The following is a 57,671-nucleotide window of genomic DNA, read 5'->3' on the forward strand; positions in this document are numbered from 1 at the left end:
GGTGTCGACGCTGGTGCCGGCGATGTTGGCGACCACGGCCCGGCCGTCGTCGACGGTCTTGACGACGTCGGCGCGCAGCTTGTCGGTCTGGGTGGCGTCGGCGTCGGGCTTGCTGATCTCCACCGAGTGGTAGGCGTCAGCCTTGCCGGTCTCCTTGTTCAACACCGGGGTGATGTCGTTGATGCTGTTGGTACCGGCCTCGGTGGTGCCCATCTCCGTGGCCATGGCGTCCACGCTGATGTTCTTACCCTGCACACTCAGGGCGTTACGGGCAGCGGCCGGACCGCAGTAGTAGAAGTTCGGCTGCGCCTCGTACCGCACACCGAGCTGACGCTCACCGTGACCCCTACGCTCGGTCTGGGTCTGCGACACCGCCTTGGCGGTGCTCTCGGCGGCGAACGCGGTCGTGACGGGACCGGCGACAGCCCCACCGGTGAACGCGAGACCAGCAGCGGTCAGAGCAGTCCTACGAATCAGATCGGTACGCATAACAGCGTGCTCCTCTGCGAAAGTCGGGGGAAAACACGACGACACACGATTCCGGGGGACGTGTCGAAGCGAAAGTTCGTCCGAGACAGGGCCCGGCGACCCAGCAGGGCCTGCACGGGGGCATCTCCGGAGGGTGGTCCAACGGCCTGTGGCGGCGGATCATTCCGCCGCGCCTGAAGGGCTTGCGGACCGGGGCTGGCCGGTGGTGCTCGGCCATGCGGGGGATGTAACGACGCCGACCCGGCGGGTGTTCCCGGCCGCTGCCCTGCGCCGCCAGCCCGACGGGCGCGGCGGCATGCCAGGTATAACGACCCCGCCCGGCCCGCGATTCCGCTGCCAGGGTGCCACCGGTCACGGGATGAAACTTCCCAAATCACCCAAAATGCACCTGGCCAGCCCATGATCGCGCTAGATCCAGGAAAGAGGCCCCTCGGTGTGCGGGCGAGGCCACTACGTCCCGGATCGAGCACGATCATGCCCGACGTCACGTTCCGCGCCGACGTCCCCGACGTGGCGGGTGCGTCGGCTGGGCTCACCCGTGGCCGCTGTCTGTTGACTGGCCACACGGGAGGTTGAGCCGCGGGTGGTCAGGCGGAGTCCGCTGCCTCGCTGGCCTGGGCGTGACGCTCCAGCAGCCGCTGCCGGATCTCCTCCGGCGTGTACGCGCGCCGGCGTCGCTCGGCTCGGGCGATGACCACACCGGACGCTGCCACCCCGGCGAGGCCGGCGAGGCCGAGGATCTTCCACCACCGCATTGGTTGCCGCATCGGCCTAGGCTAGTCCCCCATGAGCATCAGCCTGGATGAGGCCGTCGAGTTGACCCGCACCGGCGACGTGTGGGTGTTCCGGGGTCGTAGCGCGCCGGACCGGGCGATCCAGTTCACCACGAACAGTCCGGTCAACCACGTCGGGATGGCGGTGGTGCTGGACGACATGCCGCCGTTGATGTGGCACGCCGAGCTGGGCAAGTCGCTGCCGGATCTGTGGTCGGGCACGCACCAGCGTGGTGTGCAGCTGCACGACCTGCGGGACGCGGTGTGCGTGTGGGCCAACCGGTACGGTCAGCGGGCCTGGCTGCGGCAGCTCGACCCGCCGGCCGAGGGCGAGATGGAGCGCGCGGTGTTGCGTACCGTGGCGCGGTTGGACGGTACGCCGTTTCCGTCGACCGCCCAGTTGGCGTGGCGGTGGGTGCGCGGTCGGGTGCCGTCGATGCCGGGTCCTGGGCGGGCGGCACTCCGAGCCGTATCGCGGGCCGCCCAGGCGGCCTGGGTCGACCCCGCTGCTTCCGCCGTGTCGGACACCCCCACCTCCGCGGTGGACCCGGCGACTCCGGGCACCGGGGCCGAGCGGGGGACACGTGCCGCTCCGACCAGCGCCGCCGCGCGGGACCGGGCGTTGGAGACGGCGTACTGCGCCGAGGTCGTGGCCGTGACCTACGAGGCGATGGGCCTGCTGCCGGCCGGTAAGCGTCCGAACTGGTACGACCCGGGGCGGTTCTGGAGTGGTGACGACCTGGGGTTGGCCGGTGGCGCCCGGTTGGGTACGGAGATCGAGGTGCGGGTTCCGCCCCGCTGAGGTTTGGCCCACCCGGTGAGCGGCAATTGCTGTCGCCGTGAACGCCTCCACGGATCTCGACACGCTGACCGGTTTCTTCGACCGGTACGGCGCCGCGTTGACCTCGGGCGACCTGCCGTCCCTCGGCGGCTGTTACGCCCTGCCCGGGCTGGTGGTGGCGGACGCGTACAGCTTCTCGTTCACCTCGCTGGCGGCGGTCGCGCTGTCCTTCGTGGGCGCCGCGCCCGACTACCAGGACCGGGAGTTGATCGCCGCGCACGCCCGGATCGAGGACGTGCAGCCGGTCTCCGCGCTGCTGACCCTGGTGTCGGTGGAGTGGGAGTTCCTGGACAGTCAGGGGCGTTCGGTGCCGGGGGAGCGGTACCGCTATCTGCTGCGTACGTCGGCTGAGGGTCCGCTCATCTGCACGGTCGTCCGGACTGCCTGATCGCCCGCGTACCGTCGAGGCGGCCGAGCCGTTTTCCGCGCCAGGGTGGCCGGTCGGTCCGATCCGTACCCGCCCGGTTCCCGGTCGGGCCGGCGCTGGCTACGCTGTCGCGTCGGTGGGACGAGGGGAGACCTGATGGCGGTGGGGCCGGACGGCGCGGGAGGTCCGCGGACGGCGCGGGTCGTGGTGTCGCTGCCGTGGATCGTGGTGCTGGTGGGCGTCTGCGCGCTGGCGGTGCTCTTGGTGGTCGCGCTGCTGTCGTTCCGTACCCGGGAGCGGGACAGCTCGCCGCAGGCGGCGCCGCCGGTGTTCCTACCGACGACGCCGGCCGCGGCGTCGTCTGCGCCGACGCCGGGTGGGTTGGAGCGGCGGACGGCCTCGCCGCGCGCGTCGCGCAGCAGCCGGACGCCGTCGCCGCGTGCCACGACCCGGTCGCCGTCGCCGGCCAAGTCGAGTGCCGGGACGCTGGCGACGGCGGACGACGGTGCGGTGTCGGCTCGTTACCAGGTCGGTACGGACGGTTGGAACGCGACCGACGCCACCTTGGCGGTGACCAACGAGTCGCAGCGGTCGGCGGACTGGCGGGTGGAGTTGGCGTTCGAAGGCGACATGCGCGGCCTGCGGGTGAGTGGTGCGGCGGGAATCTCGGTGTCGGCCCAGGGTGACGGCGGTTTCGTGCTCAGCGGCGGGGCGTCGCTGGGTCCAGGTGACACGGCGACGGTGCGCCTGCGGCTGGGTTGGGACGGCTCCGCGGCGCGTCCGCTGCGGTGCACTGTCAACGGGGTCGACTGCCGGTTCGGCTGACCGGGCGTCGGGTGTGCCGCGCGCGCTTTCAGCGTGAGCCGTCGATCGCTAGGCTGCCCGGACGGCCCGCTGAGGGAGGTACATGTCCGGCTTGCGTCGTGCCCCGCGACCGTCGCACGGTCCGGCGGCCATCGCCTCGTCGCCGTGGATCGTGGTGTTTGCCGGCGTTGTCGTGATGGTGGTCCTGCTCTTCGTGGCCCTGGGCGCGTACCGGGGGCGTAGCCCGGCGCCGGACGACGGGCCGCCACCTGCGGGCCTGCCGTTGCCGCCGGTGCCGGTGTCGCCGTACGAGCTGTCGCCGACGCCGCTGCCGGAGAACTCGGCGCTGCTGCCCGGGTTGTCGCCACGGGCCAGCGGCTCGCCTCCGAGCACGCCGGTGATGTCAAGCCCGCCGGCGGTGAGCCCGACGGGGGCAGCGGCGTCGGCGCGGCCGTCGACCCGGGCCCCGCAGCGGCCACCGGCGGTGAGTGGCCGCTACCGGGTGGTGCAGAGCTTCGACGGGGGTTTCATCGGCGAGGTGTTGGTCGTCAACTCCTCGGGTGTGGACCGTGGCTGGACGGTGCGGTTCGACTTCACCGGTGGTCGACTGGTGACGACCTGGGTGGAGGGGGTGCCACAGGGGACGGTGCGGCAGGTCGACGGCGGCTTCAGCTATGTCAGTGGGGTGGACGTGCCGGCCGGCGGGTCGGTGGCGTTGCGGTTCCACCTGGAGCGGGCGTCCACGACGCCGCGGGGGTGCACGGTCGACGGGGTGCGCTGTAGCGGGTTCTGAGCGGTGCTTCCGCAAGGATGCTGTTCTGTTTCGACTGTGTTTGCAAGGTATTGCAGATCGTTGCGGCAAGGATTAGCGTGCGGCCATCACGATCAGAGGAAGGCCGTCGATGAGACCCCCGTCGATCCCGCGTACCGCCCTGCTCGCGCTCGCCTGCCTGCTCACGTCCACCCTCGTCGGTGCGCCGGTCTCCGCGCGTGCCCTCGACGCCGACCCCCGTGCGTCCAGCGCCGACAGCCTGGCCGAGGCCGGTGCCGTGCAGTGGCGCGACGAGCCCACCGCCGAGGCGCTGCTGGCCGCGGGCACCGACACCGCGCGTGCCGAGCAGTTCTACTTCGTCCTGCCGGACCGGTTCGCCAACGGCGATCGGCGCAACGACACCGGCGCGCTCACCGGTGACCGGCTGCGCACCGGGCTCGATCCGACCGACAAGGGCTTCTACCACGGTGGTGATCTCAAGGGCGTCATCGACAAGCTGTCCTACATCCAGGGTCTGGGTACCACCGCCATCTGGCTCGCCCCGATCTTCAAGAACCGCCCCGTGCAGGGCGAGGGGGACGACGTCTCCGCCGGCTACCACGGCTACTGGATCACCGACTTCACTCAGGTCGACCCGCACTTCGGCACGAACGCCCAGCTCAAGGAGTTGGTCACGCTGGCGCACCGGCGGGGCATCAAGGTCTATCTCGACGTCGTGGTCAACCACACCGCCGACGTCATCAGGTACGCCGAGGACCGCTACGCGTACGTGGACAAGGCCACCTCGCCGTACACGGACGCGCAGGGGCGGGCCTTCGAGGACCGCAACTACGCCGACGGCAGCCGTGACTTCCCGAGGGTCGACAGCACCGCCGGCCCGTACACGCCGGTCTTTCCGGAGCCGGGCGACGCCACCGTGAAGGTGCCGGCCTGGCTCAACGACCCGAGCATGTACCACAACCGGGGCGACTCGACCTTCGCCGGTGAGAACAGCGAGTACGGCGACTTCTTCGGCCTCGACGACCTGTGGACCGAGCGGCCCGCGGTGGTCCAGGGCATGACCAGGGCGTACGGCGACTGGATCGGCGCGACAGGCGTCGACGGGTTCCGGCTGGACACCGTCAAGCACGTCGACATGGACTTCTGGCCGCAGTTCACCCGGGGCGTCGAGCGCGCCGCCGAGAAGGCCGGCAAGAAGGACTTCTTCCTGTTCGGCGAGGTGTACAGCGCCGATCCGGAGGTCACGTCGAGGTACGTGCGGCGCGGCGGCCTGCCGGCCACCATCGACTTCCCGTTCCAGGAGGCCGCGCGGGGCTACACGGCGGGCGCCGGCTCGGCGAAGGCGCTTGCCGACGTGTACGCCCGCGACGACCTCTACGCCGCCCGGGACACCGACGCGGGTCGGCTGCCCACCTTCCTCGGCAACCACGACATGGGTCGGATCGGCTCGTTCATCGCCGGCGGCGGCACCGATCCCGCCAGTCACCTGCGCCGCGATCAGCTCGCCCACCAGCTCATGTTCCTGACCCGCGGCCAGCCGGTGGTCTACTCCGGCGACGAGCAGGGCTTCACCGGCCCCGGCGGGGACAAGGACGCCCGGCAGGACATGTTCGCGTCGAAGGTTCCCGACTACCTCGACGACGACCTGCTCGGCACCGACCGCACCCACGCCAGCGACCAGTTCGACACCGCCCACCCGCTGTACCGGACGATCGCCGAGTTGGGCCGGCTCCGCCAGGCGCACCCCGCGCTGCGCGACGGCATCCAGGTCACCCGGTACGCCGCCGACGGTCCCGGCGTGTTCGCCGCCTCCCGGATCGCGCCCGGGGACCGCACCGAGTACATCGCTGCGGTGAACAACGCCGAGACCCCGCAGACTGTCACCGTGGACACCTGGTCGGCCGGCGCCACCTTCACCGGCATCTACGGCTCCTCGGCCGGTGCGAAGGCCGCCGGCGACGGGAAGCTGACGCTGACCGTGCCACCGCTGTCGGCGGCCGTGTACCGCGCGGGCACCGCCGTCGCCCGGCCGACCGGCACGCCGACCATCAGCCTCACCACGCCCGCGCCGGACGCGTCGGTGGCCACCCGCGCCGCGGTCACCGCGCAGGTGACCGGCGACCCGCTGGCCACCGTCACCGTGGCCGCGCGGGTCGGCGGCGGCCGGTGGACGCTGCTGGGCAGCGCCGACCACGCGCCGTACACCGTGCACCACGACCTGGACGGGCTGGCCGGCGGCACCCGGATCGAGTACCGGGCGGTGGTCCGCGACGGCCGGGGCCGCACCGCCACGGCCCGGTCCGTCGCCGTCGTCGGCACGCCCGAGCTGGGCGGGTCCCGGGAGTGGGCGGTCGTGCACTACCAGCGTCCGGCCGGGGGGTACGACGACTGGGGGCTGTACGCCTGGGGTGACATCGACCCGGCGTACGTCACGGAGTGGCCCGAGGGGCAACCGTTCGCCGGGGAGGACTCCTACGGCCGGTTCGCCTGGGTGAAGCTCAAGCCCGGTGCGAAGTCCGTGGGCTTCGTGGTGGTCGACTCCGGTGGCACCAAGGACGTCGCCCAGGACCGCAGCATCGACGTGACGGCCACCGGTGAGGTCTGGCTCAAACAGGGCGACCCGGCGATCTACCCGAGCCGGCAGGCGGCCACCGGTCAACCGGACCCGCCGGTCGAGGAGGGCACCGCTGTCCTCCACTACCGCCGGGCCGACGGCAACTACGACGGGTGGGGCCTGCACGTGTGGGACGGCGCGGCGAGCCCGACCGAGTGGGCCACCCCGCTCGCGCCGACGTCCATCGACGCGTACGGCGCGGTGTTCCGGGTGCCGCTGACGGCCGGGGCCACCGGGTTGAACTACATCATCCACCGGGGCGACACCAAGGATCTCCCCGACGACCAGCGGCTCGACGTCGCCAGCGCCGGCCGTGAGGTGTGGCTGCTCGCCGCCACCCCGGGGCGGCTGCTCCCGTCGACCGCGACCAGCGCAGGCGGGGACACCGACATCGGCAGGCAGCGGGCCCACTGGATCGACCGGTCGACGATCGCCTGGCAGACCCCACCGACCGACGGCCGGGTGTACGCCCTGGTGGCCGCCCCGGCCGGCGGGGTGAGCGTCGTCGACGGCGAGCTGTCCGGGACGTACACCAGTCTGCCGTTGCGCGCGCAGCGCAACGGGCTCACGGAGGCCCAGCGCGCGGCGTTCCCGCACCTGTGGTCCCATCGGGCCTTCACGCTCGACCGGGGTGACCTGGCGAAGGTGCCGGCGGCGCTGCGCGGGCAGGTGCTGGTCACCGAGCGCGACGCCCAGGGAAAGCTGCTCGCCGCGACCGGCGTGCAGATCCCCGGCGCGCTCGACGACGTGTACTCGCGGGCCACCCGGGTCACGCTCGGCCCGACCTACGCCGGGCGGACGCCGAGCCTCGCGCTCTGGGCGCCGACCGCCCGAACCGTGGCGCTGCAACTGTTCGACTCGCCCACGGCCGTGCCGACGACGGTGCCGATGCGCCGCGACGACCGCACCGGGGTCTGGTCGGTACGCGGCAACCACGCCTGGACGGGGAAGTACTACCGCTACCAGGTGCAGGCGTGGCAGCCGGCGGCGCAGCGGATGGTCACCGCGTCGGTCACCGACCCGTACTCGGTGGCCCTCGCCCCGGACTCCACGCACAGCCAGCTCGTCGACCTGGACGACCCGGCGCTGGCTCCGCCGGGGTGGCGCACGCTGCGCAAGCCGGCCGCCGTGCCGGCGTCGAAGGCGCAGATCTCCGAGCTGTCGGTGCGGGACTTCTCCATCGCCGACGACACCGTGCCGGCGCAGCGGCGGGGCACCTTCCTGGCGTTCACCGACCCGGGAACCGCCGGCATGACGCACCTGCGCGCGCTCGGCGACGCGGGGGTGACCCACCTGCACCTGCTGCCGGCGTTCGACTTCGCCACGATCCCCGAGAAGCGGACCGACCAGCGCGAGCCGGCCTGCGACCTGGCGGCGCTCCCGCCGGACTCCGAGGCGCAGCAGGCGTGCGTCGCGGCGGTCGCCGAAACCGACGGTTACAACTGGGGGTACGACCCGCTGCACTACAGCGTGCCGGAGGGCGGGTACGCCGTCGACCCGGTCGGCGCGGCGCGGACCACCGAGTTCCGCCGCATGGTCGCCGGGGTGAACGACGCCGGCCTGCGGGTGGTCATGGACGTGGTCTACAACCACACCGCGGCGGCCGGCGTCGATGCCAAGTCGGTGCTCGACCAGATCGTGCCCGGCTACTACCACCGGCTGCTCGACGACGGCACGGTGGCCGACTCCACCTGCTGCGCCAACACCGCCCCCGAGCACGCGATGATGGGCAAGCTGGTCGTCGACTCGCTGGTCACCTGGGCCCGGCAGTACCGGGTTGACGGCTTCCGGTTCGACCTGATGGGTCACCACCCGAAGGCCAACATCCTGGCCGTCCGAGCCGCGCTGGATCGGTTGACCGTCGCCCGCGACGGCGTGGACGGCAAGGCGATCATGCTCTACGGCGAGGGTTGGAACTTCGGCGAAGTCGCCAACGACGCCCGGTTCGTGCAGGCCACCCAGGCGAACATGGCCGGTACCGGCATCGGCACGTTCAACGACCGGCTGCGCGACGCCGTGCGCGGCGGCGGGCCGTTCGACGCCAACCCCCGCGTGCAGGGCTTCGCCTCCGGGCTCTACACCGACCCGAACGGCGACCCGGTGAACGGGTCGGCGACGGCGCAGAAGGAACGGCTTCTGCACGCCCACGACCTGGTCAAGGTGGGTCTCACCGGCAATTTGCGGGACTACCGGTTCACCGACACCTCGGGCCGCACGGTCACCGGGGCGCAGGTGGACTACAACGGTTCCCCGGCCGGCTACACCGCCGCGCCGGGCGAGGCCGTCACCTACGTCGACGCGCACGACAACGAGATCCTGTACGACGCGCTGGCGTACAAGCTGCCGCAGGCCACCAGCGCGGCGGACCGTGCCCGGATGCAGGTGCTCGCGCTGAGCACGGTGGTGCTGGGGCAGGGCACCGGGTTCGTCACCGCCGGGACGGAACGGCTGCGGTCGAAGTCGTTGGACCGCAACTCGTTCAACTCCGGTGACTGGTTCAACCAGATCCGCTGGGGCTGTGAGCGGGGCAACGGGTTCGGTGTCGGCCTGCCGCCGGCGCAGGACAACCAGGACAAGTGGCCGTACGCCAAGCCGTTGCTAGCGGACCCGGCCCTGGTGCCCGACTGCGCGGCGATCGACACCACCGACGCCCGGTACGCCGAGTTGCTGCGCATCCGCGCGTCCTCGCCGGTGTTCGGCCTCGGCACCGCCGAGCAGGTGCAGCAGCGGGTGGCGTTCCCGCTCTCCGGCGAGTCGGAGACCCCCGGCGTGCTGACCATGACCCTGGATGCCCGCGGCCTGGGCGGGGCGTGGACGTCGCTGAGCGTGGTCTTCAACGGCACCCCGGGAACGACGACGCAGACCCTGACCGGTCTGCGAGGTGCGGACGTGGCGCTGCATCCGGTCCTGGTGCACTCGGCCGACCCGGCGCTGCGGACGGCGTCGTTCGACCGGGCGACCGGTGCCTTCACGGTGCCGGCGCGCAGCGTGGGGGTGTTCGTCCAGAGGTGAACGGGGACCGGCCCCCTCCCGCGTCGCGCGGAAGGGGGCCGGTCCTTGTTGGTGCGTGGTGCGTGGTGCGTGGCGCTGGTGCTCAGGCGAAGCAGTTCTCGATGGTGCCGCCCGGGATGGCCAGGCAGTTCGTCGGGCGGTTGGCGGTGATGGCGGACTTGTCGTCCACGTTCACCTGACCGAAGAAGGTGAACACACCGCCCGGCGCGAAGGTCGAGAAGTTGTTGGCGACCTTCGTCTTCGACAGGTTGACCTCGCCGAAGATGTTGAAGATGCCGCCGCCGACCCCGATCGGGCCGATGGCCCGGTTACCGACGACCTCGGTGTCCCGCAGCGTGAGGACGCTGCCGGCGTTGAAGACCCCGCCGCCGAAGAAGCCGGCGGTGTTCTCCTTGATCCAGCTGTCCTCGACGGTCACCGCGCTGTCGAAGGCGATGGCGAGACCGCCACCGACCCCGGCGGTGCTGTTCTTCGCCACCGTCACCTTGTGCAGGTTGAGCTGGCTGTCCGCCGCCGCCAGACCACCACCGGCGAGGACCGCCGTGTTCGAGGTGATCTCGGTGTCGTACGCGGTGGTGTTGCCCTCGATGTCGAGGTAGCCGCCGCCGAAGCCCAGCGTCTCGTTGTCGCTGATCACGGTCTTCTTGAGCTCGACCGTGCCGCCGTCGACGTCCTCGGTGAAGATCTCCGCGGCGCCGTTGGAGATGCCGCCGCCACCGATGATGGCGGTGTTGTCCTTGATCTTCGATTCCTCGACCTTGAGCAGGCCGGCGTTGAACACACCGCCACCGAAGAAGAAGGCGGTGTTGCTCGCGACGGTGCTGTGCCAGATCTTCGCGGTGCCGAAGTTGGCCACACCGCCGCCGTTGCCGCCGGACTGGTTGAGGACGACCTCGGACTCGATGATCTCGGCGGTGCCGCCCGGCTGGACCAGGATGCCCGCGCCGTCGGTGTCACCCGGCTCCTCGACGAGCGGCGTGACGACGCCCGGCGCCGCCTTCGTGGTGGCCTTCGGCGTCACCTTGGGTGCGGCCTTCAGGCCGGCCTTCGGGTTCGCCTGACGCGCGGTGAGGGCCTGGTCCAGCGGAACACCGGCCTTCACCTGCGCCGCGATCGCCTCGGAGTCCGAGTAGGACGCCCAGACGGCCGCCGGCTCGACGGCGTTCAACGTTTCGAGGGTCTGACCGCCCTTGATGGTCAGGCCCTTGAGGGTCAGGTGCCCACCGCTGCCGACGTTGAGGATGCGGAAGTAGTCGGCCGTGGCCTCCCGGGCGATCGTGGTGTGCTCGCCCTTCAGGGTGATGCGCTCGGTGATGACCGGCAGACCGTTGCCCTGGTAGTCGTTGCGGCTCAGGTTGTAGGTGCAGCCCTTGGCCAGTTCCAGCACACCACCGTGCTTGTTGTTGGCGAACACGATCGCCTGGATCAGCTTGTCGGTGTCGCAGGGCACCTCCTTCCCACGCTCGTGGTCCTTGTCCCGGTCCTTGTCCTTGTCCTTGTCCCGGTCCTTGTCCCGGTCGCGACCCTCGTCACCGTGCTGGTCGCCGTCCTTGCTGACCTGCGCGGTGTTCCAGTTCAGGCCGACCGCCCCGGCGCTGCCCGCGACGCCCACCGCCGCGATGCTGATCACGCCCGTCAGACCCGCCACGCCGCTGGCGAGCCAGAGCTTGCGGCGGCGCTTGGCCGTCGCCCGCCCGGAGGCTTCGTTGTTCGTTAGGTAGTTGGACATCGGAGCTCTCTGCCCTCTCCTCGTACCAGACAGGGTCGCCGCCCTCAGACGGTCGTCCCCTGCTACAAATCGGTTGTAGCTCCCAAAAACACCGTATGAGAATGTTCCTCGCCTCGCGGCGGTATCCGAAACAACCCCACATTCGGTTCATGTTGGGCAGGCGATGGCCTGGAGGCCCCGGCCGGGCACGCGGCCCCCAGCCGGGTCGTCATGCCCCTGACCAGGCGAAATGGGTACGCCCCTCCGTGCCGTGACCGGCTCGGAGGGGCGCGCCCTCTATGTGGTTCAGCCCCACCCGATCAGGCGAAGCAGTCCCGAACGTTGAAACAGTTGGTCGGGCGGTTGGCAGTGACCGCAGACTCGTCGTCCAGCAGGACCGTGCCGCCGAGATTGTTGAAGATGCCCCCCGGCTCGAGGGTGGCGAAGTTGTGCGCCACCCTCGTCCGGTAGAGCCTGACCTCGCTCCCCTCGGCGTTGAGGATGCCGCCGCCGCGGGCGAACGGGCCGATGGCCCGGTTGCCGACGACCTCGCTGTCGCGCAGCGTCGTGCGGCTCTCGTCGTTGAAGAGGCCTGCGCCGCTGGACCCTGCGGTGTTGTCCGCGATGGCGGTGTCCTCGATCGTCGCGGTGCTGTCGGCGACGACCGCCACACCACCACCCTCGCGACCGGCGCTGTTCCTGGCCACCGTGGCGTTCTTGAGGGTGAGCTGACCGTCGGCCACGCCAACGCCGCCGCCGTCCAGGACCGCCGTGTTGTCGGTGACCTTCGTGTCGTGCAGGGTCGTGGTGCCCCCGACGTCCAGGACGCCGCCACCGACACCGAGCGTCTCGTTCTCGGTGATCTCGCTCCTGTAGACCCAGACCGCACCGCCGTCGATGCTCTCGGTGACGATCGAGGCCGCGCCGTTGGCGATACCGCCGCCACCGACGATCCCCGTGTTGTCCGTGACCTTCGACTCGTCGACCTGGAGCACGCCGGTGTTGAAGATGCCGCCGCCGTAGAAGAACGCGGTGTTGTGCGCCACGGTGCTCTTGCTGAGCCGCGCCGAACCGAAGTTCGCCAAGCCGCCGCCGTTGCCGCCGGACTGGTTGTAGAGCAACTCGCTGTCCAGGATCTCGGCCCGGCCCCCGGGCTGTACGAGCACGCCGGCACCGTCGTTGAACCCGGGCTCCTCCACCAGTGGCACGACCGCCGCGCCCGCCGCCGTCGACGTACCGGCCGTCGGGGCCTTGGTGATCGCCGCCGTCGTGGCTGCCGCTGCCGGCTTGGCCGCCTTGCTTGCTCCCGGCTTGGCGGCTGCTGCCGTTGCCGGCTTGGCCTTCGCTGGCTTGGCCTTCGCTGCCTTGGCTGTCGCTGCCGTGGCTGTCGCCGGCTTCGCTGCCGTCGTCGCCGGCTTCGCTGCCGTTGGGGTGGCCGCCTTGGCTGCCTTCGGTGGGGCCGCCTTGGTTGCTGCCGCAGGCTTCGCGGCTGGTGCCGCGGTCGGTGTGGCGGCACTACCCGGGGCGGCGGCGTCTGTCGCCGTGGTGGTCCGGACCGAGGCCGAGTACGGCCCCCAGACCGTGGCCGGCGCCACCGTCACCGGCTGTTGGATGGTCTGCCCACCTCTGATGCTCAGGCCCTTGAGGGTGAGGTTCCCGCCCGGACCCACGTTCAGGATGCGGAAGTAGTCGGCGGTGGCCGCGCGGCCGATGACCGTGTGCTCACCCTTGAGCGTGATGGGCTCGGTGATCACCGGGAGGCCGTTGCCGTCCTGGTTCCGGGTCAGGGTGTAGGTGCAGCCCTTCGCCAGTTCCAGGACGCCGCCGTCGCCGCTGTTGGCGAAGGTGATCGCCTGGATCAGCTTGTCCGAGTCGCAGGGCACCTGCCGGGCGCGGTCCTTCTCCTCGTGCTTGTCGTCCTTACCGCCACGATCATCGAAGCCGCTCCAGTCGTCGCCGCTCCAGTCGTCGTCGCCGCTCTCCTTGCCGTCGTCGGCGTTCCCACCGCCAGCGTCGCTGACGTTCTGCCGGTTCGTCGACGGCTGCGCGTCGGACACCCGGTCGGAGGTGGGCTTGTCATCCCGTGCGGCCACACCTCCGAGGGCGGCCAACCCCACCACTCCGGTCAAACCGGCGACGCCGGCGACCCACAGGGCCCGTCGTCGTCGTGTCGGCGGAGCCGTCGAGGCCCCGCCGTCGGTACTCGTTACGTCGTTGGACATCAGAGCCTTCCGCCCTTCCTGCTACCAGACGGGGTCGCACCGCCCGCAGCGCCACGACCAGCTACAAATGGGTTGTAGCCTCTGATGCCCACCGTATGAGAACTATCTTCGCGAGGAAGATGTATCCGAAAAAACCCCGCATATGCCTCAGGTTAGGGCACGCGCCCGCTAACGGACCGGGTCGGCAGGAAGAGATGTAGGCAGCCCAAACGGCCACCCGAGGCGCGCCTGGGTGGCCGGGCGAGGGGCGCTCGTCGTCGCATGATCCACACCGCTGCGCCGATGTCGCTGTATCCGGGCGGCTGGATACCGCAAGGTCGGCGATCTGGCGGTGGACAGACGTGCCACGGGCGGCCGGAAATGGGGCCGGGCCGGACGCCAGAGCGTCCGGCCCGAGCCAGGGTGTCGCGCGCGGGTCAGGCGGGCAGGCGGGGGCCGGCCTCGCGCTGCTCGGCCAGCCAGGTCTCCACGTCGTCGGAGGTGCGTGGCAGGCCCGCCGACAGGTTCACCGCGCCGGTCGCCGTGACCAGCACGTCGTCCTCGATCCGGATGCCAATGCCGCGTAGCTCCGCCGGGACCAGCTCGTCCTCGGGTTGGAAGTAGAGCCCCGGCTCGACGGTGAGCACGTAGCCCTCGCCCAGGGCGCCGTCGCGGTACGTCTCCTTACGGGCGTTCGAGCAGTCGTGCACGTCGATGCCGAGCATGTGACCGAAGCCGTGCAGCGTCCAGCGCCGGTAGACCGAGGACTTCTCGTCCATGGCCTCGTCCACGCTCACCGGCAGCAGGCCCAGCTCGGCCAGGCCCTCGGCAAGCACCCGCATGCAGGTCAGGTGGACGTCCCTGAACTTCACGCCCGGGCGGATGGCGTCGATGCCGGCCTGCTGCGAGGCGTACACGATGTCGTAGACCTGGCGTTGCAGGGCGGTGAACCGGCCGTTCACCGGCAGCACCCGGGTCACGTCGGCGGTGTAGAGGTTGCGCCCCTCGACCCCCATGTCCATCAGCAGCAGGTCACCCGGACGGGTGGCGCCGTGGTTGTGCACCCAGTGCAGGATCGTGGCGTGCTCGCCGGCGCCGACGATCGAGCCGTACCCCACGTCGTTGCCGTCGTGGCGGGCGCGCAGGGCGAAGATGCCCTCCAGCAGCCGCTCGGAGACGGCCCGGTCGGCCGGCAGGACGCGGGCCACGTCTTCGAAGCCGCGCACGGTGGCGTCGATCGCGTCCTGGAGCTGGGCGATTTCCCACTCGTCCTTGACCAGCTTCAGCTCCGAGAGGGCGATGGCCAGCTCCCGGTCGCGGGCCGGCTGGCCCTCGTCGCGGGGTCCGTCGTAGGACCGCACGGCCGCGTCCACCTGGGCGTCGAAACCGCGCAACACCCGGGTACGCGCCGGCGCCAGGTCGGCCAGCGCCGCCTCCAGGCCGGTCAGGTCGGCGGCGGGCAGGTCCAGCTCGGTGGACTTCTCGCCGAGGGTGTGTCGCCGGCCCACCCACAGCTCACCGTGTCGGCTGCGGAAGAACTCGTCGGTCTCCCGCGACGAGCGGGGCCGCATGTACAGCGTCGCGTCGTGCCCCGAGCCGTTCGGGCGCAGCACGAGCACGCTGTCCGGGTCGTGGTCACCGGTCAGGTAGGCGAAGTCGCTGCCCGGCCGGAACGGGTAGGTGGTGTCGTTGGCGCGGACCTTCTCGCCACCGGTCGGGATGACAAGCGTCTCGCCCGGGAAGGCGGCGGAGAGCGCGGCGCGCCGCTTGGCGTAGTTGGGGACCTCGGGACGGGGCGCGACGGGGAGTTCGGTGTCGCGCCAGCCCTGCCGCATGAACGACAGGAACGCCTCCGGGAAGTCCGGATCGTGCGATTCCGTGCCGTCTGTCGGCGTACCGTCGGTGCGTTCCTCGGTCATGGGGCCGCTCCCTTCCGCTCGTGGCTGGTCCCGACGGTACCGCGCGCCCGGTTCGCGGTGGTGGCGGCCGGGAGCGGCCCGGAACGACGGACGGCTGCGACGGGCCGACAGACCGCGTGGAAAGATGACCACCATGTGCGGACTCCTGGCCTTCTTCAGCGCGAACGGCAATGCCGCCGCGCACCGCGACCACATCGCCGGAGCATTGGAATGCCTGCACCACCGCGGCCCCGACGAGACAGGGGTCGAGGTGGTCGGCGACGCGTCCGGCCGGTACGCGGACGGAGTGTTCGCCCACAAGCGGCTCGCCATCATCGACGTCGCGTCGAGCCACGAGCCGCTGCCCTACGCGAACGGCCGTTACCTGCTGACCTTCAACGGTGAGATCTACAACTACATCGAGCTGCGCGACGAGCTGATCCGGGACTTCGGGGCGCAGTTCGCGACCGCCGGTGACGGCGAGGTGATCGTCGCCGGCTACCACTACTGGGGCGAGCAGGTGCTCACCCGGCTGCGCGGCATGTTCGCCTTCGTCATCTGGGACCGGCAGGAACGGCGGGCGTTCGGCGGCCGCGACTACTTCGGCATCAAGCCGCTGCACTATCTGGAGACCGCCGACGGCCTCTACCTGGCGTCGGAGAAGAAGGCGCTGCTGCCGTTCGCGCACAGCAACTACCAGGGCGACGCGGGCGTCGACGCGGCCAACCTGAGCCACTACCTGACCCTGCAGTACGTGCCGGAGCCCGGCACGCTGCACAAGGGCATCAGCCGTATCGGCTCGGGGGAGTACCTGACCTGGACCCCGGGCGGGCGGATCGACGTGCGGCGGTGGTACCGGCCGGTGTTCCGGCCCGCGCCGGTCGACGACGAGCAGAAGCTCTACCACGAGATCCGGGAGACGCTGCGCGAGAGCGTGCGCATGCACATGCGCTCCGACGTGCCGGTCGGCTCGTTCCTGTCCAGCGGCATCGACTCGACAGCGGTGGTCGCGCTGGCCCGCGAGTTCAACCCGAACATCCTGACGTTCACCGTCGGCTACGACGTCCCGGGCTACTCCGAGATCGACGTCGCCCAGGACTCGGCGCGGCACCTGGACGTCACCACCATTCCCACCAAGATCGGTCCGCAGGACATGATCGACGCGCTACCGAAGATCGTCTGGCATCTGGACGACCCGGTGGCGGACCCGGCGCTGGTGCCGCTGTACTTCGTGGCGAAGAAGGCCGCCGAGCACGTCACGGTGGTGCTCTCCGGCGAGGGCGCGGACGAGTTCTTCGGCGGTTACACGATCTACCGGGAGCCGCTGTCGCTGGGCAGCGTCAACGGTCTGCCCGGCGGTGTGCAGAAGGGGCTGCGCGCGGTCTCCAAGGCGATTCCGCAGGGCGTCAAGGGCAAGAGCTTCCTGGAGCGCGGCACCACCCCGATCGAGGAGCGTTACTACGGCAACGCCCGGATGTTCACCGAGGAGGAGAAGCAGCACCTGATGCGCCGCTACGACCCCTCGGTGCGCTACACGGACGTCACCGCCCCGATCTACGCCGAGTGCACCGAGCTCGACGACGTCACCAAGATGCAGTACGTCGACCTCTACACCTGGCTGCGCGGCGACATCCTGGTCAAGGCCGACCGGATCTCGATGTCGCACTCGCTGGAGGTGCGGGTGCCGTTCCTCGACCGGGAGGTCTTCGACGTCGCGGCGAAGATTCCGGTCGATTTGAAGCTGCCGCCGCGCTCCGACGCCACCAAGTACGCGATGCGCCAGGCGTTGCAGGGCGTCGTCCCGCCGGCGATCGTCAACCGCAAGAAGCTGGGCTTCCCGACCCCCACCCGGGTCTGGCTGCGCGGCGAGATGTACGAGTGGGCCCGGCACGTGCTGAGCACCTCCGGCGCGGGTGACCTGCTCGACCTGTCGTACGCGCTGCGGCTGCTCGACGAGCACAAGCGGGAGGAGGCCGACCACTCCCGCAAGGTGTGGACGGTGCTGATCTTCTGCATCTGGCACGCCATCTTCGTGGCCAAGACGCTCGACCCGGGCATCCAGCGCAACCAGTCGGCCCTGCTGACGAAGCCGGTGGTCGGCTCCATGGTCCGCTGACCCACGGACCCCACCCTGTCGATCAAGAGGTTTGCGTCATCGGAAGCGCTCCGGATGACGCAAACCTCTTGATCATTTCAGGGCACCTCAGCGACGGGCGCAGGTGACCGTCGGGAGGCTGTTCGTTCCCGTGCTGCTGGCCAGGAAGCCGAACGACGTCGTGCCTTCCGGCGCGACCGTGCCGTTGTACTGGACGTTCGTCGCGGTCACCGAGGCGCCGGACGTCGTCTGGGTGGCATTCCAGACCTGGTTGATCACTTGTCCGCTGGGCCAGGTCCAGCTCGCGGTCCAGCCGGAGAACGGCGTGCTGCCGTGGTTCATGATCGTGACTTCGCCCTGGAATCCGCCCTGCCAGGTGCTGGTCACCTTGTAGACGGCCATGCAGTCACCGCTGGACGGCGGAGGCGTGGTCGGCGGCGGGGTGGTCGGCGGCGGCGTGGTGGGCGGGGGAGTCGTCGGCGGCGGGGTGGTCGGCGGCGGGGTGGTCGGCGGAGGCGTGGTGGGCGGCGGGGTGGTCGGGTTCGACCCGCCCGGACCCACACCGGTCACCTGACCGCTACCACCGTCGAACGTCACGTCGGAGCAGCCGAAGAAGTTCTCCTGCGAGTCCGAACGCACCCAGCGGGAGTAGATGATGTGCCGGCCGCTCTTGCCCGACGGCAGGTTGCCGCTGAAGTAGTAGTGACCGTCGTTGGTGCCGACCGCGCCGCGCTGCGGCGGGTTGGTCACCGTCAGGAACGGCTCCTCCAGGTCACTCCAGGCCAGCGCGCGGGTGGGGCTCCAGCTGTCCTTCGTCACGTAGAAGTAGAAGGTGCCCGGGTGGTGCGCCCAGTTGCTGTACTTGAAGTCCAACCGCGCGCCGGACGTCAGGTGGGTCAGCGGCCAGTCGGTGCGGGCCAGGTCGTAGCCCCGGTAGCCGGTGTTGCCACCGCTGCACAGCTGACCGTCCGGAATGAAGCCGGTGGTACGGCCACCGGCGTCGGAGCGCAGCACGCTGAACCAGTTGTAGAGCGAGTTCGTGCCGCTCTGCGCCACGGCGGCGGCACAGGCCGGGTTGTTCGGCCTGATCTCGCCGGTCTGGCTCATGCCGTCCTGCCAGCAGAGGTAGGTGCGGCTGCCCGGCGTCATCGCCGCGCCGTGCGCGGCCGCCGGTTGTGGACTGGACGCCAGGGCTACGGCGCCCAGCGCAAAGGTCAGGGCCGCGGTGAGCACTGCGGCCGTACGGGAACGGTTCACGGGTTCTCCTGACTCGGGAGGCGTGCCGCCTGGGCCGCCCCGCCGCAAGCGGATACGACGATCACCCTGGCGCGCCCCGGCAGAAGATCGGCCGGGGGACACGCGCCATCGACGGTCCTGTCCTGGACCGGTGCCCTCGCGTCTAACCAACCCGGCAACCGGTGGCGCGGCAGCCCTCGCACCGCCCGGTACGCGTCATCCCACCACGCCGCCCGTCGCCGGCGCAATAGTCGGTCCTCGATGTGTCAATCGCGGCGGGCACCCATGCCGGGCTTGTCCGTCCTCCGATCGGCCCCGCCCGTTCTCTCCTATAGTGATGGTCTGCCTTCCTACGGCGACGACGGCCGTCCGAGCAGACGAAGGAGGCGGCAGCGCGTGCCCGACGTGTTCGACGAGCTGCACCGCCGCTGCCGGGCCGGCGAGTCGGTCGCCCTGGCCACCGTGGTCGCCACCTGGCGATCCGCGCCGCAGCCGCCCGGGGCCGCCATGCTCGTCGCTGCCGACGGGTCGGTCACCGGCAGCGTCTCCGGCGGCTGCGTCGAGGCGGACCTCTACGAGCGGGCCCGCCACGTGCTCGACACCGGCGTACCGGAGTTGGTCCACTACGGCGTCAGCGACGACGAGGCGTACGCGGTGGGCCTGACCTGCGGCGGCATGCTGGACGTGTTCGTCCAACGGTTCGACGACGACGCCCTGGCGCAGCTCGACGTGGTCGCCGCCGCGCGGCAGGCCGGCGAACCGGCCGCGGTCGTCACCTGCGTGGCCGCCGACGCGGGAGATACCGCGGCGTCGGCCGATCCGGCGGGGCGGCTGGGCCGTCGGCTGGTGTTGACCGCAGGGCAGGTGACGGGCTCGCTCGGCGACGACCGGCTGGACGACGCCGCGGTCGACGACGCGCGCGGGCTGCTCGCCGCCGGGCACAGCGGCGTCCTGCGGTACGGCTACCAGGGGCAGCGCCGGGGCAGCGGCCTGAGCCTGTTCGTGGCCGCGTACGCGACCCCGCCCCGGATGATCGTCTTCGGGGCGATCGACTTCGCGGCGGCGGTGGCCCGCATCGGCGCGTTCCTCGGTTACCGGGTGACCGTCTGCGACGCCCGGCCCGTCTTCGCCACCGGCCGGCGCTTCCCGGAGGCGCACGAGGTGGTGGTGCAGTGGCCGCACCGTTACCTGCGGGACGAGGTCGACGCCGGCCGGGTCGACCGGCGCACCGTCGTCTGCGTGCTCACCCACGATCCGAAGTTCGACGTGCCGCTGCTGGAGCTGGCCCTGCGCCAACCGCTGGCGTACGTCGGCGCGATGGGCTCGCGGCGCACCCACGACGAGCGGCACAAGCTGCTCCGCGAGGCGGGGCTCGCCCCCGAGCAACTCGACCGGCTCGCCTCGCCGATCGGGCTGGACCTCGGTGGTCGTACCCCCGAGGAGACCGCGGTCAGCGTGGCGGCGCAGATCGTCGCCGCCCGCGGGGGCGGCAGCGGACGCCCCCTGGCCGCGCTCGACGGACCGATCCACCACCCGGGCTGAGCGCGGCCCGGGCCTTCGCCGCTCGCCGGGCCGCGCGCTGTGCCAGCCTGGTTGCAGACGGCCGTCGCGGCCGCGGACGACGAGGGGAACTCCGATGGGGTACGCGCTGGTGCTCGGCGAGGCGCTCGTCGACCTGCTCGACAGCGAACTCGACGGGGAACGGGTCTACCGGCAGGCCATCGGTGGTGGCCCGCTCAACGTCGCCGTCGGGGTGACCCGCCTCGGCGGGGCGGCGCAGTTCGTCGGCTCGCTCGGCGACGACGCGCTGGGCGGGCGGATCCGCGGCTTCCTGACCGAGGTCGGGGTGGGCCTGGCCGGGGCGGTCACGGTGCCCGTGCCGACCACGCTCGCGGTGGTGACGTACGCGGGCCCGGAACCGGACTTCCGCTTCTACGGCGAGCCACCCTCGTACGGGCTGCTCGGCCCGGACGACCTGGACCTGGCGCTGACCGAGGGCGCCGACGTGCTCTACTGCGGCTCGATCGTGCTGCTCGAGCCGGGCACGCTGGCCGCCGCCCGCAGGGCCTGGTCACTCGCCACGGGTCTGCGGGTCCTCGACCCGAACGTCCGCCCGCGACTGCTCGACGGGCCGGCCGCGCTGGACGGGCTGCGACGGGTGGTGGCGGAGTTCGCCGCGGGAGCGCACCTGGTCAAGCTGAGCAGCGCCGATGCCGGGCTGCTGTATCCGGGTGAGCCGGTCGAGGGGGTGGCCGCGTACCTGCGGGAGCTGGGGGCCTCCACGGTGGTCGTGACGCTCGGCGCGGCCGGCGCGGTGCTGGCCGCCGCCGAGGCCGACCCCGTGCGGGTGCCGGCCCCGAAGGTCGACGCCGTCGACGCCACCGGCGCCGGTGACTCGGTCATGGCCGCGTTGATCGCCGGCCTGCTGCGCGACGGCGAGCCGGCCGACCCGGCCGGCTGGGTGGACTCGGTGGCGTTCGCGCTGCGGGTCGCCGGCCTGGTCTGCGAGTCGCCGGGCGGGGCCACCGCCATGCCCACGCGCGCCGACGTCGAGCGCCGCTTCGGCGTCTGAGGAGCGGTGACGACTGGTTGACGGCCACGTTATGTGAACGTTAACATCGGCGTCTGCCTATTTCCAGCGTGTTATCCGGGAGGCTCCGATGAGACTCGTCCTGGTACCACCGGCATTCCGCCGCCTCGCCGCCATCCTCGTCGTCGTCCTGGTGGCCGCAATCGGCGTGGCAGCCAGTCCGCCGGAGCGGGCGCTCGCCTGGGACAACGAGACAGCCAGCACCCCGCCGATGGGGTGGAACAGCTACGACTCGTTCAACTGGAGCGTCACCGAGGCCGACGTACGGGCCAACGCCGACTACATGGCCACCAACCTGCGCCAGGTCGGCTGGCAGTACGTGGTGATCGACTGGGCCTGGTACTACCCCGGGCGACACAACAACAGCCCCAACCAGGACTCGAACCTGCAACCCCGGCTCGGCATGGACGGCAACGGGCGGCTGCTGCCCGACACCACCCGGTTCCCCTCCGCGGCGGGCGGCAACGGGTTCAAGCCCCTGGCCGACTACATCCACGCGCAGGGACTGAAGGTCGGCGTCCACCTGATGCGGGGCATCCCCCGCCAGGCGGTCGCCGACAACGTCCCGATCCTCGGCACCACCTGCCGCGCCAACCAGATCAACAACAGCACCACGGCGGCCTGGCTCAACCTCATGTGGGGCCTCAACATGTCCAACCCCTGCGCGCAGAGCTACCTGGACTCGGTGTTCCAACTGCTGGCGTCCTGGGGGATCGACTTCGTCAAGGTGGACGACATCGCCGCCCCGACCTATCGCCAGGCGGAGATCGAGGGCTACAAGCTGGCCATCCAGCACAGCGGCCGTCCCATGGTGCTGAGCCTGTCGCCGGGCGCGACCCCGCTGGCCAGTGGGGGCCACGTCCAGGCCAACGCGCACATGTGGCGGATCGTCAACGACCTGTGGGACAACTGGTCGTCCGTCGACGCCCTCTTCGACCAACTCCGCAACTGGACCCCGTACCGCGCCACCGGCGCGTGGCCCGACCCGGACATGATCCCCATCGGCCGCCTCTCCAAGTACGGGCCGGTCGGATCGCCGCGCTACTCCAACCTGAGCGCGGACGAGCAGCGCACCCTGATGACGCTCTGGGCGATCAACCGGGCGCCGCTGATGTGGGGCGGCAACCTGGTGGAGAACCGCGCCTCGGATCTGGCGTTGATGACGAACGCCGCAGTCCTGGCCGTCGACCAGAACAGCGCGAACAACCGTCAGCTCTCCGGCGGCACGCGGCAGGTATGGACCGCCGACGTGCCGGGCAGCACCGACCGCTACGTCGCCCTGTTCAACCGCGAGAGCAGCGCGGCGAACGTCTCGGTCAACCTGGCCGACCTCGGAATCGGATCGGCCACCGTGACCGACCTGTGGTCCGGCGCGTCCCTCGGCACGGTCAACGGCACGCTCACCCGCTCCCTGCCGGCCCACGGTGCCGGGCTGTACCGGCTGACCCCGGGCACCACGGTGCCGGTGCCGTCCGCGTACACCCTCACCGCCCAGCACAGCGGGAAGCTGCTGGACGTCTCCAACAACGCGACGAACGACGGCGCCGACATCGTGCAGTGGGCCGCGAACGGGCAGCCCAACCAGCGGTGGCGGTTCCAGGACGCCGGCGGCGGCTACCAGACGGTGATCAGCGCGCACAGCGGCAAGTGCCTGGACGTGTACGGCGGCGCGAGCGCCACCGGCGACGGCGTCCGCGTGACCCAGTGGACCTGCAACGGCGGCACCAACCAGCAGTGGCGCGTGCAGGACCCAGGCACGGGCGCGGTACAGCTCATCGCCAGGCACAGCAACAAGTGCCTGACCATCCTCAACGCCGCCACCACCGACGGCGCCCGCGCCGTCCAGTCCACCTGCACCACCGGCACGAACCAACAGTGGCGCCGCACGGGGGTCTAGCTCCGCCCTCTCCTTCGCGCCGATCTTGCACTTCCTGTTGACAATATGTCCCTTATCCGGGGCTATGTCGCCGCAGGAAGTGCAAGATCGGCGGGGGTTGGGCGCTCAGCTTTCGCCGTTGAGCTCCCGGTAGCCGCGGCGGGCGGCGATCAGGGCCGCTCGGGCACCGAAGGGCGCCTCGGCGGCCACCCGCTCCGGGTGCGCGTCGCCGGTGTGCGCGGCCCGGATCAGCCAGGCCAGCCGCACCAGCTCCGCGTGCTGGGCGCGCACGAAATCGACGTCCACCGGATCGCCGTGACCCGGCACGACGACCGTGCGCGCGGTCGTCAGCCGCAGCAGGTCCGCGACCGCGTCCGGCCACTGCAGGGGGTACGAGTCCTCGAAGGCGGGCGGACCACTCTGCTCCACCAGGTCGCCGGCGACGAGCACATCGGCGTCGGGCACGTGCACCACCAGATCGGCGTCGGTGTGCCCACGTCCAGGGTGCCGCAGCACCACCCGTCGAGAACCCAGGTCGAGCGTCGTCTCGGTGTGCACCGTGTGCGTCGGGGCCAGCAGCGGAGTGTCCGCCAGATCGGCGGCCAGCTCCGGGTGCTCCGCGCGCACCTCCTCGTACGCCTCCCGGCGCAGCCGCTCCGGCTCGTCGCGCAGGGCGGCGGCGGCCCGCTCGTGCGCGTACACCGGGCGTGGTGGGTCGCCGGCCAGGATGGCGTTGCCGAAGCAGTGGTCGTAGTGGTGGTGCGTGTTGACGAGGGTCAGCGGACGGTCGGTGACCGCCCGGACGGCCTCGGCCAGCTCGGCGGCCTGCCCGGCCGAGGAGAGCGTGTCCACCAGCAGCGCCCCGTCGTCGCCGACGACGAGCGTGACGTTGACCCGCAGCAGGGGCTCGTCCCGCACGTACACCCGGTCGGCGACCTCGACGAACCCGGCGCTCACGACGACCGCCCGGCCCGGTCGACGAAGCGTTGCCGGTCCACCAGGAGGCGGTCCACCCGGCCCCGCGCGACCGTCTGGTCGCCGTCGGCGACGGTCACCTCGAACGACAACCGTCGACCGTCGACCGTCGCGAGCAGCGCCTGCGCCCGTACCGTGCGGCCCACCACCGTCGGCGCGAGATGCTCCAACTCGACCCGGATGCCCACTGTCGTCGACCCGGGCGGCATCGCGCTGGCCGTGGCCGCGACGGTGGCGGCCTCCGCGAGCGCGAGCGCCCGGGGTGTGCCCAGCACCGGTACGTCCCCCGAACCGACCGCCTGGGCGGTGTCCGCGTCGGTGACGATCAGCTCGACCTGGGCGGTCAGACCCGGCGCGAAGGCCGGCTCGGGCTGCTCCTGCATGGTCGCCAGCCTAGGTGCTCCCCGAGCCTGCCGAAGACCCGCCCGGCGATCCCGGCGCCGCCCACCCTCCACCCGTGCGGCGCCTCGACGGGTGGTACCCGTCGGTCGATGCCGTAGCCGTCGTTAACCTTGACCGCGATGGCCGTCGTGACTGACCCCCAGCCCCCCGCCCGGACCGACCCACCCGCGTCCCCGGAAGCGGGCCGCCGGCGCATCGTCGCCATGACGATCTGGGCGGTCGCCTTCGTCGCCGCGTGGCTCGGCATCGGTCTACCCACCGACCCGGCGTACGCCTTCGTCTGGATCTGGCTCGGGACCATCGCCTGGCACAGCGACCGCCCGTGGCGCAGCCACCTGCGCTTCGCCCGGGACTGGGTACCGGTGGTGCTGCTGCTTGCCGCGTACAACCTGTCGCGCGGGTTCGCCGACAACGGCGCCACCCCGCACGCCATGGAGTTGATCGTCGCCGACCGGTTCATGTTCGGCTGGGCCACCGGTGGGGAGGTGCCCACCGTCTGGCTGCAGGAGCACCTGTACCGCCCGCAGGTGCACTGGTGGGACATCGCGGCGAGCTGGGTGTACTTCTCGCACTTCGTGGTGGCGCTGGCCGCCGCCGCGGTCCTCTGGCTGCGCGACCGGCACCGCTGGGCCGCCTACATGCGGCGCTGGGGTTTCCTGTGCGCCGCCGGGCTGGCCACCTACTTCATCTATCCGGCCGCCCCGCCGTGGTGGGCCGCGCAGAACGGCCTGCTCACCGAGGTCGCCCGGATCTCCACCCGGGGCTGGAAGGTGTTCGGCATGCACGGCGCCGGCAACGTGCTCAACGCCGGCCAGATCGCCTCGAACCCGGTCGCCGCGATGCCGTCGCTGCACACCGCGTGGGCGCTGTTCGTGGTCCTGTTCTTCCTGCACACCACCCGTCGCCGGTGGTGGCCACTACTGCTCGCGTACCCCCTGGCGATGACCTTCACCCTGGTCTACTCCGGCGAGCACTACGTGATCGACGTGCTGGTGGGCTGGACGTACGTCGGGCTGACCTACCTGGTGGTCGGCCTGGCCGAGCGCGGCTGGAGGACCTGGCGCGCCCACCGCGCCACCCAACCCCCCACCACACCCGTCACGACCGCACCCCCACCCCCACCCCCACCCACCGAAACCCCAACCCCGCCCATCCCGGCCAACCACTAACCCGCCCCGCGTCCCGGCCCCGCCCGGTTCCGGCCTCCGCCCCTTCCCCGGTGATCATGAAGTTATTGCTCCTCGCGCCGGCGTGTCGGGGCAATAACTTCATGATCAACCGGGGTGGAGCGGGGTTGGGGTTGGGTGGGGGTGGGGTGGTTAGCGGGGTGGGGCTGGGGTTTGGTGGCGGGCGGCGGTTGCTCGGGTGGTCAGTTCGGCCGCCAGGGACCAGGCTTCGGCGAGGTCACGGTCCTGGGCCGCCGCGCCCGAGCCGCCGGCCGTGTCCGCGTACACGGTGGCCAGCCCCAGCCGACGCTGCACCGGCCCCTGCACGACGCGCACGCTCTGGATCCGCGCGTACGGCACGATCGCCAACTCCCGGGTGAGCAGCCCGGACCGGGTGGCGAAGACCCGTTCGAACAGGCCCGCACCGAGCGCGCCGCGTCCGAGTGGGTGCAGCCAGCGCGTCCGGGGCGGTGGCGGGCTCAGTGTGAGCGCGTCCAGGCGTACGCCGGGTAGCACCTCGCCGACGATCATCGTGGCGGTCGGCAGGTCGCCCACCGGCAGCAGCCGGTCCGGCCGGTTGCGGTCGTCGGCCTCCGCGATCGAGTAGCCGGCCACCTCCAACCTCAGTCGCAGCCAGTCGTTGACCCGCCACAACAGCGGCCACGTGGCCCGTACGGTCTGGACCCGGTCCAGCGGCACGGTCTGCGCCCGGGTCTCCAGCAGGCCGTTGTGCACCCGCAGGGTGCCGCCGTCGCGGGCCAGCCGGAAGTTCCAGTCGTCGAGGACCCGGCGGATCGGTTGCAGCAGCACACCGGCCATCGCGGTGAGCGTGCTGGCCACCGCGATGAACGACCACGACCCGGCGGTGACGAACTGCACCACGACGAATGCCACACCGAACGGGAGCAGGAACGCCTGCGGGGTGAGCAACTGGCTGACCAGCAGGTTCTTGTTGCGTACCGCATGCAGTGGCCGGCCCGGCACGGCCGTCGCCGCCTCGGTCGGCGTCGCGGGCGCGGTGGTGTCGGGTGCCGCCGTCCGCCCGGCGAGCGCCAGCAACCGCGCGCGCAGGCGGGCCGCGTCGGCCACCCCGAGGTACGCCAGCGGCGCCTCGGTCTTGCCCCCGCCGACGACCTCCAGGCGCAGCTCGGCCAGGCCGGTGAGCTGGGCGAGCAGGGGCCGGACCACCTCCACGGCCTGCAACCGCTCCAACGGGATCGCCCGGGTACGCCGCCACAGCAGCCCCTCGTACACCCGCAGCTCACGACCCACCACGTGGTAGCCGGTGTTGTACCAACTGATCACCGACAGCACCGTCGCGCCGAGCGCCAGCACCACCACCATGGCGGCGAACCAACCGAAGCCGACCCGCGACAGTGTCGACCAGGACAGGCCGGCGATCACCACGACCAAAGATTTGGCACCGTGCAGCAGCGGGCTGAGCGGGTGCAGCCGTTGCCGAGGCTCGCCGTCACCGCCGCCCCCCGGCGCCGGCCAGGGCTGAACCGCCTGCGCCGGCCCGACGGGGTACGGCGACCCAGCGGCCTGCGGTGGTCCGAGCGGGTGCGGTGGTCCGACCGGCTGTGGCGTGCCGGGCGGGAACGCGCCGCCGTCGGAGGGTGGCGGTCGGGTGCCCGGCTCGACGGGGCTCTCGCTCATCGGGCCGGCTCCCGGCGTCGCCGACGGTCGCCCGCGCGGCCGGTCACAGCCCCTCCGCCCGGTCCTCGCCGAGCGCGGTGAGCCGGTCGCGCAGTCGGGACGCCTCGGCCGGACGCAGGCCAGGTACCCGTGCGTCGCTGGCGGCTGCGGCCGTGTGCAACTGCACGGTGGCCAGGTCGAAGGCGCGTTCCAGCGGGCCGGCGCTCACGTCGACGAACTGCATGCGGGAGTACGGGACGATCGACAGCCGACGGACCAGCAGCCCGTGGCGCACGAGCAGGTCGTCGTCGCGCTCGGCGTAGCCCCAGGCGCGTACGGCCCGGACGATGGCAGTGGCCCGCCACGCGCCGAGCACCAGTACGACGGCGAGGGCGAGACCGAACAGCCAGTGGCCGCTCAGCGCCCAGCCGATAGCGGTGACGGCCAGGCCGACGGCCACCACGAGCGCGAGCCGGATCAGCTCCACCCAGATCAGGTCGGCGGAGATCGGCTGCCACTGGACGGTGTCCGGCCACGGCTCCAACGGGCCGTGTCTCGACCCGGCGGGGTCGCGCCCGGCCGGCAGGAGCCCGGGGGGCGGCAGGTCGGGCGGCGACGAGGGGACGTCGTGGTGGCTGTCGGACGGGGGAACGGCGTTCGGGGGCAACGGGGCTGGCGACGACACGTCCGGGGGAGACGGGTCCGGGCCGAGCGTGCCGGGCGCGGGGAATGCGCCGGGCGCGGGGAATGCGCCGGGCGGCGGCGCGACGCCGGGCGGCGCAGCGGCTGGGGAGGTCGCCCGGGTCGGGGCGGTGGGGCCGGGCAGGGCCGGTGGGGCGTCGGGGTCGGGGGAGGTCGGGATTTCGGCGCGGTCCTCCGCGCTCACCGATGGGATCCGTTCTGCGCGTCCCGCGCCGCCGCGCGAGACGCCACGCTGCTGTGCCTCATCGCTCGCTCACATGTCGAGGGTAGGCGATCCGGACACCGGAGTGACGGTACGGAGGAAGCCCCGGGCGTCCAGGAACGCCCCGAGGGTGTCGCGGTGCTCGGCGCAGGCCAGCCACGTCTTGCGCCGATCGGCGGTGTGCAGGCGGGGATTGTTCCACTCCAGCGCCCAGACGGCGGGGGCGCGGCAGCCCCGGGCCGAGCAGACCAGGGCTTCGTCGGCAGGGGTGGGGGCGCTCATCCGGGCCAGTCTAGGGCGGCCGGACGGAAAAGTTTGAGCGCCGGGCGGCCACGGGGGGAGCCGCCCGGCGACGGGATGAATCGTACACACGGCGGCCCGGTCCCTGTCCACCCGTGACGCGCGATTCGGTGGTCGGGACGGCGCGGCGAATTTCGGCTTCTCCCCACCTCGGCACTCAGGAAGGCATGCGAGTCTTGATACCGCATCAGCCGCGACGACCGACGAACGCTGTGGAGGACCGGTGGCCCAGCCGACCACGCCCGACGCCCCGACGCCGAACGGGGCGGCACCGCAGGCGCCCGCCCCGGTGACCACGCCCGCGCAGGACGCCACCCTGCTGGAGAAGGCGTTGTTCGAGATCAAACGGGTGATCGTCGGCCAGGACCGGATGGTCGAGCGGATGTTCGTCGCGCTGCTCGCCCGCGGCCACTGCCTGCTCGAAGGCGTGCCCGGCGTCGCCAAGACCCTGGCCGTGGAGACCCTCGCCAAGGTCGTCGGCGGGTCCTTCGCCCGGGTGCAGTTCACCCCGGATCTGGTGCCGGCCGACATCATGGGCACCAGGATCTACCGGCAGTCGAGCGAGAAGTTCGACGTGGAGTTGGGCCCGGTCTTCGTCAATTTCCTGCTCGCCGACGAGATCAACCGTGCGCCGGCCAAGGTGCAGTCGGCGCTGCTGGAGGTGATGAGCGAGCGGCAGGTGTCCATCGGCGGCGAGAGCCACCGGGTGCCCGACCCGTTCCTGGTGATGGCCACCCAGAACCCGATCGAGCAGGAGGGCGTCTACCCGCTGCCGGAGGCCCAGCGGGACCGCTTCCTCATGAAGATCGTCGTGGGCTATCCGACCGACGCCGAGGAGCGGGAGATCGTCTACCGGATGGGCGTTGCCGCGCCGGAGCCGACGGCGGTCTTCGACACCCCCGAGTTGATCGCCCTGCAACGCAAGGCCGACCAGGTCTTCGTGCACAACGCGCTTGTCGACTACGCGGTACGTCTGGTGCTGGCCACCCGCGCGCCCGCCGAGCACGGCATGCCGGACGTCGCCCAGCTGATCCAGTACGGCGCCAGCCCGCGCGCCTCGCTCGGTCTGGTCCGGGCCACCCGGGCGCTGGCGCTGCTGCGGGGCCGCGACTACGCCCTGCCGCAGGACGTGCAGGACATCGCCCCGGACATCCTGCGGCACCGGTTGGTGCTCAGCTACGACGCGCTCGCCGACGACGTGCCGGCCGATCACATCGTCCAGCGGGTGATGTCGACCATCCCGCTCCCGTCGGTCGCACCCCGGCAGCAGGCCACCCCGCCGTCGACCGTCCCACCGCCTGGCGCGGGCTGGCCCGGGCAGCGGCCGTGACCTCACCCACCCCTCGACCCGCCCCTCTGGCCGACCGCAGCGAGGCCGTGCTGTCCCGACTCCAGTTGCTGGTCACCCGCAAGCTCGACGGTCTGCTGCAGGGCGACTACGCCGGCCTGCTCCCCGGGCCGGGCAGCGAGGCGGGGGAGTCGCGGGAGTACCGCCCCGGCGACGACGTACGCCGGATGGACTGGCCGGTGACCGCGCGGACCACGACCGCGCACGTGCGGCGGACGGTCGCGGACCGGGAGTTGGAGACCTGGTTGGCCCTGGACCTCTCGGCCAGTCTGGACTTCGGCACCGGGCAGTGGCTCAAGCGGGAGGTGGTGGTGGCGGCCGCCGCTGCCATCACCCACCTGACCGTGCGCGGCGGCAACCGCATCGGCGCGGTGATCGGCACCGGTGGCGGCGCGTCCGCGCCGGCGCGGCGCTGGCGGGGTGGCCCGCCTCCGGCCGGTCCCGGCGCGTTCACCCGCCTGCCGGCCCGCTCCGGTCGCAAGGAGGCGCAGGGCCTGCTGCGTACCGTCGCCCGTACGGCGATCCAGCCCGGTCGAGGTGACCTGGGAGCACTCGTCGACATGCTCAACCGCCCGCCTCGGCGGCGCGGGGTGGCCGTGGTGGTCTCGGATTTCCTGGCACCGGCCGAGCAGTGGGCCCGGCCCATGCGCAAGCTGCGCGTACGGCACGACGTGCTGGCGATCGAGGTGGTCGACCCGCGTGAGCTGGAGCTGCCCGACGTGGGGGTGCTGCCGGTGGTCGACCCGGAGAGCGGTGAGCTGCACGAGGTGCAGACCGCGGACCCCCGGCTGCGGCAGCGCTACGCCGAGGCCGCAGCCGCCCAACGGGCCACGATCGCCGCCGCGCTGCGCGGTGCCGGCGCGGCCCACCTGCGTCTGCGTACGGACCGAGACTGGCTGCTGGACATGGTGCGTTTCGTGGCCGCGCAGCGGCACGCGCGTACCCGGGGGACGACACGATGATCCGTTTTCTGCAACCGTGGTGGCTGCTGGCCGTGCTGCCGGTGCTGGCGCTCGCCGCGTTCTACGTGTGGCGGCAGTTGCACCGCCGGGCGTACGCGATGCGGTTCACCAACGTGGACCTGCTGCGTACCGTCGCGCCGAAGGGCCTCGGCTGGCGGCGGCACGTCCCGGCGACCGCGTTCCTGCTCTGCCTACTGGTGCTCGCCACGGCCCTGGCTCGGCCGGCGATGGACACCAAGGAGCCGCTGGAGCGGGCGACCGTGATGCTCGCCATCGACGTGTCGCTGTCGATGCAGGCCGACGACGTGGCGCCGAACCGGTTGGAGGCCGCGCAGGAGGCGGCGAAGCAGTTCGTGGCCGAGCTGCCGGAGAGCTACAACCTGGGCCTCGTTTCGTTCGCCAAGGCGGCGAACGTGCTGGTGCCGCCGGGCAAGGACCGGGACGCGGTGACCGCCGCGATCGAGGGTCTGGTGCTGGCCGAGGCGACCGCGACGGGCGAGGCGGTGTTCACCTGCCTGGAGGCGATCCGGTCGGTTCCGGCCGACGGTGCGGCGGGTGTCCCACCGGCGCGGATCGTGCTGCTGTCGGACGGTTTCCGGACCTCCGGCCGGTCGGTGGAGGAGGCGGCCGCCGCCGCGCAGGCGGCCAACGTGCCGGTCTCCACCATCGCGTTCGGCACGGACACGGGTCAGGTCGACATCGGCGGGCAGCTCCAGCGGGTGCCGGTGGACCGGCTGGCCCTCGCCGAGCTGGCCGAGACCACCGAGGGCTACTTCTACGAGGCTGCCTCGGTGAGCGAGCTGAAGCAGGTCTACCAGGACATGGGCAGCTCGATCGGTTTTCGCACCGAGCCGCGCGAGGTGACGCAGTGGTACGCCGGGGTGGCGCTGCTGCTGGCGCTCTGCGCCGGCGCGCTCAGCCTGCTCTGGTCGTCGCGGATGCTCTGACCGAAGGCCGGGTCAGCGGATGACCTGAGCCGACCGGGTCAGCAACGGCCAGGGGAGGGACGGCCGGTGGTGGTCAGTGACCGCCGCCGGCCAGGACGAAGACGACGGCCACCCAGACGGCGGCGAGGGTGAAGCCCAGCGGGGCGACGTAGCGGCTCATGACAACTCCGAGTGGCGGCTGGACGGTCCGCGTGCGGGGGCGGACCGCAGGGGGTGGGGACGCGCACACGAAGTCGTGACCGGGCGGCTCCCGGCGACCGTCCGGTGACCGGACGGTGCGGCACACACCACGGCGTTCGCCGAGGTGGTGGGGGAGCGGAGCGGGGTCAGCTCGCCAGACTGAGTCGTGGCTCAGCGGGGCTGACCATCGGCCCGGCCACGACTGGGAGGATCGCTATCTCGCACAGCGATCACCTCCTGAAAGTCGGCCCGGTCCGAACGTCGATGATCGTACACCTGCGTCGGCGCGGGCACGCACTCGGCCGACCGGCCGGCGAGCGCTCCACCGCCCGGCCGGCGCGACCCGCCGGGGCGGTCCGTCGACCCGCTCCGGCGACCCGTACGCACCACCGTGGCCAGCACCGCGGCCAGCAGCGGCAGCCAGCAGCACCGGGCCAGCAGCCACCCCGGACCGTCCGGTGCGGTGTGCAGCCCGGGTAGGGGCAGGCCGCCTCGTGCGGTGAGCGCGGTCACCCCGACCAGCACCGGTTGGTGCCACAGGTAGATCCGCACGGCATCGCTGTTCAACCTGCCCACCACCCGCGCGGGCAGCGGTCGGGCCAGCAACCGCTCCCACCCTGGTCGGGCCAGCAGGCCCACCCCGACCTGGGTGACCGCGAGCGCCACCGCCAGCAGCGACGGCGGGTTGAGGTTGGACACCCCGGCCCCGGGCACCCCGACCGCGCTGACCGGGTAACCCGCCGCCAGCAGCACGGCCAGCGTGACGCCCCCGCCCGCCGCCAGCAGGGCGGCCGTCCGCCGTCCACCCAGCCGCCCGTCGGCGTACGCCAGGCCGAGCAGGTACGGCACCGACCAGGCCGCCACCACGCTGACCGGCGGCACGGTGACACCGTCCGGCAGCAGACGGACCACGAGGTCGCTCACCGCCACCACGGCCACCGCCGGCAGCGCGCAGCGTGTGACCCCCCATCGGCGTACGGCCGCGCGCAGCGGGCCGCTCGACGCGACGAGGAGCAGCAGCGGCGCCAGGAACCACAGCGGACTGACCGCGAGCCGCAGCCCCACGGCGAGCGTGTCGTCCGGTGCCCCCGCCACCGTGGCGGCCAGCAACACCGCGGCACCCGTGCCGAGCAGCGCCACCGCGGGCAGCAGCAGCCGACGCGTCCGGCGGGCCAGCCAGCCGCCCCACCCGCCCCGGTGCCCGGCCAGCGACCGTGCCGAGCCGAAGCCGGCGGCGAAGAAGAACAGGCCGAGCGTCTGCAACACCCAGGTGACCGGGGCCAGGCCGGGCAGCGTGGCCAACGGACTGGCCTGGTGCAGGCCGCCGTCCCCCGCCAGCACCAGACCGGTGACCAGCCAGTGCCCGAGCACGACCCCACCGATCGCGTACGCCCGCAGCGCGTCGACCGCCCGGTCGCGGTTCACCGCGCCTCCTCGACCGGCCCGGTGCCCAGCACGACCTCCGCGAGCGCGCCCAGCGTGGCGCTGCCCGTCGCCAGGTAGCCGTCGTGCCCGGACACCCCGTCCACCGGCAGCGGCCGGGCGCCGAACGCCGGGTCGCCCGGGCGACGCCCGTACCCGAGATCGGGCAGCCGCACCCCCGGCACCCGGCGGATCCAGTCGGAGGACGCCTCGGCCGCCCAGAACCGCAGGCCGTCGCGCAACTCGTCGGCCCGCTGCACCCCCGCGCCGACACCGCCGAGGCTCACCACGTCGCCGACCTGCGCCGGGGCGTGCGCCGCCGCGAGCGCCGCCACCAGCGCCCCGTAGCTGTGCCCGATCACCGTGATCGTCGCGGTGGGACGCCGCGTCGCCAGCTCCCGCAGCAGTCCGGCCAGCCCGACCGCCCCGCGCCGGGCGCTCGCGTCGCTGACGGCGGCCACCACCCCGTCGGGCGGGTCGTAGCCGAGCCAGGCCAGCACCGCGACCCGCGCCGACGGGTCGGTCGAGCGCAGCCGCCGATACAGCTGCGCGGCCTGTACCGCCGGCGCGCGCCCGGCCACCCCGCCCAGCCCCCGGTCGAAGTCGGCGAGCGTGCTGCCCACCCCCGGCACCAGCACCGCGATCCGGTCCGCGTCGGCCAGGTCGCCGAGCACCTCCACCGCGCGGCCGTCACCGCGCGCGTCGAAGGTCAGGAACCGGCGTCCGTCGGCCACCCAGTCCGCGTACGGGTGGCCGGCCGCGCGCATCGCCGCCGCCGTCACCGGGTACGCCTCGACGAACCCCGCAGCCGCGACCGGCTCCGGTCTGCTGGGCAGAATCAGGTTCACGCCGAGCAGTGCGCTCAGCGCCACACGGGCGGCACCTCGTCGTCGCATGCGCGTTCTCCCCTTCCGGAATGTCGTCCGGAGGGAGAGTGCGGTGGCGTACGGGTCGCGGGCGTCGTGCCGGGGAGCCGCCTTGCGGGTGGCTCTCCGGTGCTACTCGCCGGCGGCGACCAGACCGGTCTCGTACGCCAGCACCACGGCCTGGGCCCGGTCACGCAGCCCCAGCTTGGCGAGGATTCGCCCGACGTGCGTCTTCACCGTCTGCTCGGCCACCACCAGGTCGCCGGCGATCTCCGCGTTGTTGCGGCCCCGGGCGATCAACCGCAGCACCTCGGTCTCACGGGGGGTCAGCCCGGCCAGGTCGGTGGGGCGGGGCCGGCGGCGGTCCGGGCGGGCCGCGAACTCGGCGATCAGCCGGCGGGTGACCGCCGGGGCGAGCAGCGCGTCCCCGGCCGCCACCACCCGTACCGCCTGCACCAGATCGGCCGCCGGGGCGTCCTTGAGCAGGAAGCCGCTGGCACCGGCCCGCAGCGCCTCGTACACGTAGTCGTCGAGGTCGAACGTCGTGAGGATGAGCACCCGGGGGCGCTGTGCCGACCGGTCACCCAGCAGCTTGCGGGTGGCCTCCAACCCGTCCAGGACCGGCATCCGCACGTCCATCAGCACCACGTCCGGGTCGAGCCGGCGGGCGGCGGCCACGGCCTGCGCGCCGTCGGCGGCATCGCCCACCACGAGCAGGTCCGGCTGGGCGGCGAGCAGCGCGCCGAAGCCCTGACGGACCATCGCCTGGTCGTCGGCGATCAGCACCTTGATCATGCGTCTGCGCTCCCCACCTCGTACGGCAGTTCGGCCACCACGGCGTACCCGCCGTTAGGCAACGGTCCGGCGGTGAACGTACCGCCCAGCGAGGTCGCGCGCTCCCGCATGCCGGTCAGCCCGTGTCCCGGGCTGCCGTCGACGGTCGGTCGGACGTCGGGCGGGGAGTTGTCGACGCGTACTCCCAGACCGGACGGACCGGAACGGACGGTGACGCGCACCGCGGCGCCGGGCGCGTGTCGGGCCGCGTTCGCCAGGCCCTCCTGGACGATGCGGTACGCGGCCAGGCCGACCGGTGCGGGCACCGGCCCCGACGGGCCGGCTTCCAGGGTGACCGGCAGCCCGGCACGACGGGCCGCGTCCACCATCGCGCCCAGGTCGGCCAGGTCGGGTTGCGGGGTGGTCTGCGGCCCGCTGGCCTCGCTGCGGAGCACCCCCAGCAGCCGCCGCATGTCGGTCAGCGCGTCGCGGGCCGAGCCGGCGATGGCGACGAACTCCGCGGCGGCGGGGGCGGGCACGTCGCCGAGTCGGTACGGCGCGGTCTCGGCCTGCACGGCGATCAGCGACATGTGGTGCGCCACCACGTCGTGCAGCTCGCGGGCGATCCGGGTGCGTTCCTCCAGGACGGCGCGACGCTCCTGCTCCCGCTCGCTCAGCTCGGTCTGCGCCGCCAGAGCCCGCCGGGACAACCTGTTGTGTCGGTACAGGTCGCCGACGATCGCCAGCGCGCCGAACAGCAGCAGGACAGGCACCCGGTTGTCGGGGTGGACCAGAGTGAACACCGGCACCGTGCTGATCGCCACCACCCAGGCCAGCACCGGCCGGTCGACCCGCGCGACGACCACCGCCAGCACCGCGACCGACCCGAGCGCCAGCGGCGGGGTCCACGGCCAGGCCTGGTCGGCGGGCGCGTTGAACGTGCACACCAGCAGAGCCACCACCGTCAGCCGCCAGGCCAGCAGCGGAAACCGGGGCAGCGCCAGCAGCGGCGCCACGGTCATCGCCGCGAACAGCAGCGCGACCGGCGTCGGCAGGCCCCACTCGCTCTCCACGGTCAGCGTGATGAGGAACAGGCCCAGCGCGGCGAGCAGCCCCACCGGGGCGGCGTAGCGGGCCAGCCTGGGCCACCGGGCCAGCACCGACCGTTCGGGTGGGGCGTCCAGGCCCCACAGGGTCTGCCGCAGGGCGCCGAGGGTCACGGCGATCGGTTGCCGGCTCACCACCCGGAGGCTACGGGCCGAGGGCGCCACCAGGCGTGCCCCCGCAGGTTGATCCCCACGTCGTACCTTGGTGGGACGCCACACCCGTTAGCGCTTACTTGCGGGTAACGCCTAGGCTCCGAGCCGTCCGTGCTGTGCACTCGCAAGGAGGAACCGTGGCCCGTACCGTGCTGGTGACCGGTGGCAACCGGGGAATCGGCCTGGCCATCGCGCAGGCCTTCGCCAAGCAGGGCGACCGGGTGGCGGTCACCCACCGCAGCGGCGAGGCCCCCGACGGGCTGTTCGGTGTACGGGCCGACGTCACCGACGCGGCCTCGCTCGACGCCGCGTTCACCGCCGTCGAGGCCGAGCTGGGCCCGGTCGAGGTGGTCGTCGCCAACGCCGGCATGACCGACGACACGCTGCTGCTGCGGATGTCCGAGGAGCAGTTCACCACCGTGGTCGACACCAACCTCACCGGCGCTTTCCGGGTCGCCAAGCGCGCCTCCGGCAAGATGCTGCGAGCCAAGTGGGGCCGGATGATCTTCATTTCCTCGGTGGTGGGCCTCTCCGGCGGCGCGGGTCAGGTCAACTACGCCGCCAGCAAGGCCGGCCTGGTCGGCGTCGCCCGCTCGATCACCCGCGAGCTGGGCAGCCGCAACATCACCGCGAACGTGGTGGCGCCGGGCTTCATCGACACCGACATGACCGCCGGCCTGTCCGACGACCGCAAGGCGGAAATCCGCAAGTCCATCCCGGCCGGCCGGATGGCCAGCCCGGACGAAGTGGCCGCCGTCGTCACCTGGCTGGCCTCGGACAGCGCCGGGTACGTATCCGGCGCCGTGATCCCGGTCGACGGCGGCCTCGGCATGGGCCACTGACCTTCTCTGACTACGGAGGAAACCCTGCATGTCCGGACTGCTCGCTGGTAAGCGACTGCTCGTCACCGGTGTCATCACCGACGCCTCGATCGCCTTCTCGGTGGCGAAGATCGCCCAGGAGAACGGCGCTCAGGTCGTACTCACCGGCTTCGGCCGGCTCTCCCTGGTCGAGCGGATCGCCAAGCGGCTGCCCGAGCCCGCGCCGGTGATCGAGGTCGACGTGACCAACGCCGAACACCTGGCCAGCCTCGCCGACCGGGTCCGCGAGCACGTCGACGGGCTCGACGGCGTCGTGCACTCGATCGGCTTCGCGCCGCAGAGCTGCCTCGGCGGCGGCTTCCTCGACGCGCCGTGGGAGGACGTGGCGACCGCCCTGCACGTGTCGACCTACTCGTACAAGTCCCTCGCCATGGCGGCCCTGCCGCTGATGTCGGCCGGCGGCGCGGTGGTCGGCCTGACCTTCGACGCCAGCAAGGCGTGGCCGGTCTACGACTGGATGGGCGTGGCCAAGGCCGGCCTGGAGTCCACGTCCCGCTACCTGGCGATGCACCTGGGCAAGCAGGGCATCCGCAGCAACCTGGTCGCCGCCGGACCGCTGCGTACCATCGCCGCCAAGTCGATCCCCGGCTTCGACCAGTTCGAGACCGCCTGGAGCGAGCGCGCCCCGCTCGGCTGGAACCTCACCGACCAGGAGCCCGCCGCGCGGGCCTGCCTGGCGCTGCTCTCCGACTGGTTCTCGGCCACCACCGGCGAGATCGTGCACGTCGACGGCGGCTACCACGCCATCGGCGCCTGACGCTCTCATCGGCGACGCCCCCGAGGGCCGCGCGCGTGACCTACGCGTCCGGACCAGGGGGCGTCGCCGGGCCGTCGTGGGCGAGGGGCAAGAATGACCCCATGGTGTACGACGCGGTGGTGCTGGTGTCCTTCGGCGGGCCCGAACGGCCCGAGGACGTGATGCCGTTCCTGCAGAACGTGACCCGCGGCCGCGGCGTGCCGCCCGAGCGGCTGGCCGAGGTCGCCGAGCACTACCAGCACTTCGGCGGGGTCTCCCCGATCAACCAGCAGAACCGTGAGCTGCTGGCGGCCCTGCGCGCCGACTTCGACGCGAACGGCATCGACCTGCCCGTGTACTGGGGCAACCGCAACTGGGACCCGATGCTCGCCGACACCGTGACCCGGATGCGCGACGACGGCGTGACCCGGGCGCTTGCCTTCGTCACCAGCGCGTACGGCGGCTACTCGTCCTGCCGGCAGTACCAGGAGGACATCGCCGCCGCCCGCGCCGCCGTCGGGCCGGACGCGCCGGTGATCGAGAAGTTGCGGCAGTTCTGGGACCACCCCGGGTTTATCGAGCCGCACGTCGACGCGGTCCGGGCCGCCCTCGCCCAGCTCGACCCCGCGAAGCGGGACACGACCCGACTCGTGTTCACCGCCCACTCCATCCCCACCTCGATGGCGGCCAACGCCGGCCCGCGCGGCGGCCGGTACGAGGCGCAGTTGCGCGAGGCCGCCCGGCTGGTGGCCGAGGCCGCCGCCCCCGACCTGGAGTACGACCTGGTGTGGCAGAGCCGGTCGGGCCCCCCGCACGTACCGTGGCTCGAACCCGACATCAACGACCACCTCGGCGTGCTCGCCGAGGGCGGCACCACCGGCGTGGTGGTCAGCCCGATCGGGTTCGTCTCCGACCACCTGGAAGTCGTGTGGGACCTCGACACCGAGGCCCTGGAGACCGCCAAGCAGCTCGGCCTGGACTTCGTCCGGGCCGGCACCCCGGGCACCGACCCGCGCTTCGTGACCATGATCCGTGAGTTGGTCATTGAACGCACCGACCCGGACGGCGCGCAGCTGCGCCGTCGCCTCGGCGACCTGCCAATGTGGGACACCTGCCCCACCGTCTGCTGTGTACCGACCCGTCGACCGACGCCTGCTGGGGGCACCGATGCATGACCGCAAGCCCGTGCAGAGCTGGCTCACCGACATGGACGGCGTGCTGGTGCACGAGGGTCAGCCGGTGCCCGGAGCGCCGGAGTTCATCAACCGGATGCGCGCCTCCGGCAAGCCGTTCCTGGTGCTGACCAACAACTCGATCTATACGCCGCGTGACCTCACCGCCCGGTTGAGCCGGATGGGGCTGGACGTTCCGGAGGAGTCGATCTGGTCGTCCGCGCTGGCCACCGGCCAGTTCCTCGCCGACCAACGCCCGGGTGGAACCGCGTACGTCATCGGTGAGGCCGGCCTGACCACGGCGCTGCACGCGGTCGGGTACGTGCTCACCGACTTCGCCCCGGACTACGTGGTGCTCGGCGAGACCCGCACCTACAGCTTCGAGGCGATCACCAAGGCGGTCCGGCTGATCAACGACGGGGCCCGCTTCATCTGCACCAACCCCGACGTCACCGGCCCGTCCGTGGAAGGCGCGTTGCCGGCCGCCGGCTCGGTCGCCGCCATGATCTCCAAGGCGACCGGGGTGGAGCCGTACTTCGTCGGCAAGCCCAACCCGATGATGATGCGATCGGCGCTGAACACGATCAACGCGCACTCGGAGACCACCGCCATGATCGGCGACCGGATGGACACCGACATCCTCTGCGGCCTGGAGGCCGGGCTGGAGACCATCCTGGTGCTCACCGGCATCAGCAGCCGCACCGAGGCCGAGCGGTACCCGTACCGCCCGTCCCGCATCATCAACTCGGTCGCGGACCTGCTCGACGAGATCTGACGACCGCGCCGCGCGGCGGCGCACCGTGCGGTCCGACGGCGGCGTCGTGCGGCCAGACGGCCGTGCCGTCCAACGGCTGTGCGGTCCGACGGCTGTGCGGTCCGACGGCTGTGCGGTCCGACGGCGGCGGGGGCGTGGGTGGGTGAGACGTCCTTTGCTCTGCTTCAGCGGAGGAAACGCTCGTGGCCTTCCGGTGTCGCCTTGGTTGAAGCAGAGCAAAGGACGCGTGCAGAGCGCCGGGCGGGTGGCAGAGCGGCAGGCCGGGTGCAGAGCGCTGGGCGGGTGGCAGAGCGGCAGGCCGGGTGCAGAGCGCAGGACGCGAGCAGAGCCATGGGCGTCTCCGGACGCGACCAGGGCTGAGATCGGGCGTACCCCAGCCCCGACGTGATGGCCTTCTGGATCAAGCGACCGGCGGAGCCGCAGCGTCGCCGGACCGGGTCAGGGACGTAGGGGTGCGTTGCAGGCGGCTACCAGTGCCTGGCGGCAGGCCGTGGTGAGAGGGCGGAGCGCGGCGTCGCGCTGCTGGGCCTCGTAGTTGTTGATGGCGCCACCGGGAGCGGCGTGCCCGGCCAGCGCGAGCACCCGGTCCAGCACGGCGGCCCGGGCGAACAGCCGGCGCGCCCGTGGGTCGAAGCCGGGCGGCAGGTCGGTGGCGCCGTCGGGGCGGCGCAGAGCGGCCAGCGCGCCGGCCAACTCGGGCCGCCACTGCGCCACGTCGAGCCGGGTCAGCGCGGCCGTCGTCTCGGCCAGAGCGGCGGCCAGCTCGGCCTCCGCCTCGGCGGCGCCGGGCAGCGACAACGAGGCGGCCGGAGCGTCGGCCGGCAGCGGGTACACCCGCCACAGCACCGTCTCGAAACAGTCCCCGGAGCCGGAGGTGTGACTACGCACGTGTGGGATCAGGCCCAGCCCGCCAGCCACCACCGCCTCACCCGCCACCAGCGCCGCCCCGGCGAAGTCCCCGGGACCGGGAAGGCCCCGCGGGTCACCCGGCGCGGGCAGCACCAGCCGGATCTCGTCGGGGGAGAGCTTGGCCAGGGTGGGCAGCGCGGCACCCAGCGGGACGTCGGTCCAGGTGCCGGGGGCGTCCGCGACGAGGTGCTCCTCGTCACCGGCGATGGCGTCGGCGACCTCGTCGTACGGCACCAGCCCGGCGCGCCACGCGCGCACCCAGGCAACGAACCGGCTCGACCGGCGCGGCGCAAGCGTGGCCGCGCCCGTTGCGGGGGTGGACATGCCGAAAGGGTACGTGGTGATCGGTGGCCCTGTCTCGGCTGCCGCTCCGGCCGCCCTGCCTGCCCCGAACTGCCCCCTTCGCCCCATCCGCTGCCCGTCCTGCCCCGCCGGTCCCCGCTGTGCTCACGCGGGGACGGTGTGTCGGAGTGAGCGCGTCGGTGGTGGGGGTTAGCGTGATCGACATGGCGGGGCGATACGGCGAGGACGTGCTGGCCGGAGACTGGCGGCGACGAAAGGTCACCCCCGAGGTGGACGCCGAACCGGATCTCGTGGTCGAGGATGCCGACTCCGGGTTCTGTGGAGCGGTGGTGGGCTTCGAGGCCGGCGCGGTGGTGTTGGAGGACCGGCACGGTAAGCGGCGCAACTTCCCGCTGCTGCCGGCGGCATTCCTGCTCGACGGCCGGCCGGTGACGCTGCGCCGCCCGAGCCGCGCGCCGGTGCCGGCGGCCCGCCGACGGACCGCGTCCGGTTCGGTGGCCGTGGACAACGTCCGCGCCCAGGTGGCGAAGGCCAGCCGGATCTGGGTCGAGGGCATCCACGACGCCGCGCTGGTCGAGCGCATCTGGGGCGACGACCTGCGGATCGAGGGCGTGGTCGTGGAGCCGCTGGACGGCATCGACGATCTGGACGCATCCGTTCGCGACTTCGGCCCCGGCCCGACCCGACGACTCGGCGTACTCGTCGACCACCTGGTGCCGGGCAGCAAGGAGAGCCGGATCGTCGCCCGGGTGACCTCGCCGTACGTGCTGGTGACCGGCCACCCCTACGTGGACGTGTGGCAGGCGGTCAAGCCGGCGGCGTTGGGCATCGCGGCCTGGCCGGTGGTGCCGCCGGGGCGGCCGTGGAAGGAGGGGGTCTGCGCGGCCCTCGGGGTGGCCGAGCCGGCCGACATGTGGCGGCACATCCTGTCCCGGGTGAACAGCTTCGCCGACGTCGAGACCCCGCTGATCAACGCCATGGAGCGCCTGATCGACTTCGTCACCGAGCCAGCCTGACCCACCGCCCGGCCCAGCCGCCCGCACGATCCGCTCAGTTTCGGTAATGTTGCTGCCTCACCGCGCGACGAGGCAGCAACATCAGTGATATTGCGCGGATCTTGGACCGGTGGTGGGCGGGCGCGTGGCTCAGGGCTCCTGGTCGGGGGTGCGGGTGTAGACGAAGGTGGCGATGTCCAGGGCGACCGCCCGGCCCCGCTCGTCGCGTCGGACCGTGAGGATCTCGCCGTCCTGGTCACCCGCCCGACCCCGCCAGCGGTCCGGGCCTTCGATGACGAAGCGGAGGTCCGGCGCGCCGATCGGGCCGGCGTGCAGGTCCCCGGCGGGGTCTGCGGTCACCTCGATCTCGGTGCCCATCCACCACCAGCGGCCGGTCAGCTCAGCCAACTCGGCGGGCGGGGCGGTGGCGGCCGGCCGCCACGGGGTGAGCGGTGCGGGTTCGCGGTCCAGTACGAGGGTGAGCAGTCGCCGGCTGAGCGCGCCGAGGCCGCCGGTGCGCAGGCCGTACGAGTTGGCGAAGCCGACCACGGCGGTGCGGGTGGGCCGGTGCACGGCCAACGAGGCGATGTAGCCGGGCATCGATCCGCCGTGCCCGACGAACACGCGGTCGCCTTCGCGGAGGAGTTCCAGTCCGAGACCGTGACCGTGCCTCCACGCCTCCAGGTCGCTGATCACCACGGGGGTGCACATCTCGGTAAGCGTTTCGGCGGCCAGCACCGACGGGTCGGGGTCGGCCAGGAACGCGGCCCAGCGGCCCAGGTCCTCGATCGTCGACCAGAGCTGCCCGGCGGGGGCCATCGCGCCGGTGTCGGTGCGGGGCTCCTCGCGCAGCGTGTCGTGCCAGGGGTGGACGACGTAGCCGCGGGCGTACGGCTCGGTGGCCGCGTACGTGGTGCGCCGCATGCCGAGCGGGTCGAGGACGCGGGTGTTGAGCAGATCGGCCCAGGGTGTGCCGGTGAGCCGTTCGAGGAGGCCGCCGAGCAGCCCGTACGCCAGGTTGGAGTAGTGGTATGTGGCGTGCGGCGGGTAGGCGATCTTGTCGAGGCTGACCCCGGCGAGCAGGGTGGTGAGGTCGACGCCCGCGGCCCGCTCCCACCAGTCGCCCTCGGGTTCACGCTGGATGCCGCTGGCGTGCCCGAGCAGTTGGCGCAGCGTCAGCGAGCCGACCCCCGTGCCCGGCAGGTGCTCCTCCAACGGGTCGTCGACGGTGAGCCGACCCGCGTCGCGCAACTGCATGATCAGGGTCGCGGTCATGGTCTTGCTGATCGAGCCCAGCCGGTACTGCAGGTCGACGGCCGGGCGGGGGTGTTCGCCGGCGGGGGCCACGTGCACCAGCGTGCCGTCGCGGACCACGCCCAGCACCAGCGACGGGGCACGGCCCTCGGCCTGCGCCTGGGCGACCCGGGTGTCGATCTGTCGGGCGGTCTCGGCTAGCAGCGTCAACGGGATCTCCTCGGGTCGGGCCACCGTCGGGTGGTGTTCCGGTGGGCCGGAAAGGGTCTCGCCGAGCCTACTGATCTTCGCGGGGAGGCCGCGCGAGCATTTGCGTGTCACGATCGTGGTGTGGACGCCGTAATGTGGATCGTTCTGGGTGTGGTGCTGGCGGTCGCCGAGATCTTCACGACGACCCTGTTTCTGATCATGTTCGGGGTCGGCGCGTTCGCCGCCGCGGGCGCTGCCGCTCTGGGAGCACCGGTCGCCGTGCAGGCCCTGGTCTTCGCGGTGGTGTCCGCCCTGAGCCTGGTGGTGGTCCGGCCGGTGATCAAGCGGCACGGCCGGTCGGCGCTGGAGAGCGGCGAGCAGCCGTTCGGCGTGGAGGCGATCGAGGGCTCCACGGCCCTGGTGCTGGAGCGGGTGGACGCCGACCACGGCCTCGTCAAGATCGACGGGGAGATGTGGAGCGCCCGGCCGTACGACACGACGCAGACTTTCGAGCCCGGTGAGCGGGTTCGGGTGATAAAGGTCCGGGGCGCTACCGCCCTGGTGTGGCAGGACGATGTTTCTTCCGCCGGCGAGCTGCCGGAAGCGAGAGGGTGAACGGGATGACGATAGTCGGGGTGCTGATCATCGCGGTGGCGTTGATCGCCGTGATAACGCTGGCCAAGGCGGTGCGGATCGTGCCGCAGCAGCGCCAGGACGTGGTGGAACGGCTCGGTAAGTACAAGCGCACCCTCAACCCCGGCCTCAACCTGCTGGTGCCGTTCATCGACGCCGTACGCACCAAGGTCGACATGCGGGAGCAGGTCGTCAGCTTCCCGCCGCAGCCGGTGATCACCTCGGACAACCTGGTGGTCTCGATCGACACGGTTCTCTACTTCAAGGTGGTCGACTCGGTCCGGGCGACCTACGAGATCTCCAGCTTCCTGCAGGCCATCGAGCAGCTCACCGTCACCACGCTGCGGAACGTGATCGGCTCGCTCGACCTGGAGCGGGCGCTGACCAGCCGGGACGAGATCAACCGGCACCTGTCCGGCGTGCTGGACGAGACGACCGGCCGCTGGGGCATCAAGGTGACCCGGGTCGAGATCAAGGCGATCGAGCCCCCGGCCAGCATCCGTGACTCGATGGAGAAGCAGATGCGCGCCGAGCGGGACCGCCGCGCGGCGATCCTGACCGCCGAGGGGCACAAGCAGTCGGTGATCCTCACCGCCGAGGGTGACAAGCAGTCGGCGGTGTTGCGGGCCGACGGTGACCGGCAGGCCCGGATCCTGCAGGCCGAGGGTCAGGCGAAGGCGATCCGGACGGTCTTCGACGCGATCCACCAGGCCAACCCGAGCCAGAAGGTGCTCGCCTACCAGTACCTGCAGGCTCTGCCGCAGATCGCCCAGGGTAGCGCCAACAAGGTCTGGATCATCCCGGCCGAGCTGACCAAGGCCCTGGAGGGCATGGGTGGCGCGCTCGGTGGGCTGAGCCAGATGGTGGGGGATCTGCCCTCGCCGGAGGCTGCCGACCACGCGAGCCAGGTGGAGCGCGAGGCCGCGGAGGCGGCGCAGGCCGCGGCGGACGCCGCCCAGCAGATCCACGACGAGGTACGCGTCGCCGAGGCGCAGGCCACCGGCGGCAACAAGCCGCAGGGGTTGCCCGCGCCGGAGCCGGTCACCCCGGACAGCCTGGTCAACGACCCGACCGACCAGCGCGAGCGCGGCTGATCCGGTACGTGCCGCCGGCCGCGCGGCGCGGAGGCGGCGCTCGGTCGACGGCGGTCGTCAGCCGCCCGGCCGGATAAATGCGAGAAAGGCTCATGGGGCGCTCCGACGCCTGCCACGATCGGTCCTAGGACGGGTGGTGACCAGGCAATCGGGGCGCCCCGGCGCGTCTCGCACCGCTCGTGGACGAGCGAGGTGACGCATGAAGGATCCGGCGAATCGGATGTGGTCCTCGGCCCCGGTGCCCGGCGCGCACGATCCCGTCGCACCCCTGGGCTCCCGGCGCAGCGGCGGCGGCTTCGGTGTGCTGCCCTTCGTCGGCGAGCCCACCCCGCTCGCACCGGCCACGAACGCCAGTTGGGCCTGGTCGGTACGCCGGTTCGCGCGGGCCGCGGTGTGGCTGCTGCCCGCGTACGCCATCCTCTACGGCGCGGTGGCGATGGCCAGTGACGGCGGCATGGGCAATGACCCCTATCCCGCCGACGGCCAGGCGGTGTACCTGATCGGCTGGGTGGCCGCGGTCTGGCTCGGCCTGCTCGCGCTGCTGGCCCTCACCGGCCTGCTGGCCGCGACGCGCAGCCGCCGGGTGGCCGCCGCCGGCCTGCTGGTGAGCATCGCCGGCACGGTGCTGATGCTGCCGTTCGCCGGGTTCGAGGAGCAGACGCCGGTCTTCGGCACCACCGCGCGGTCGCTGGTCCTGCTCGGCGCGACCTTCTACAGCGTCGGGTGGTTCCTCACCGGATGGGCGGTGGCCCGCTCTGGCACCTTCAGCCTCGGCGACGGAGTAATGCTGATCATCGCCGCGCCGCTGCTCGGCCTGGGTGGCGCGCTGATCGGGTCGCTCCAGACCTTCGGTGCGATCTTCGTGCTGATCGCCGGCATCGGCATCGGCTACCGCAGCGGCCGCCTGATGCCCCGCGAAACCGTCCACGACGCGGCCAACGCCAGCCTCTCCACACCCCCAACCCCCTAACCCGGCCGGCCGCCCCGCCGCGCCGCCCGCCCCGCGCCGCCCCGCGCGCCGATGCCGTTGATCATGAAGTTATTGCGCTCTGCCTCGGCGTGGCGTGGCAATAACTTCATGATCAACGCGGTCTGGCGTGGGTGAGTTGGCTGATGGGGGGCCGTGAAGTTGCTGACAATCGGGCTGCGGGGGTGGTCGGTTGGCGTTATTTGTGGCAATCCTGGGTTGCATGGCCGCCCCTCGCTCGCCGCTGTCGCGGCTGTTCACCGTGCTGCTCGCCGGCTTGCTGGCCGGGTTGGTCCTGGCCGTCGCGGCGCTGCCGGGCAACCTGCTGGTCGGGTTGGCCGCGCGCGCCGCGATCGGGTCGTACGCCGCGCTGCCCGACGCGCTGCGCACCCCGGCCACGCCGCAGCGCTCCTACCTCTACGCCAACGACGGCAAGACGCTGCTCACCACGTTCTACGACGTGAACCGCACCGACGTCGCGTTGGCGGACATCGCCCCGGTCATGCGGCAGGCGATCGTGGCGGCCGAGGACCGGCGGTTCTACGACCACGGCGGCGCGGACCTGCGGGGCCTGGCCCGCGCGCTCATCGCCAACGTCAAGGGCGGCGGCACCGAGCAGGGCGGCTCCACGCTGACCATGCAGTACGTCCGCAACGTCCTCAAGACCGACCCGACCCGCACCGCCCAGGAGCGCGCCGCCGCCACCGACCCCACCGTCGGGCGCAAGCTCCAGGAGATCCGGTACGCGGGCGCGTTGGACAAGAGCCTCGGCAAGGACGAGATCCTCGGCCGGTACCTGAACATCGCCTACTTCGGCGCTGGCGCGTACGGGATCGCGGCGGCCAGCCAGCGCTACTTCGGCAAGCCCCCCGCACAGTTGACCCTCGCCGAGTCGGCGCTGCTCGCCGGACTGGTGCAGTCCCCGGACGCGTACAGCCCCATCGGCGGCGACAAGGACGAGGCGCTGGCCCGTCGCTCGTACGTGTTGGACTCGATGGTCGCCACCGGCGCGATCACCGCCGCGCAGGCCGCCCAGGCCAAGGTCGAGCCGCTGGCCCTGCACCCCACCGCGCAGCCCAACGGCTGCACCGCCGTCGCGCAGGGCCACGACGACTGGGGCTACTTCTGCGACTACCTGCGTCAGTGGTGGCTGACCCAGCCGGCCTTCGGCGCGACCCCCGCCGAGCGCGAGCAGGCCCTGCGCTCGGGCGGCTACACCGTCGTCACGTCGCTCGACCCGAAGATCCAGGCCACCGCGCAGCAGCAGGCCACCAAGGTCTACGGGTACGACAACAAGCACGCCCTGCCGATCGCCGCCGTCCAGCCGGGCACCGGTCGGGTGCTGGCGATGGCGGTCAACAGGCACTACAGCCTCGCCGACAACCCGGCCGGGCAGGCGAACTACCCGAACACCGTCAACCCGCTGATCTCCGGTGGGGCCAGCGTCGACGGGTACCAGGCGGGCTCGACGTTCAAGCTGTTCACCATGCTCGCGGCGCTGGAGTCGGGCCGTACGCTCTCCACCGGCTTCGACGCCCCCGCCAAGCTGCCCACCCGCTACCCGGCCGAGGGGCCGGGCAGTTGTGACGGCCACTGGTGCCCGGCGAACGCCAACCCGGCGTGGATGGACGGGTACCGGATGATGTGGGACGGCTTCGGCCGTTCGGTGAACACCTACTTCGTCTGGCTGGCCGAGCAGGTGGGCCAGGACAAGGTGGTCGAGATGGCGCAGCGGCTCGGCATCACGTTCCGCGCCGACACCGACGCCGCCTTCGCGAAGAACAACGCCGCGAACTGGGGATCGTTCACCCTCGGCGTGGCCGCCACCACCCCGCTCGACCTCGCCAACGCGTACGCCACGGTGGCCGCCGAGGGCACCTACTGCACGCCGGTGCCGGTGGTCTCGGTGACCGACGCGAAGGGCGTGAAGGTGCCCGTCGGCCAGCCGTCCTGCAAGCGCGTCGTCGACCCCGACGTGGCCCGTGCCGCGACCGACGCGGCCCGCTGCCCGGTGGGCCAGCAGTCGCCGTACGGGCAGTGCAACGGCGGCACCGCCACCGGTGTGAACGACATCCTCGACGGCCGGCCGGTGGCGGGTAAGACGGGTAGCTCGGAGGAGAACGCCACCGAGACGTTCGTCGGCTTCACTCCGCAGGTGGCCGTCGCCGGCATCGCGGCCAACCCCGACGACCCGGCCGACTCGGTGGGTTCCGCGGTGCAGAGCAAGGTGATCGACGCGGTCGCCCGCGTCATCGCCACAGCGGTGAAGGGTCAGCCGGAGAAGGCGTTCGCCGCGCCCAGCAAGGAGTTGGCCGGCGACCCCCGCCGCCCGGTGGAGCGCCCGGCGGTCCCGAAGCGCGAACAACCCCCGACCGAGGACCCCCTGTCCCCACTGGAACGCTGGCTGAACCGCCGAGGCTGATCCACCCACCCCACCCCACCCCGCCCCCACCCACCCCACCCAGCCGTGCCCGCCCGCCCCACCCAGCCGTGCCCGCCCGCCCCGCCCTCCAGCGCCCCGCCCCGCCCCGCCCGCCCCGCCCTCAACGACCCCGCCGATCTTGCACTTTCGGTTGTCTATTTGCCGTTTCTGTGCGGCTATGTCGCCACAGAAAGTGCAAGATCGCGGGGGCCGGGGGCCGGGGGCCGGGGGCCGGGGGCCGGGGGCCGGGGGTTGGGGGTGGGGGTGGGGGTGGGGGTGGGGGTGGTTAGTGTTCGCGGCGGCGGGGGCGGTAGCTCGCGATCGTTGCCGGGAGACCGCGGCGGATGATGCCGGCCCAGTCGGTGTCGCCGCGCAGGACCGCCGCAGCGGTCTTGCGGGCCTGCTCGGCGGTGAAGTGCGGCGGCAGCATCAGTTCGGCCGGGTCGACGAGCGCGTTGATGACCACCGGCCGGTCGGCGCTGAGCGCACGCTCCCAGACGCCCGGCACCTGCTCCGGCGAGTCGACCAGCTCACCGTGTAACCCGAGCACCTCGGCCCACCGGTGGTAGCCGATGTCCGGGAGTTGCTGGCTGTCTGGGAACATCGGCGTCCCCTCCGAGGAGCGCTGCTCCCAGCTGACGAACGCCAGGTCCCGGTTGTTGAGCACCAGCACCACGAACCGTGGGTCGGCCCAGCCGCGCCAGTACTTCGCCACCGTGATCAGCTCGTTGACGCCGTTCATCTGCATGGCCCCGTCGCCGATCATGGCGATCAGCGGGCGGTCCGGGTGGGCGAACTTGGCGCTCAGCGCGTACGGCATGGCACCGCCCATCGACAGCAGCGTGCCGGAGAGGCTGGCCAGCATGCCGGGTCGGACCTGCACGTGCCGGGCGTACCAGGCGGTCGCGGTGCCGCAGTCCACGGCGAGCATCGCGTCGTCGGGGAGCCGGTCGCTGAGTGTGCTGAACAGCAGTTGCGGGTTGACCGGGTCGGCGCTCTGGCCGGCCAGGTCGTGCTGGGCGCGCCGCCACGCCGAGGTGGACTCGGCGATCTGCGCCCGCCAGGCGGTCGGCCCGGGGCCGGGGCCCAGCTCGTCCAGCAGCGCCCGCAGGGTGGGGCGGGCGTCGCCGGTCAGGTTCACCTCGGTCGGGTAACGCAGGCCGAGCTGCGTGCCGTCCAGGTCGATCTGCACCGCGCGGGCCTGCCCGGGTGGCGGATAGAACTCCGAGTACGGCATGTTGCTGCCCACGATCAGCAGCCGGTCGCAGCCGGTCATGAGCTGCCAGCTCGGGCGGGTGCCGAGTAACCCGATCGCGCCGGTGACCCACGGCTCGCGATGGTCGACGACGGTGAAGCCGAGCAGCGCGGTGGCCACCCCGGCGCCGAGCCGGTGGGCGATCTCGCGTACCTCGTCCTGCGCGCCGAGCGCACCCTGCCCGACCAGCATCGCCACCCGCTCGCCGCCGCGCAGCACCTCGGCGGCACGGCGCAGGTCCGCCGTCGGCGGGACGGTCGGCGTGCTGCTCGGCACGTTGCTGGTGTGGTAGTAACCGTGCTCTTGCGGCGGGTCGGGGATGGCGGGCTCGTCCTGGATGTCCGAGGGGAGCACCAGCGCGGTGACGGTCCGCCGGGACAGCGCCGTCCGACACGCCCGGTCGACCAGGTGGCGGACCTGCGCGGGATGGTCGAGCTGGGCCAGGAACGCCGCCGCCACGTCCTTGTAGAGGGCCAGGAGGTCGACCTCCTGGTAGTAGCCGCCGCCTTCGGCGGTGACCGCCGTGTGCCCGAGCAGGGCGACCACCGGCTGGTGGTCGAGTTTGGCGTCGTACAGGCCGTTGAGCAGGTGGATGGCGCCGGGACCGCTGGTGACCAGCGCGCAGCCGAGTGGACCGCCGCCGTACTTGACGTGCGCGGACGCGGCGAACCCGGCGGTCTCCTCGTGCCGCACCTGGACGAACTGGGCGCGTTCGTTGGTGCGTTGCAGGGCGGACGTGAGGCCGTTGATGCCGTCGCCGGGATAGCCGAAGTACCGGCGTACGCCCCAACTGAACAGGCGGGAGACGATGTGGTCCGCGACGGTCGGACGCCGGGGCAGGGTGCCCCCTTCGGCCGGTGCCGTGTGCTCTGCGCTCACCTGGCTGGTCCTTCCCGTCGCGTCCGGTACACCACCGGTCGTTCCCCTTCCGGACCGGACAAAACACCGCCGCTGGGCGGACGTCGGGGCGGCTGACGGCCGTCCGGCAGAATCGTCGGGTGCCCGTCCACCAGATCACCGACCCCGACGACGACCGGATCGCCGACTACCGCGCGCTCACCGACGTCGAGCTGCGCACCCGCTGGGAGCCACCGCACGGACTGTTCATCGCCGAAGGTGAGTTGGTGCTGCGCCGCGCGTTACGCGCCGGCTACCCGGCCCGGTCGTACCTGGTCGACGCCAAGCGCGTCGACCAGCTCGCCGACCTGGACACCGGCGACGCGCCCGTCTACGCCGCCACCCAGGACGTGCTGCAACGGGCCACCGGCTTCCACGTACACCGGGGGGTGCTGGCGTCGTTCCACCGCCGTTCGTTGCCGACGGCGGCCGAGGTGCTCGCCGGAGCGCGCCGCGTGGTGATCCTGGAGGACGTCAACAACCACACGAACCTCGGGGCGATCTTCCGGGGCGCCGCCGCGCTGGGCATCGACGGGGTGCTGCTGTCGCCGTCCTGCGCCGACCCGCTCTACCGGCGCAGCGTGCGGGTCAGCATGGGCGAGGTCTTCGCGCTGCCGTACGCCAAGCTCGACCGCTGGCCCGCCGGTCTCGACGAGGTACGCGAGGCGGGGTTCACCGTGCTCGCCATGACGCCGGCGCCGGATGCCGTACCCATGCAGCTGTTGACCCCGGCGCAGCGCGCGCGGGCCGCGCTGCTGCTGGGCGCCGAGGGTCCCGGCCTGACGGCGTCGGCGCAGGCGGCCAGCGACGTGCGGGTGGTCCTTCCGATGCGGCGCGGGGTGGACTCGTTGAACGTCGCCGCCGCGGCGGCCGTGGCGTTCTGGGAACTCGGACGCGGCGATCCGCTTGCATGACCATGCGTTCTGTTGAATAATCTTTCCCGTGTCCAAGGTTCTCACCTCCCTGCCCATCGGCGAACGTGTCGGCATCGCCTTCTCCGGCGGCCTCGACACCTCGGTCGCGGTCGCGTGGATGCGCGACAAGGGCGCCGTCCCCTGCGCGTACACCGCCGACATCGGCCAGTACGACGAGCCCGACATCGGGTCGGTCCCCGGCCGTGCGCTCAGCTACGGCGCCGAGGTCGCCCGACTGGTCGACTGCCGTGCCGCCCTGGTCGAGGAGGGCCTCGCAGCCCTGACCTGCGGCGCCTTCCACATCCGCTCGGGCGGACGCTCGTACTTCAACACCACCCCGCTGGGTCGGGCCGTGACCGGCACCCTGCTGGTCCGCGCGATGATCGCCGACGACGTCCAGATCTGGGGCGACGGCTCGACCTTCAAGGGCAACGACATCGAGCGCTTCTATCGGTACGGCCTGCTGGCCAACCCGATGCTGCGCATCTACAAGCCGTGGCTCGACACCGACTTCGTCACCGAGCTGGGTGGCCGCAAGGAGATGTCGGAGTGGCTGCTGGAGCGCGGCCTGCCCTACCGGGACAGCACCGAGAAGGCGTACTCGACCGACGCCAACATCTGGGGCGCCACGCACGAGGCGAAGACCCTGGAGCACCTCGACACCGGCATCGAGACCGTCAGCCCGATCATGGGCGTCCGCTTCTGGGACCCGTCGGTGGAGATCCCCACCGAGGACGTCACGATCGGGTTCGACCAGGGCCGCCCCGTGACGATCAACGGCAAGGAGTTCGGCAGCGCCGTCGACCTGGTGCTGGAGGCCAACGCCATCGGCGGCCGGCACGGCCTGGGCATGTCCGACCAGATCGAGAACCGGATCATCGAGGCCAAGAGCCGGGGCATCTACGAGGCGCCCGGGATGGCGCTGCTGCACGCCGCGTACGAGCGGCTGGTCAACGCGATCCACAACGAGGACACCCTGGCCAACTACCACAGCGAGGGTCGCCGTCTCGGCCGCCTCATGTACGAGGGCCGTTGGCTGGACCCGCAGGCCCTGATGCTGCGCGAGTCGTTGCAGCGCTGGGTCGGCACGGCGGTCACCGGTGAGGTGACGTTGCGGCTGCGCCGGGGCGAGGACTACTCGATCATCGACACCACCGGCCCGGCGTTCAGCTACCACCCGGACAAGCTGTCGATGGAGCGTACCGAGGACTCGGCGTTCGGTCCGTCGGACCGGATCGGCCAGCTCACCATGCGCAACCTCGACATCGCCGACTCGCGCGCGAAGCTGGAGCAGTACGCGTCCCTCGGTATGGTCGGCGGCTCGCCCACCGACCGGATGATCGGGGCAGCGCAGGCGGCCTCCACCGGCCTGATCGGCGCGATGCCCGAGGGTGGCGCGGAAGCCATCGCCTCCCGGGGCGTCGCCACCGCCGAGGACGAGGCGCTCGACCGCGCGGCGATGGAGTTCGGCGTCGACTGACTTATCGGTACCCGGCAGGTCGGGGTTCAGGGTCACGGACGGTAGCGTGTCGGCCGTGTTCCCTACCGTCCGTGAGGTCCTGGCCCTGGACCCCGTCCGCCACGGCGCTCCGCGCGTGGTCGCCGGGGACGCCGGGCTGGACCGACCGGTCCGCTGGGTGCACGTCGCCGAGGTACCCGACATCGCCACCCTTCTCGGTGGCGGCGAGCTGGTGCTCACCACCGGAATCGGGCTGCCGGGCGACGACGCGGGACTGCGCGCGTTCATCGGCGACCTCGCCGACGTCGGCGTCTCCGGGCTCGTCGTCGAACTGGGCCGCCGCTACGTCAGCGGCGTACCGCGCGTGATGACCGCCGCCGCCGAGCGGCGCGGCCTGCCCCTGGTCGAGCTGCGCCGGGCCACCCCGTTCGTGCGGATCACCGAGGCCGTGCACGCGCTGATCGTCGACGCGCAGCTCACCGAGCTGCGGGCCGCGGAGGAGATCCACCAGCGGTTCACCGACCTCTCCGTCGAGGGCGCCGACGCGGCCGAGGTCATCCGGCAGGCCGCCGAGTTGTCCGGCTGCCCGGTCGTGCTGGAGAACCTGTCCCGGCAGGTCCTCGGGTACGACCCGGCGGGGGAGAGCGCCGAGCTGCTCCTGGACGGCTGGGAGCAGCACTCCCGGCGGATCCGGCCAGCCGGGCGCACCGCGTACGACCCGGACAGCGGCTGGCTGGTGACCGTCGTCGGCGCCCGGGGCCAGGACTGGGGACGGCTGCTGCTGCGCTGGCCCGCCAGCGGCGACCCACCCAACACCGCACCCCCCAACCGGCTGAGCATCCTCGTCGAGCGGGCCGCCTCCACCCTCGCGCTGGGCCGGTTGATCCGCCGTGACGCCGAAGGGCTGGAACGGCAGCTCCACCGCACCCTGCTCACCGCCCTGCTCGACCACACCCGGCCGGTCGACGAGGTGGCGCTGCGCGCCAAGGCGCTCGGTGTGGCGCTGGAGCGCCGGCACCTCGTCGGCGTGCTGGTCCGCCACCGGGCCGACGACCCCGCCGGAGAGGGCGGCCCCGAAGCCGGCCAGGCCCGGCTACGGGACCTGTCCGAGGCCGTCGGCCAGGCGCTGCGGGAGGCCAGGCTGACCGCGCTGACCAGCGCGGTCGACGACAACTCGGTGGGCGCGCTGCTGGCCCTGACCGACCCGGCCGCCGAGGACCGCGCGCTGTCCGCGTTCGCCGACGCCCTCCGTCGGGTACGCGTCGACACCGCCACGGGCCGGGCCACGTCCAACGCTTCCGCCGGGGTGATCGTGGCTGCCGGCTCCGGGGTGAGCAGCCTGCGCGAGGCCCGGCGGTCGCTCGTCGAGGCGCGGCAGATCGCCGAGGCGGCCCGCCGGGACCGGCGTGACCTGCCCGTCTTCCGGCTGCCGCACGTGGGCCTGGCCGGATTGCTGCACCTGCTGCGCGACGAGCCCCGACTACAGACCTTCGTCGAGCGTGAACTCGGCCCACTCCTGGAGTACGACGCCCAGCACCCCCGGGAGCGGCTGCTCGACACCCTGCGCGCGTACCTGGAGCAGGGGCGCAACAAGTCCGCCGGCGCTGCCGCCGCGCACCTGTCCCGACCGGCCTTCTACGAACGCCTGGCCCGGATAGCCCGCATCCTCAACGTGGACCTCGACTCGGTAGAGGCAAGCCTCTCCCTACACGTGGCCCTCCTAGCCCTAGAAGCAGTCCGAACCCCCTAACCCCACTCCCGGGCCCGCCCCGCCCCGCCCCGCCCCGCCCCGGTGATCATGAAGTTATTGCCAGTCGCCTCGGCGTGTCGTGGCAATAACTTCATGATCAACCGAGTGCTGGGCCCGGGGGTGGGGGTGGGGGTGGGGTGGGGGGGTTAGGGGGCGGGGGTTAGGAGAGGGCGGTTAGGGCTTTTGCGTAGGTTGCGGGGATGTGGTTGGGGCCGCCGGGGGTGAAGACGTCCGTCTGCGCCACCGCGGACCACGCTGTGGCGGGGACCGCCTCCACCAGGGCTTTGATCACCGGGGCGTCGCGCCACTGGTCCTGCTCGGCGAGCAGGCCGAGGGCCACCACCGACTCCTCGACCTCGCCCACGCACTCGAACGGCTTGTGCCCGTCCACGCCCAGCAGCTCCCGGTAGCCAGGAATCTGCTCCGGGTCGGCGAGCATGTCCCCGCCGAAGATGTGGGTGACCCGCTCCCGGGGCATGAACGGCGCCATGGCCAGGAAGACGAACCGGCATTTGGGGCAGTTGCGGCACCAGCGCTCGGAGGCGTCGCGCAGCTTGAAGGCGGCGTTGCAGCTGGTCACCACGTCGTCGTACCGGTCGAACTCGGCGAACAGTCGGGCGATGTGCAGCTCGGACAGCGAACGCAGCAGGGAGAAGTACGGCTCGGTCAGCCCGGCGTGCTCGGCCAGCGCGCCCCGCAGCAGGCCCTCGGCCTCGACACCCTTGGACCACTGGTGGTTGATCTCGTGACCGTTCCAGATCAGGTTCGGGTCGGACGCCGAACGCTCGTTGGACATCACCACCGGCCCCAGCCCGTGCAGTACGGCGGTGGCGACCGCGATCAGGGAGTTGATGGCGGTGACCGGGATGTGGCCGTTCAGCGCGCCGGCGGTGTTCAGGTCGAACAGCACCGGGTCGATCCGTCGGCGGGCAGCGAGGGGGGTCAGCCCGGACGCCTCATTCACCGCGACGATCACGTGGTTCGGGTTCACCGAGAACGGCACCGGGTCCAGCTCGGCGCGCCGTAACGCCTCCAGGCTCACGATCGAGTCCTTGCCGCCGCCGACCGCCGAGAGCGGGCGACGGTCCGAGTTGTCGTACACCCGGGGTGTTTCCGGGATGCCGGCCGGCACCTCCGGACGCAGTTCCAGCACGTGCGGCAGCTCGTTGCGGTACGCGTACTCGGCGAGGCCCTTGGTGTAGACGGCCGTGACGTAGTCGACGGTGGCCGCGCCCAGCGGCGCCGGCAGCACCAGCCGGGCCGGCGCGGCGGTCTTGTAGTAGCTGACCCCGGCGACCAGGTGCAGCACCTCCAGCACCCGGTCGAGGGTGGCCACCGTCTCGTCGGACGGCGGCTCCGCCGGCAGGGGAAGCGTGATCACCTCGGTGAACCGCTGCTCACCGGCCGGGCCGGTCAGCGCGTAGTCGAACAACGCCTCGCCGGTGGCGAAGTCGATCGAGTAGGACGGGAAGGTGAAGGCGTCCATCCGCCGGAGCTGCTCGTTAGGCACACGCCATACTAGGCCCTGGTTCGTCCGGCCGTGTCCGGACCGGGCCCCGCCAGCCGCCGCCGTGACCCCCGAGGAGAGCCCCGTGCGCCTGTCTGACCTGCGCGGACGTACCGTCGCCGTCTGGGGTGCCGGCCGGGAGGGCCGGGCCGCTGTGACTGCCATCGCCGCGCACGGCCCCGCCGAACTGGTCGCGGTCGACGACAGCGCCAACTTCCTCTCGCTGCCGTGGGAGGGCCCGCTGGCCGAGGCGGCGCCGCTGGTGACCGGCGAGGCGGGATTCGCAAGGTTGGCCGCCGCCGACGTGGTGGTCCGCTCGCCCGGTGTGCCACAGACCCACCCGTGGCTGGTCGAGCTGCGGCGACATGGCGTCCTGGTCACCCAGGGCACCGCCCTGTGGATGGCCGACCACGCCGCGCGCACCGTCGGGGTCACCGGCAGCAAGGGCAAGAGCACCACGTCCAGCCTGATCAGCCACCTGCTCACCGCGATGGGCCGGTCGAACGTCTTCGGCGGCAACATCGGGGTGCCCACGCTCGACCTGCCCGAGGCCGAGTTGTACGTGTTGGAGCTGTCCAGCTACCAGTGCAGCGATCTCACCGACTCGCCCCGGGTCGCCGTGGTCACCGCGCTCTTCCCCGAGCACCTCGACGCGCACGGCGGGGAGCGGGAGTACTACCGCGACAAGCTCAACCTGCTGGCCCACGACCCGCAGACGATCGTGGTCAACGGCACCGACCCGCGGCTCGCCGCCGAGCTGGGGGATCTGCCGGCGGTGCGAGCCGGCCGTCCCGACACCACCCACGTCGCCACCGGTGCCGACGGCACGCCCTGGTTCCACCTCGGTGACCAGCCGCTCTTCCCGCGTGCCGTGCTGCCGCTGGTCGGGCGGCACAACGAGGGCAACCTGTGCGTCGCGCTCGCCGTCCTCGACGCGCTCGGCGTCGACGTGGTGACCGCGAAGGACCACCTCGCCATCGCCGTCGCCGAGTTCCAGGGGCTCGCCCACCGGCTCACCGAGATCACCGACCCGTCCGGGTTGACCTTCGTCGACGACACCCTGGCCACCAGCCCGTACGCGGCCATGCACGCCATCGACGCGTACGACGGGCGACCGTTGACGGTGATCGTCGGCGGCAA

The 57,671-nt window shown here is 72.2% G+C and carries 46 protein-coding genes (1 of these 46 running past the window's edge); 26 read left to right on the forward strand and 20 right to left on the reverse strand.

Features of this window, described 5'->3' with window-relative positions; translation table 11 throughout:
* Positions 1 to 489: C39 family peptidase (locus ABZU91_RS26150; protein ID WP_355245614.1), on the reverse strand; the 489-nt coding region annotated here is incomplete at its 3' end.
* A 587-nt stretch (positions 490 to 1,076) separates the two neighbouring features.
* On the reverse strand, positions 1,077 to 1,256 hold the full coding sequence (locus ABZU91_RS26155) for a hypothetical protein (RefSeq protein WP_355245807.1): 180 nt from the start codon (positions 1,254 to 1,256) through the stop codon (positions 1,077 to 1,079).
* Between the two features lie 19 nt (positions 1,257 to 1,275).
* On the opposite strand from ABZU91_RS26155, the gene ABZU91_RS26160 reads away from it, so the two are divergent.
* From ABZU91_RS26160 to pulA, 5 genes are all read left to right on the forward strand, one after another.
* The gene (locus ABZU91_RS26160; protein WP_355245617.1) at positions 1,276 to 2,064 is read left to right on the forward strand and encodes a hypothetical protein; all 789 of its coding nucleotides are present in this window, start codon (positions 1,276 to 1,278) and stop codon (positions 2,062 to 2,064) included.
* Between the two features lie 37 nt (positions 2,065 to 2,101).
* Positions 2,102 to 2,491, forward strand: coding sequence for a hypothetical protein (locus tag ABZU91_RS26165; protein WP_355245620.1), 390 nt, complete (start codon positions 2,102 to 2,104; stop codon positions 2,489 to 2,491).
* 135 nt (positions 2,492 to 2,626) lie between these two features.
* A complete protein-coding gene (locus tag ABZU91_RS26170; protein WP_355245622.1) occupies positions 2,627 to 3,295 on the forward strand; it encodes a hypothetical protein in 669 nt (222 codons plus the stop codon).
* A gap of 82 nt (positions 3,296 to 3,377) precedes the next feature.
* Positions 3,378 to 4,067: a cellulose binding domain-containing protein gene (locus ABZU91_RS26175; protein ID WP_355245625.1), complete on the forward strand. Its 690-nt coding sequence runs from the start codon at positions 3,378 to 3,380 to the stop codon at positions 4,065 to 4,067.
* A 109-nt stretch (positions 4,068 to 4,176) separates the two neighbouring features.
* Positions 4,177 to 9,672, forward strand: coding sequence for a pullulanase-type alpha-1,6-glucosidase (gene pulA, locus ABZU91_RS26180; protein WP_355245628.1), 5,496 nt, complete (start codon positions 4,177 to 4,179; stop codon positions 9,670 to 9,672).
* An 82-nt stretch (positions 9,673 to 9,754) separates the two neighbouring features.
* On the opposite strand, the gene ABZU91_RS26185 is transcribed toward pulA, so the two are convergent.
* The 3 genes from ABZU91_RS26185 to ABZU91_RS26195 all read right to left on the reverse strand — a co-directional run bounded on the left by ABZU91_RS26185 (position 9,755) and on the right by ABZU91_RS26195 (position 15,500).
* A complete protein-coding gene (locus ABZU91_RS26185) occupies positions 9,755 to 11,401 on the reverse strand; it encodes a hypothetical protein (RefSeq protein ID WP_355245631.1) in 1,647 nt (548 codons plus the stop codon).
* A gap of 299 nt (positions 11,402 to 11,700) precedes the next feature.
* The gene (locus ABZU91_RS26190) at positions 11,701 to 13,602 is read right to left on the reverse strand and encodes a hypothetical protein (RefSeq protein ID WP_355245634.1); all 1,902 of its coding nucleotides are present in this window, start codon (positions 13,600 to 13,602) and stop codon (positions 11,701 to 11,703) included.
* Positions 13,603 to 14,018: 416 nt separating this feature from the next.
* A complete protein-coding gene (locus tag ABZU91_RS26195) occupies positions 14,019 to 15,500 on the reverse strand; it encodes an aminopeptidase P family protein (protein WP_355245637.1) in 1,482 nt (493 codons plus the stop codon).
* 133 nt (positions 15,501 to 15,633) lie between these two features.
* On the opposite strand from ABZU91_RS26195, the gene asnB reads away from it, so the two are divergent.
* The gene (gene asnB, locus ABZU91_RS26200; protein ID WP_355245640.1) at positions 15,634 to 17,595 is read left to right on the forward strand and encodes an asparagine synthase (glutamine-hydrolyzing); all 1,962 of its coding nucleotides are present in this window, start codon (positions 15,634 to 15,636) and stop codon (positions 17,593 to 17,595) included.
* An 87-nt stretch (positions 17,596 to 17,682) separates the two neighbouring features.
* Here the strand turns inward: asnB and ABZU91_RS26205 are convergent, their stop codons facing one another.
* Positions 17,683 to 18,831, reverse strand: coding sequence for a lytic polysaccharide monooxygenase (locus ABZU91_RS26205; protein WP_355245642.1), 1,149 nt, complete (start codon positions 18,829 to 18,831; stop codon positions 17,683 to 17,685).
* A 375-nt stretch (positions 18,832 to 19,206) separates the two neighbouring features.
* On the opposite strand from ABZU91_RS26205, the gene ABZU91_RS26210 reads away from it, so the two are divergent.
* The 3 genes from ABZU91_RS26210 to ABZU91_RS26220 all read left to right on the forward strand — a co-directional run bounded on the left by ABZU91_RS26210 (position 19,207) and on the right by ABZU91_RS26220 (position 23,297).
* Positions 19,207 to 20,352, forward strand: coding sequence for an XdhC/CoxI family protein (locus ABZU91_RS26210; RefSeq protein WP_355245645.1), 1,146 nt, complete (start codon positions 19,207 to 19,209; stop codon positions 20,350 to 20,352).
* Between the two features lie 94 nt (positions 20,353 to 20,446).
* Positions 20,447 to 21,382, forward strand: a complete 936-nt coding sequence (locus ABZU91_RS26215; protein WP_355245648.1) for a PfkB family carbohydrate kinase — start codon at positions 20,447 to 20,449, stop codon at positions 21,380 to 21,382.
* Between the two features lie 88 nt (positions 21,383 to 21,470).
* Entirely contained in the window at positions 21,471 to 23,297 is a 1,827-nt protein-coding gene (locus ABZU91_RS26220) for an alpha-galactosidase (protein WP_355245650.1), read from the forward strand.
* 105 nt (positions 23,298 to 23,402) lie between these two features.
* On the opposite strand, the gene ABZU91_RS26225 is transcribed toward ABZU91_RS26220, so the two are convergent.
* The gene (locus tag ABZU91_RS26225; RefSeq protein WP_355245653.1) at positions 23,403 to 24,233 is read right to left on the reverse strand and encodes an MBL fold metallo-hydrolase; all 831 of its coding nucleotides are present in this window, start codon (positions 24,231 to 24,233) and stop codon (positions 23,403 to 23,405) included.
* Positions 24,230 to 24,634 (reverse strand): hotdog domain-containing protein, encoded by a 405-nt coding sequence (locus tag ABZU91_RS26230; protein WP_355245656.1) that lies wholly within the window; start codon positions 24,632 to 24,634, stop codon positions 24,230 to 24,232. The genes ABZU91_RS26225 and ABZU91_RS26230 overlap by 4 nt, the downstream gene beginning before the upstream one ends.
* 138 nt (positions 24,635 to 24,772) lie before the next feature.
* Between ABZU91_RS26230 and ABZU91_RS26235 the strand changes: the two genes are divergently transcribed.
* Complete coding sequence (locus ABZU91_RS26235) at positions 24,773 to 25,822, forward strand: phosphatase PAP2 family protein (protein ID WP_355245659.1); 1,050 nt, start codon at positions 24,773 to 24,775, stop codon at positions 25,820 to 25,822.
* A gap of 150 nt (positions 25,823 to 25,972) precedes the next feature.
* Here ABZU91_RS26235 and ABZU91_RS26240 read toward each other — a convergent pair whose 3' ends face one another.
* From ABZU91_RS26240 to ABZU91_RS26250, 3 genes are all read right to left on the reverse strand, one after another.
* Entirely contained in the window at positions 25,973 to 27,478 is a 1,506-nt protein-coding gene (locus ABZU91_RS26240) for a PH domain-containing protein (RefSeq protein ID WP_355245662.1), read from the reverse strand.
* 43 nt (positions 27,479 to 27,521) lie between these two features.
* Complete coding sequence (locus ABZU91_RS26245) at positions 27,522 to 28,061, reverse strand: PH domain-containing protein (RefSeq protein WP_355245786.1); 540 nt, start codon at positions 28,059 to 28,061, stop codon at positions 27,522 to 27,524.
* Positions 28,062 to 28,412: 351 nt separating this feature from the next.
* A complete protein-coding gene (locus ABZU91_RS26250; protein ID WP_355245665.1) occupies positions 28,413 to 28,643 on the reverse strand; it encodes a hypothetical protein in 231 nt (76 codons plus the stop codon).
* A gap of 241 nt (positions 28,644 to 28,884) precedes the next feature.
* Between ABZU91_RS26250 and ABZU91_RS26255 the strand changes: the two genes are divergently transcribed.
* From ABZU91_RS26255 to ABZU91_RS26265, 3 genes are read left to right on the forward strand one after another with little or no spacing between them, the layout of a single operon-like run.
* Positions 28,885 to 29,991 carry a MoxR family ATPase gene (locus tag ABZU91_RS26255; RefSeq protein ID WP_355245668.1) on the forward strand — a complete coding sequence of 369 codons (1,107 nt, stop codon included), beginning with the start codon at positions 28,885 to 28,887 and terminating at the stop codon, positions 29,989 to 29,991.
* Positions 29,970 to 30,971, forward strand: coding sequence for a DUF58 domain-containing protein (locus tag ABZU91_RS26260; protein WP_355245789.1), 1,002 nt, complete (start codon positions 29,970 to 29,972; stop codon positions 30,969 to 30,971). Before ABZU91_RS26255 ends, ABZU91_RS26260 begins: the two co-directional genes overlap by 22 nt.
* Entirely contained in the window at positions 30,968 to 31,918 is a 951-nt protein-coding gene (locus ABZU91_RS26265; RefSeq protein ID WP_355245671.1) for a VWA domain-containing protein, read from the forward strand. The genes ABZU91_RS26260 and ABZU91_RS26265 overlap by 4 nt, the downstream gene beginning before the upstream one ends.
* Before the next feature lie 73 nt (positions 31,919 to 31,991).
* On the opposite strand, the gene ABZU91_RS26270 is transcribed toward ABZU91_RS26265, so the two are convergent.
* From ABZU91_RS26270 to ABZU91_RS26290, 5 genes are all read right to left on the reverse strand, one after another.
* On the reverse strand, positions 31,992 to 32,204 hold the full coding sequence (locus ABZU91_RS26270) for a hypothetical protein (protein WP_355245674.1): 213 nt from the start codon (positions 32,202 to 32,204) through the stop codon (positions 31,992 to 31,994).
* Positions 32,205 to 32,269: 65 nt separating this feature from the next.
* Positions 32,270 to 33,523 carry an acyltransferase family protein gene (locus tag ABZU91_RS26275; protein WP_355245677.1) on the reverse strand — a complete coding sequence of 418 codons (1,254 nt, stop codon included), beginning with the start codon at positions 33,521 to 33,523 and terminating at the stop codon, positions 32,270 to 32,272.
* On the reverse strand, positions 33,520 to 34,416 hold the full coding sequence (locus ABZU91_RS26280) for an alpha/beta hydrolase (protein WP_355245680.1): 897 nt from the start codon (positions 34,414 to 34,416) through the stop codon (positions 33,520 to 33,522). The genes ABZU91_RS26275 and ABZU91_RS26280 overlap by 4 nt, the downstream gene beginning before the upstream one ends.
* 102 nt (positions 34,417 to 34,518) lie before the next feature.
* On the reverse strand, positions 34,519 to 35,181 hold the full coding sequence (locus tag ABZU91_RS26285) for a response regulator transcription factor (protein ID WP_355245683.1): 663 nt from the start codon (positions 35,179 to 35,181) through the stop codon (positions 34,519 to 34,521).
* On the reverse strand, positions 35,178 to 36,401 hold the full coding sequence (locus ABZU91_RS26290; protein WP_355245686.1) for a histidine kinase: 1,224 nt from the start codon (positions 36,399 to 36,401) through the stop codon (positions 35,178 to 35,180). The genes ABZU91_RS26285 and ABZU91_RS26290 overlap by 4 nt, the downstream gene beginning before the upstream one ends.
* A 155-nt stretch (positions 36,402 to 36,556) precedes the next feature.
* Here ABZU91_RS26290 and fabG point away from each other — a divergent pair, with 155 nt between their 5' ends.
* The 4 genes from fabG (at position 36,557) to ABZU91_RS26310 (ending at position 39,983) form a co-directional block, all read left to right on the forward strand.
* Positions 36,557 to 37,261: a 3-oxoacyl-ACP reductase FabG gene (gene fabG / locus ABZU91_RS26295; RefSeq protein ID WP_355245689.1), complete on the forward strand. Its 705-nt coding sequence runs from the start codon at positions 36,557 to 36,559 to the stop codon at positions 37,259 to 37,261.
* A gap of 28 nt (positions 37,262 to 37,289) precedes the next feature.
* The gene (gene fabI, locus ABZU91_RS26300) at positions 37,290 to 38,057 is read left to right on the forward strand and encodes an enoyl-ACP reductase FabI (RefSeq protein WP_355245692.1); all 768 of its coding nucleotides are present in this window, start codon (positions 37,290 to 37,292) and stop codon (positions 38,055 to 38,057) included.
* A 101-nt stretch (positions 38,058 to 38,158) separates the two neighbouring features.
* A complete protein-coding gene (locus tag ABZU91_RS26305) occupies positions 38,159 to 39,211 on the forward strand; it encodes a ferrochelatase (protein WP_355245695.1) in 1,053 nt (350 codons plus the stop codon).
* The gene (locus ABZU91_RS26310) at positions 39,204 to 39,983 is read left to right on the forward strand and encodes an HAD-IIA family hydrolase (RefSeq protein WP_007462546.1); all 780 of its coding nucleotides are present in this window, start codon (positions 39,204 to 39,206) and stop codon (positions 39,981 to 39,983) included. The genes ABZU91_RS26305 and ABZU91_RS26310 overlap by 8 nt, the downstream gene beginning before the upstream one ends.
* A gap of 438 nt (positions 39,984 to 40,421) precedes the next feature.
* Here ABZU91_RS26310 and ABZU91_RS26315 read toward each other — a convergent pair whose 3' ends face one another.
* Positions 40,422 to 41,216 (reverse strand): hypothetical protein, encoded by a 795-nt coding sequence (locus ABZU91_RS26315; protein ID WP_355245698.1) that lies wholly within the window; start codon positions 41,214 to 41,216, stop codon positions 40,422 to 40,424.
* A 182-nt stretch (positions 41,217 to 41,398) separates the two neighbouring features.
* Between ABZU91_RS26315 and ABZU91_RS26320 the strand changes: the two genes are divergently transcribed.
* Positions 41,399 to 42,211 (forward strand): DUF3097 domain-containing protein, encoded by an 813-nt coding sequence (locus ABZU91_RS26320; protein ID WP_355245701.1) that lies wholly within the window; start codon positions 41,399 to 41,401, stop codon positions 42,209 to 42,211.
* A gap of 129 nt (positions 42,212 to 42,340) precedes the next feature.
* Here the strand turns inward: ABZU91_RS26320 and ABZU91_RS26325 are convergent, their stop codons facing one another.
* Positions 42,341 to 43,654, reverse strand: a complete 1,314-nt coding sequence (locus ABZU91_RS26325) for a serine hydrolase domain-containing protein (protein ID WP_355245792.1) — start codon at positions 43,652 to 43,654, stop codon at positions 42,341 to 42,343.
* A gap of 120 nt (positions 43,655 to 43,774) precedes the next feature.
* Between ABZU91_RS26325 and ABZU91_RS26330 the strand changes: the two genes are divergently transcribed.
* The 4 genes from ABZU91_RS26330 (at position 43,775) to ABZU91_RS26345 (ending at position 48,749) form a co-directional block, all read left to right on the forward strand.
* A complete protein-coding gene (locus ABZU91_RS26330; RefSeq protein WP_355245703.1) occupies positions 43,775 to 44,248 on the forward strand; it encodes an NfeD family protein in 474 nt (157 codons plus the stop codon).
* 5 nt (positions 44,249 to 44,253) lie between these two features.
* Positions 44,254 to 45,360 carry an SPFH domain-containing protein gene (locus ABZU91_RS26335; RefSeq protein ID WP_355245706.1) on the forward strand — a complete coding sequence of 369 codons (1,107 nt, stop codon included), beginning with the start codon at positions 44,254 to 44,256 and terminating at the stop codon, positions 45,358 to 45,360.
* Between the two features lie 199 nt (positions 45,361 to 45,559).
* Entirely contained in the window at positions 45,560 to 46,330 is a 771-nt protein-coding gene (locus tag ABZU91_RS26340; RefSeq protein ID WP_355245709.1) for a hypothetical protein, read from the forward strand.
* Between the two features lie 220 nt (positions 46,331 to 46,550).
* Positions 46,551 to 48,749: a transglycosylase domain-containing protein gene (locus ABZU91_RS26345; protein WP_355245712.1), complete on the forward strand. Its 2,199-nt coding sequence runs from the start codon at positions 46,551 to 46,553 to the stop codon at positions 48,747 to 48,749.
* Positions 48,750 to 49,035: 286 nt separating this feature from the next.
* On the opposite strand, the gene ABZU91_RS26350 is transcribed toward ABZU91_RS26345, so the two are convergent.
* Complete coding sequence (locus tag ABZU91_RS26350) at positions 49,036 to 50,883, reverse strand: thiamine pyrophosphate-requiring protein (protein WP_355245714.1); 1,848 nt, start codon at positions 50,881 to 50,883, stop codon at positions 49,036 to 49,038.
* Positions 50,884 to 50,975: 92 nt separating this feature from the next.
* On the opposite strand from ABZU91_RS26350, the gene ABZU91_RS26355 reads away from it, so the two are divergent.
* The 3 genes from ABZU91_RS26355 to ABZU91_RS26365 are packed head-to-tail and all read left to right on the forward strand — an operon-like array spanning position 50,976 to position 55,024.
* Entirely contained in the window at positions 50,976 to 51,815 is an 840-nt protein-coding gene (locus ABZU91_RS26355; RefSeq protein ID WP_355245795.1) for an RNA methyltransferase, read from the forward strand.
* A gap of 28 nt (positions 51,816 to 51,843) precedes the next feature.
* On the forward strand, positions 51,844 to 53,295 hold the full coding sequence (gene argG, locus ABZU91_RS26360; protein ID WP_355245717.1) for an argininosuccinate synthase: 1,452 nt from the start codon (positions 51,844 to 51,846) through the stop codon (positions 53,293 to 53,295).
* Between the two features lie 46 nt (positions 53,296 to 53,341).
* Positions 53,342 to 55,024, forward strand: coding sequence for a PucR family transcriptional regulator ligand-binding domain-containing protein (locus ABZU91_RS26365; protein WP_355245720.1), 1,683 nt, complete (start codon positions 53,342 to 53,344; stop codon positions 55,022 to 55,024).
* A 160-nt stretch (positions 55,025 to 55,184) separates the two neighbouring features.
* Here ABZU91_RS26365 and ABZU91_RS26370 read toward each other — a convergent pair whose 3' ends face one another.
* Positions 55,185 to 56,534 (reverse strand): hypothetical protein, encoded by a 1,350-nt coding sequence (locus ABZU91_RS26370; RefSeq protein ID WP_355245723.1) that lies wholly within the window; start codon positions 56,532 to 56,534, stop codon positions 55,185 to 55,187.
* Positions 56,535 to 56,616: 82 nt separating this feature from the next.
* On the opposite strand from ABZU91_RS26370, the gene murD reads away from it, so the two are divergent.
* Positions 56,617 to 57,671 carry the 5' portion of a UDP-N-acetylmuramoyl-L-alanine--D-glutamate ligase gene (gene murD, locus ABZU91_RS26375; protein WP_355245726.1) on the forward strand. It continues 298 nt past the right edge of the window, so the window shows 1,055 of its 1,353 coding nt (coding positions 1-1,055); it begins with the start codon at positions 56,617 to 56,619; its stop codon lies beyond the right edge, outside the window.

The organism is Micromonospora sp. NPDC005174 (assembly GCF_040608495.1).
In the GTDB taxonomy this organism is placed as follows: Bacteria; Actinomycetota; Actinomycetes; order Mycobacteriales; family Micromonosporaceae; genus Micromonospora.

Bases quoted from the DNA above. Each gene is read 5' to 3' on its own strand.
- ABZU91_RS26155 (WP_355245807.1), bottom strand. From the start codon at position 1,256: ATGCGGCAACCAATGCGGTGGTGGAAGATCCTCGGCCTCGCCGGCCTC.
- ABZU91_RS26160 (WP_355245617.1), top strand. From the start codon at position 1,276: ATGAGCATCAGCCTGGATGAGGCCGTCGAGTTGACCCGCACCGGCGAC.
- ABZU91_RS26170 (WP_355245622.1), top strand. From the start codon at position 2,627: ATGGCGGTGGGGCCGGACGGCGCGGGAGGTCCGCGGACGGCGCGGGTC.
- ABZU91_RS26175 (WP_355245625.1), top strand. From the start codon at position 3,378: ATGTCCGGCTTGCGTCGTGCCCCGCGACCGTCGCACGGTCCGGCGGCC.
- pulA (WP_355245628.1), top strand. From the start codon at position 4,177: ATGAGACCCCCGTCGATCCCGCGTACCGCCCTGCTCGCGCTCGCCTGC.
- ABZU91_RS26185 (WP_355245631.1), bottom strand. From the start codon at position 11,401: ATGTCCAACTACCTAACGAACAACGAAGCCTCCGGGCGGGCGACGGCC.
- ABZU91_RS26190 (WP_355245634.1), bottom strand. From the start codon at position 13,602: ATGTCCAACGACGTAACGAGTACCGACGGCGGGGCCTCGACGGCTCCG.
- ABZU91_RS26195 (WP_355245637.1), bottom strand. From the start codon at position 15,500: ATGACCGAGGAACGCACCGACGGTACGCCGACAGACGGCACGGAATCG.
- asnB (WP_355245640.1), top strand. From the start codon at position 15,634: ATGTGCGGACTCCTGGCCTTCTTCAGCGCGAACGGCAATGCCGCCGCG.
- ABZU91_RS26215 (WP_355245648.1), top strand. From the start codon at position 20,447: ATGGGGTACGCGCTGGTGCTCGGCGAGGCGCTCGTCGACCTGCTCGAC.
- ABZU91_RS26220 (WP_355245650.1), top strand. From the start codon at position 21,471: ATGAGACTCGTCCTGGTACCACCGGCATTCCGCCGCCTCGCCGCCATC.
- ABZU91_RS26230 (WP_355245656.1), bottom strand. From the start codon at position 24,634: ATGCAGGAGCAGCCCGAGCCGGCCTTCGCGCCGGGTCTGACCGCCCAG.
- ABZU91_RS26235 (WP_355245659.1), top strand. From the start codon at position 24,773: ATGGCCGTCGTGACTGACCCCCAGCCCCCCGCCCGGACCGACCCACCC.
- ABZU91_RS26240 (WP_355245662.1), bottom strand. From the start codon at position 27,478: ATGAGCGAGAGCCCCGTCGAGCCGGGCACCCGACCGCCACCCTCCGAC.
- ABZU91_RS26250 (WP_355245665.1), bottom strand. From the start codon at position 28,643: ATGAGCGCCCCCACCCCTGCCGACGAAGCCCTGGTCTGCTCGGCCCGG.
- ABZU91_RS26265 (WP_355245671.1), top strand. From the start codon at position 30,968: ATGATCCGTTTTCTGCAACCGTGGTGGCTGCTGGCCGTGCTGCCGGTG.
- ABZU91_RS26280 (WP_355245680.1), bottom strand. From the start codon at position 34,416: ATGCGACGACGAGGTGCCGCCCGTGTGGCGCTGAGCGCACTGCTCGGC.
- ABZU91_RS26285 (WP_355245683.1), bottom strand. From the start codon at position 35,181: ATGATCAAGGTGCTGATCGCCGACGACCAGGCGATGGTCCGTCAGGGC.
- fabI (WP_355245692.1), top strand. From the start codon at position 37,290: ATGTCCGGACTGCTCGCTGGTAAGCGACTGCTCGTCACCGGTGTCATC.
- ABZU91_RS26305 (WP_355245695.1), top strand. From the start codon at position 38,159: ATGGTGTACGACGCGGTGGTGCTGGTGTCCTTCGGCGGGCCCGAACGG.
- ABZU91_RS26310 (WP_007462546.1), top strand. From the start codon at position 39,204: ATGCATGACCGCAAGCCCGTGCAGAGCTGGCTCACCGACATGGACGGC.
- ABZU91_RS26315 (WP_355245698.1), bottom strand. From the start codon at position 41,216: ATGTCCACCCCCGCAACGGGCGCGGCCACGCTTGCGCCGCGCCGGTCG.
- ABZU91_RS26320 (WP_355245701.1), top strand. From the start codon at position 41,399: ATGGCGGGGCGATACGGCGAGGACGTGCTGGCCGGAGACTGGCGGCGA.
- ABZU91_RS26335 (WP_355245706.1), top strand. From the start codon at position 44,254: ATGACGATAGTCGGGGTGCTGATCATCGCGGTGGCGTTGATCGCCGTG.
- ABZU91_RS26340 (WP_355245709.1), top strand. From the start codon at position 45,560: ATGAAGGATCCGGCGAATCGGATGTGGTCCTCGGCCCCGGTGCCCGGC.
- ABZU91_RS26345 (WP_355245712.1), top strand. From the start codon at position 46,551: ATGGCCGCCCCTCGCTCGCCGCTGTCGCGGCTGTTCACCGTGCTGCTC.